Genomic DNA, 56,959 nt, shown 5'->3' with positions numbered 1-56,959 from the left:
ACGTCGACGATCACGACGACGTCGGCGGGCGCGAGGCGCCGGAGCCCTGCGACTCCCCAGTCGTGGCGGACCTGGTACCGGCGCTGGTCGAAGGGACTCTCGGGCATCCGTCCAGCGTAGGCCGCGGCATCCGTGACCCGCGTCCGCCGCCGAGGCGGGTGCGACACTGGAGCATGCGGATCCTGCTGAAGTTCGTGATCGACTGCGACCCCGACGCCGCGTGGCGGGCGGTGCACTCGCCACGTGCGGTGGCGGAGCTCTACGGCCCGGTGATGGATCTCGCGCCGCTGGTGCCGCGCGGCCTGCCGACGTCGTGGACTCCCGGCGACGACGTCCCCGTGCAGCTGTCGGCGTTCGGCTCGGTGCCGATGGGGCGGCAGCTGATCCACGTCAGCGAGCGGTCGGTCGACGAGCCCGGCGGGCGTGTGCGCGTCTTCCGCGACAGCGGCATCCCGCTCACCGGTCCGCTGGCGAGCCTCGACGTGTGGGATCACCAGATGGCCGTCTCGCCGGCGCCGGGGCAGCCCGGCAAGACGCTGTGGCGGGACCGCCTCGTCATCGGCGGTCCGACCGCGCCGCTGCTGTGGCCGGTGCTGTGGGGCATCTGGCAGTGGCGCGCGGCGCGCGTGAAGGCCCTCGCCCCCGGCTGGGCGCACGACCCCGAGCCCGCCGACGCCTGAGCGGGAGGTCAGGCCTGCGGGATCACGGTGAGCACCCGCGCGGTGTACTCGAGGAACTTCCCCATGAACATGCGGAGGAACTCCTCGGTCGACGCGACGGTGACCTCGCCGTCGGCTTCGATGAGCCCCGGCGTGAAGTGGATGTACGCCTCGGGAGTCGTCATCTGGCGCGCGTTGAGGAAGCTCAACGTGCTGCGCAGCGACTGCTGGCCGACGGCGGTGCCGATCTGCCCCGGCGAGGCGCCGATGACGGCGGTCGGCTTGTCGGTCCATGCGCTCTGGCCCCACGGCCGGCTGCCCCAGTCGATCGCATTCTTGAGGGCGCCGGGGATGGAGCGGTTGTACTCGGGCGTCACGAACAGCAGCGCGTCGGCCGAGCGCACCGCTGCCTTGAAGTCGAGCGCGGCCTGCGGATAGTCGGTGTCGAGGTCGCGGTTGTACAGCGGAAGGTCGGCGTACGAGATCTCGAAGAACTCGAACTCCGGCGGCGCGAGCCGCTGCAGGGCCAGCGCCAGGCGCCGGTTGACGGATTCGCGCGACAGGCTGCCGACAATGACGCCGACGCGGTAGGGCGGTTCGTGCTCCACGATGTCGATCTGCATGATGCCAGCCTGCACCCGCCCGTCCGTCGGCGCACCCCACCGGGCGCTCGTCCCGTCACGGCGTATCACCCTCGTGGAGCTGACGCTCTTCCCCAGCGGAGGAAACCGCTGCAAGGTGGAGCCGAGGACCTGGGGGTGCGACATGACCGATGGTGTCGAGTACGCCGAGCATGCCGACGAGCCGCGCACGCACGTGACGCTGCGGCTCATCGCGCAGGACCCTGCGGTCAGCGGCGACGACGGCAGGATCCTGACGGCACGGGTGAAGGTGCCGTGGTCGCGCATGGAGGACGGCCCGCGGGGAGCCCGCCTGCACGTCGTGGACTACGACACGGCGACCGGCCGCTACGTCAAGCACGCGCCGCTGGGCAAAGACGACCTGTTCGCGGATGCCGACGACGAGGTCCTGCGCACAGATCTGGCCTTCCACGCCCAGCACGTCTACGCCACCGCGGCTCGGACGCTCTCCACTTTCGAGACGGCGCTCGGCCGGCGACTGCCGTGGGGCTTCGGCAGCCACCAGCTCTACCTCGTGCCGCACGCGTTCGCCGAGGCGAACGCGTACTACTCGTTCGAGGACCGGGCGCTGCTGTTCGGCTATGTACCGCCCGTCGACCCCCGTGGCGAGGCGGTCTACACGTGCCTGAGTCACGACGTGGTGGTGCATGAGACCACGCACGCCGTGCTGGACGGGCTCCGCCGCCGGTTCCTCGAGCCGAGCCTGCCCGATCAGGCGGCCTTCCACGAAGGGTTCGCCGACATCGTCGCGCTCCTCTCAGTGTTCTCGATGCGTCCCGTCATCGAGCAGGCTCTCGGCAAGCCCGACAGGAGCGGCCGCATCCCGCGCGGCCGCATCCAGCCCGACGCGCTCCGCAAGAGCATGCTCGCCCGCGTCGCAGAGCAGATCGGCAGCGTGCTGACCCAGGGCCGTGGGGCGCTGCGCGAATCGGCGTTGAACCCGCCCCCGGCGGACTGGGCGAAGCGGCCCGAGTTCGTCGAGCCGCACCGGCGGGGCGAGGTCCTGGTCGCGATCGCCTTCGATCTGCTGATCGAGATCTGGTACCGGCGGCTCCAGGCGCTCTTCTCCCGCCCGAACGGCGAGACCGCCGGCGGCCGCGGTATCACGGTCGACCGCGCACGTGCCGCCGAGGAGGGCGCCAAGGCGGCATCCCAGCTGCTCCATATGCTCATCCGCGGTCTGGACTACCTGCCGCCCGTCGAATTCGACTTCGGCGATCTGCTCAACGCCGTGCTGCTGGCCGACAACGAGCTCGTGCCGGACGACGACCTCGGCTACCGCCAGCTGCTGATGGCCGGGTTCGCCAAGGCCGGCATCCAGCGATCGTCCGACCGGGTCACCGACGTGCTCGAGGCTGAGCTCGCCCCGCACTATCTCGGGATCAACTTCGCCGGACTGCGCAGCGACCGCGACGAGGTGTTCCGATTCCTGTGGCAGAACGCGCGTCGGCTCGACGTGTCGACCGACTACTACACGGTGATCGAGTCCGTCCTGCCGACGCAGCGGATCGGCCCCGACGGCCTGATCGTGCCGGAGTCGGTCGCCACGTACGTGCAGATGGCCGATATGACCGCGCGCGAGTTCACCGACGAGTCGGGGCTCCAATTGTCTCCGGCGATCGACCCGCGCACCCCCATTCAGTTGTTCGGCGGCGGCACCCTGATCTTCGACCAGTTCGGCAGGCTCAAGCTGCACATCCACAAGCGCCTCGACGACTGGCGCCGGCAGCAGAAGCGGCTCGACCACCTCGAGCGGACCGGGCGTCGCGACTCGTCGGCGCGCCTCGGATTCTCGGACGGCTTCGCCCGCGGGCAGACGTTCGCAGAGCTGCACCGCACGCAGCAGGACTCCGGGGAGACATGGTGAGCACTCCGATCCGCGTCCGCGTGCGCATGTACCAGGTCGGCTTCGGCGACTGCTTCCTGGTGTCCGTCGAATACGACGCGCCACTGCCGGACGGGCGCGACACGCGGCACATCCTGATCGACTTCGGCACGAGTCATTCGCCGAGGGAGGGCATGGCGCGCGGCCGCATGGGCGATGTCGCGGCGCTCATCGAGGAGCACACCGGTGGCGAGCTCGACGTTCTCGTGGTGACCCACCGGCACCGCGACCATCTGCGCGGATTCGAGGTCGACGCCGGCGCGGCGATCATGAAGCGACTCGCCCCCAAACTCGTGGTGCGCTCATGGACCGAGGATCCCGAGCTCTCGGAGACCGCGAACGGCCCTGCCGCCGCAGCGGACGACACCGCAGGGGTGAGCCGCGCGTCGGCGAGGTACGCCGCTCTGCTCGCGGAGGCGCAGGAGCAGGTCGCGGGGCTCGCCACCCTGGTGGGTCTCGACGACGAGGTCAGGGCGGCCGCCGAGGACCAGCTCAAGAACGCCGAAGCGGTCGCACTCCTGAACGAGCTGTCGCGCGACGGCCGCGGCCGCTACCTCCACGCCGGCATGGACTCGGGCCTCGCCGACGTCGTCCCGGGGATCGAAGCGACGGTGCTCGGCCCTCCCACCGTCGACCAGGATCCACGGGTCGCCCGGCAGCGCGAAGAGGACCCGGAGTACTGGCTCACCGCACTGGGGGCGTCGCTGCGTGTGGTGGGTTCCGCTGCCCAGGCCGACGCACGCTCGCCGATCACCCATGGGCCGGGACCGGTGCGCTGGCTGATCGACCGGCTGGCGAATCAGCGGTCCCGCTCCGCCGCACGGCTCGTCCGCGACCTCGACGACGCGCTGAACAACACCAGCGTCATCCTGCTGCTGAAGGTGGGCGGCGTGTCCCTGCTGTTCTCGGGGGACGCCCAGATCGAGAACTGGCGGCACACCCTCGATCAGCTGGGCGACGATGCGGACCTCCGCGACCGGCTGGCGAAGATCGACCTCTACAAGGTGGGCCACCACGGCAGCCGCAATGCGACGCCGCGATCGCTGCACGCACTGTGGAAGGCGCGTGCGGCGGACCTCCCCCGGCTTGCGGCGGTGATGTCGACGCGGCAGGGCGTCCACGGCAGGAACGACAACGCGGTTCCGCAGCAGCACCTCGTCGCGGCACTGCGCGAGGTCGCCGATCTCTACTCGACCGACGACCTCGACAGCGGCGAGGAGTATCTCGAACTCGTGGCGGACGCCGCTCGCGGCCCGTTCCGCATCGTCCCTCCACCGGCATGACGGATGCCGCGGCGCGAAGCCTGCGCCGCGGCACCCGGCCCGCCTCAGTCGGCGAGCGCCTCGACCGGGGCGACTCGCGTCGCCAGTCGTGTCGGCACGACCGCGGCCACCAGCGTGAGGATCGCCGTCGCCACGACGATGATCGCGACCGGGAGCCACGGCACGGCCGGCGCGACCAGCGTCGGCGCGGCGAACGACGGCGGCATCGGCACCGCCCCGAGGAGCGACTGCGCCCCGGCCCATCCGTACGCGGTGCCCAGCACGAGTCCCGTGACGGTCGCGGTGATCGTGATGTGGGCGGCCTCGAGCAGCACCATCCGACGTACCTGGCCCGTCGACACGCCCAGCGCACGCAGCAGTCCGAGTTCGCGCCGGCGCTGCACGACGCCGATCGTGAGGAGGTTGACGAGCCCGACCGCCGCGATGACGGCCGAGACGGCGACGAGGCCCATCATGATGCCCGCGAAAGTGTCCATGAGCGTCGTCATGTCGGTGGGCAGCGGGCCGTCGGCGGATGCCGCGAACACCGCCTTGACCGTCTCGAGCGCGACCGCGAACATCGTCACCAGCGTCACGCCCATCACGACGCCGATGGCCATACGGCTCGAACGCTCCGGATAGCGGAGGGCGTTCTCGGCGGCCAGGCGCGCCGTGGCCGATCCGCCGAAGAGCCTGCCGACGAGCCGCAGCACCGGCGGCATCACGAGCGTCGCGCCGAGCGTGAGGCCGGTGAAGGAGAAGATGCCGCCGAAGAAGGCGACGATCACTCCGAGCGGGGTCACCAGTCCGAGCAGGATGCCGGACGCCAGCAGGGCGCCGCCGATCGCGAACAGCGTGATCGCGGCGCCGTTGCGCGCGCCCCGCCGGGCGAACGCGTCGTGGGAGGCCTCGACCGACCCGCCGAGCGCCTGCAGCGGCGTGACCGTCAGCACGCGGCGCGAGCCGGCCCAGGCCGCGACCCACGTGGTCAGTGCGACGACCGCCGCCGGGATCACGAGCACCGCCTGCACGACGGCGTAGCCGACGTCCTCGATCCCCAGCGCCCAGGTGGCCAGCGCGACGCCGGCCCACGAGGCGAGCGTGCCGCCGACGAGTCCGAGCGCGGCGCCGATGACGCCGACGACAAGACCCTGCCGTGCGACCTCGGAGCGCTGCGAGCGCGCCGAGGCGCCGATGAGGCGCAGCAGTGCGATGCGCCGCGTGCGTCCGGCGATGACCGTGGCGAACGTGTTCGCGGTCACGATGGCCGCCACGTACACCGCGACACCGATGAGGAGGACGCTCATCATCGCGAGCACGACGGCGAGCGTGCCGCTGTCCCCGATGAACGGGTCGGCGCGCAGCACGGCCGCGATGAACCCGGTCGCGCTCAGCAGGATCGCGCCGAACGCGCTCGAGATGGCGGCGACGAGGATGCTCGCGCCCATGCCGCGCTCGCGCAGCCAGGCGAGCGGGGAGGCCGCGCCCGACGACGCGGCGGTGACGGATGCCGCGGGCTGCGGCATCCGTCCCGTCTGGGCGAGCGCGGTCACGACGTCACCTCCGCGACCGCGTGGCCGACGGCCGACGCGGCGGCGACCGGCGCCCCGGCGCTCAGCTCGGACGCGAGCATGTACGCCGAGATCTCCTCGGCGCTCTGACGCGGTTTGTCGGCGACGATGCGGCCGTCGCCGAGGAACAGCACCCGGTCGGCGTGCGCGGCGGCGACCGGGTCGTGGGTGACCATCGCGATCGACTGGCCGTGCTCGCGCGTGGCGGCGGCGAGGAGGGCGAGCACCTCGCGTCCCGAGCGCGAGTCGAGGTTGCCGGTCGGCTCGTCGGCGAACACGAGATCGGGAGCCGTCGCGAGCGCGCGGGCGATCGCGACGCGCTGCTGCTGGCCCCCCGACAGCTGGTGCGGCCGGTGGCCGAGGCGGCTGGTGAGGCCGAGGCGCTCGACGAGACCGTCGATGCGCGCCCGCTCGAGCGTCGTCGGACGGCGCCCGTCGAGGTCGAACGGCAGCAGGATGTTGCCGAGGGCATCGAGGGTGGGCACGAGGTTGAACGCCTGGAAGACGAATCCCACCCGGCGGCGGCGCAGGACCGTCAGCTCGAGGTCGGAAAGACCGGTGATGTCGGTGTCGCCGATCCAGGCCCGCCCCGAGCTCGGCGCGTCGAGACCCGCCATGATGTGCATCAGCGTCGACTTGCCCGACCCCGACGGCCCCATGATCGCGGTGAACTCGCCGCGGCGGATGCCGACGCTCACCCCATCGAGCGCATGCACCGTGCTCTCGCCGGTGCCGTAGGTCTTGCTGAGCTGCTGCACCCGGGCGGCGAGGCCCAGGTCGGTCGATGAGAGTTCCATGACTCCGACAGTAGGAACGGGCACCCGTCGCGCGCGTCGGCCCGGCGAGGCATCCCGCGTACATCTCCGGGATGATCTTCCCCGCGCCGCCTCGCAGGACTATCGTCGCGTCCAGCCCGACCGCCGCGTCTCGAGGAGCCGCCATGCCCGCTACGCCCCTGCCGCCCAGCGGCGCGCTGCCCGAAGACCCGAAGACGTGCGACGCGAGTGGGATGGTGGAGATCCATCGCCTCTTCCGCCGCGGGTTCGGCGAGGCACCCGACCTCATCGGACGGGTGCGCGCGGGCGACACCGCGCACGCAGCGGTCGTCGCGACGCAGCTGGAGACGCTGTCTCTCGGGCTGCACGCACACCACGAGGGTGAGGACGAACGGCTGTGGCCGGCACTCGATGAACGGGCGCCATCCTGCGCCGCGCACGTCGAGCGCATGAAGGCTCAGCACGCCGAGCTGCTCGTGCACCTGACCGCCATGGATCGGGCACTGCCGGCGTGGCGCGCTTCGGCGACCGCAGCGGATGCCGCGCCCGTGCTGGCTGCCCTCGACGGCGTCAACGCGGCGATCGCGGTGCATCTCCCCGACGAGGAGACCAATATCGTGCCCGTCATGGAACACACCATCACCGAGGCCGAGGTGGAGTGGTTCTCGGAGCACGGCCGCACCTCGATCCCCAAGGGCCAGACGTGGCAGCAGCTGGGCGAGATCCTCGCCGCGCAGCCCGACGGCGGCGACGAGTGGCTGCACAAGCACATGCCCGCGCCCGGCCGTCTCGCCTGGCGCTGGATCGGCCGACGCAAGTACGCCGCCCACCGCGTCGCGCTCGAGGGCCGCTGACGCACACCGTGGTTCGCCGCCGACCTCGTTCACTTGCGCTGAACGTACGCGGACGGCACGTTTCGGCGTACGTATAGCGCAAGTGAAGTCGGGGGGGGAGGGATCGGGCGACGACGGAGTCTGCGGTCAGGAGGCGTCGGGCGAGGCGGCCTCGTCGGAGGTGATCAGGATCGCGTTGCCGTCGGGGTCGTCCACGATGGCGGCGTAGGGACCCACGGTCTGCGTCGGCGGCATCCGGCCGCGGTAGCCGGCGTCCATGAGGTCGGCCCAGGTGCTGTCGACGACGGCGTCGTCGCCGACGTAGAACTCCAGCAGCTGCGAATAGCCGCCGCCGGCGGGCGGCGCCCAGGTCGGGTCGAAGCGGGAGGCGAACCCGGTCGTGATCAGCAGCGTGACACCGCTGCCCATGCGGTGCGCGACCACCGGCCGTCCGGGATCAGGGGCGGCGATGTCGAGCCCGAGCCTGCGGTAGAAGCGCACCGAGGCGTCGAGATCCGCCACTTCGAGGACGACCATGCTCAGCTGCAGTTCCATGCGCCCGATTCTGCACGACGGGCCCGACGCCCGCGCTGGCGGCGGCATCCGTTCACTTGCGCTAGATGTACGCGAAAGGCGTGCGTCCCCGTACGTCCAGCGCAAGTGAACTCGTCTGGGAGTGACGCCGCCCGGCCCGAACTACGCGAGGCCGTGCTCGAACGCGAACACGACGAGCTGCACGCGGTCGCGCAGCGCGAGCTTCGTGAGGATGCGGCTGATGTGCGTCTTCACGGTGGCCTCCGAGAGGAACTCCCGCGCGGCGATCTCGGCGTTCGAGAGGCCGCGCGCGGCGAGGGCGAAGATCTCCCGCTCACGGTCGGTGAGGTCGCCGTAGGCGGGCGGCACGGGCCGGGGCGCGGCATCCGTGAAGCGCTCGAAGAGCTCGCGGGTCGCGGATGCCGCGATCACAGCAGATCCGGCATGCACGGTGCGGATCGCGGCGAGGAGGAACTCGGGGTCGGCGTCCTTGAGGAGGAACCCGCTCGCGCCCTGTCGGATGGCCCGGGCCGCCGCCTCGTCGAGATCGAAGGTGGTGAGCATCACGATGCGCGGGGGCTCGGCGTCGGTGAGCAGCTCGGCGGTGGCGGCGAGGCCGTCCATGACGGGCATGCGGATGTCCATGAGCACCACGTCCGGCCGCGACCGGCGCACCGCGTCGATCCCCTCACGGCCGTCGGCCGCCTCGGCGACGACCTCGAGATCGGGCTGCGAGTCGATGAGCATACGGATGCCGGCGCGGAACAGCGCCTGGTCGTCGACGAGCACGACGCGGATCATGCGAGATCTCCGATCGGGATGTGCGCGCGCACGGTGAAGGCGCCGAACTCGTCGGCCGCGTCGAGGCGGCCGCCCGCGAGCTGCGCGCGCTCGCGCATGCCGATGAGTCCGTGGCCGAACCTCCCCGGCTGGGTGCCGGGCACGATGGGGTTGCGCACATCGAGTTCGACGCGATCGGGTAGCCAGGCGAGCCGCACGTCGACGGGGCCGCCGGGGGCACCATGGCGGAGCGCATTCGTCAGTGCCTCCTGCAGGATGCGGTAGACCGCGAGCTGCACGGCCGCCGCCGGTTCGCCCTCGGCCGAGCTGCGCTGCGGTGCGGGGTCGACGTCGACGCGCAGCTCCACGCCGGCGGCGCGCACCTGCGCGTAGAGCTCTTCGAGGTCGGCGATCGTCGGCTGCGGTCCGTCCCCCTGGCGATGGCGCAGCTGGCCGAGGAGCAGCCGCACGTCGGCCAGCGCCGAACGCGCGGTGCTCGAGATCGTCGCCAGCGCATCGGTCGCGACCGCGGGATCGGCCGCGGCGGCGTAGCGCGCTCCGTCGGCCTGGGCGATCACGACCGCGAGCGAGTGCGCGACGACGTCGTGCATGTCGCGGGCGATGCGCACCCGCTCCTGCTCGGCGACGGTCTCCGCCTCGGCGCGCTGCTGCGCCTCGCGATTCTCCCGGGCCCGCACCGCCGTGCGCACGAGCGCGCCGATCGTCCACGAGAGCCCCAGGGCGAAGGCGGCGGCGACGAGCGTGACGAGGGCGATGGGCAGCGTCTGCCACGACAGCCCGCCCCCGGCGAACACCGGTCCGGCGAACAGGTAGACGGTGATCACGAGAGCGCCGACGATCGCGGAGACGAACCCCGCCCAGTACACCGGCCGCACCCCGTACGCCGCCGTGGCGTACAGCACCGCGAAGATCGCGACGTCCGAGAAGCTGGGCGGGCGCCCCAGGCCGATCTGCGCCGCGGCGCCCAGCCACGCGAGCCCGAGCGCGAGGGCGGGCGACAGCCGGCGCACCGCCAGAGCGGCGCTGAAGATGCCGGCGATGAGCAGGCCGAACACGGTGTGCCCGTCCGATCCGATCAGGTACTCCACGCCGAACGCGCCCGTCGCTGTGACCGCCTCGACCGGCCAGGCGACCAGCAGGAAGACCAGCGCGACCGAGACGTCGGTGACGAGCTGGTACGTCTTCAGGCGGCGGAACACCGTTTCACGTTACGGGACGCGCTGTGCGGCGGCATCCGTCCGGAGATGTACCTCGGATGCCGCGGCATCCGTCCTGCGATCCATCGAAAGGTCTGCCGAACCAACCATTGCGCCGCACCGGGTCAGGCTTTACTGTCGCGTCACAGGCCGAAACCGACGGGAAACGTCGGGTCGACAGGATCGGGGTGCAGGGCCGCCGCGGGAGCGGACCCCGCCGGTCCCGCCCGAGGGACGAGGAACACGGCATCCGCCGGTTCACGAACGGAGAGACGATGACGACGGTACGCGCGGCGATTTCGCAGACCACCTGGACGGGCGACAAGGAGTCGATGCTCGACAAGCACGAAGGGTTCGCGCGGGATGCCGCGAGCCAGGGCGCGCAGGTCGTGTGCTTCCAGGAGCTGTTCTACGGCCCCTACTTCGGGATCACGCAGGACAAGAAGTACTACCGCTTCGCCGAGCCGGTCGACGGCCCCATCGTGCAGCGCTTCGCCGCGATCGCCAAGGAGCTCGGGCTCGTGATGGTGCTCCCCATCTACGAGGAGGCCGAGACCGGGGTCTACTACAACACCACGGTGCTGGTCGACGCAGACGGCACCACCCTCGGCATCTACCGCAAGCACCACCTGCCGCACCTCGACCGGTTCTGGGAGAAGTTCTACTTCCGCCCCGGCAACCTCGGGTACCCCGTCTTCGAGACCGCGGTGGGACGCGTCGGCATGTACATCTGCTACGACCGCCACTTCCCCGAGGGATGGCGCGAGCTCGGCCTCGCCGACGCGCACATGGTCTTCAACCCGAACGCCACCAAGCCCGGGCTGTCGAACCGGCTGTGGGAGGTCGAAGGACCCGCCGCGGCCGTCGCCAACGGGTACTTCGTGCTGCAGCCCAACCGCGTCGGCCGCGAGGACAACGAGTACGGCGACCTCGCCGTGGACTTCTACGGCACGAGCCAGGTGATCGATCCGCGGGGCAACTTCGTCGGCGAGCGCGGGTCGGGCGAGCACGAGGAGCTGCTCGTGCGCGACCTCGACCTCGACATGGTGCGCGAGATGCGCGACGACTGGCAGTTCTACCGCGATCGCCGGCCCGACTCGTACACCCGGATCGCGAAGCCGTGACCGATATGCGGTCGTTCCCCTCCCGGTCGTTGAGCGAGGGAGCGCAGCGACCGAGACGAAACGCGCCGAACCGACGTCACGCAGCGGCCGGAGGCGTTTCGGCTCTGCGTTTCGACTCGCAAGCTCGCTCAACGACCGCGTTCCTCGCACGCTCAACGACCGGTGGGAGAGTGGCTCGCGGCGTTTCGACTCGCAAGCTCGCTCAACGACCGGGATCAAGGGAGATGCAATGACCACCACACTCATCAAGGGCGGGACCGTCGTCTCGGCGACCGGTCGCGGCGAAGCGGACGTGCTCATCGACGGCGAGACCATCGCCGCCGTCCTGGCGCCGGGGTCGCAGCTTCTCGGGACGGATGTCGCGGCATCCGTCGACACCGTCATCGACGCCACCGGCAAGTACGTGATCCCCGGCGGCATCGACGCGCACACGCACATGGAGCTGCCGTTCGGCGGCACGAACGCCTCCGACACGTTCGAGACGGGGACCCGGGCGGCGGCCTGGGGCGGCACCACGTCGATCATCGACTTCGCGGTGCAGCGCTACGGCGAGCGCGTGCAGGACGGCCTGGCCGCCTGGCACGAGAAGGCCGCCGGCAACTGCGCGATCGACTACGGCTTCCACCAGATCGTCGGCGGCGTCGACGACGACTCGCTCGCCGCGATGCGGGGCCTCCTCGACGAGGGCGTCTCGAGCTTCAAGCTGTTCATGGCCTACCCCGGCGTCTTCTACTCCGACGACGCGCAGGTGCTGAAGGCGATGCAGGTGTCGGCGGAGACCGGCCTGCTCACGATGATGCACGCCGAGAACGGCCCGGCGATCGACGTGCTGGCGGCGCAGCTGGCGGATGCCGGCAAGAAGGCGCCGTACTACCACGGCATCGCGCGCGCCTGGCAGATGGAGGAAGAGGCCACCCACCGCGCGATCATGCTCGCGAATCTCACCGGCGCGCCCCTCTACACGGTGCACGTGAGCGCCAAGCAGGCGGTCGATCAGATCGCCTGGGCGCGCGACCAAGGCTGGAACGTGTTCGGCGAGACCTGCCCGCAATACCTCTACCTGTCGCTCGAGGAGCAGCTCGGCGCGTTCAGCGAAGAGTGGGGGCAGTTCGAGGGGGCGAAGTGGGTGTGCTCGACGCCGCTGCGGAGCAGCAAGGAGGGCCACCAGCACCACATGTGGCAGGCGCTGCGCACCAACGACATCCAGATGGTCTCGACCGACCACTGCCCGTTCTGCATGAAGGGGCAGAAGGACCTCGGCCTCGACGACTTCCGCGCGATCCCGAACGGCATCGGCTCGGTCGAGCACCGCATGGACCTCATGTACCAGGGTGTCGTCACCGGCAAGATCACGCTCGAGCGGTGGGTGGAGCTCACCTCCACCACGCCCGCGCGCATGTTCGGCCTCTACGGTCGCAAGGGCGTGATCCAGCCGGGCGCCGACGGCGACGTCGTGGTCTACGACCCGAACGGCCACACCAGCATCTCTGCGGCATCCCACCACATGAACATGGACCACTCGGCGTGGGAGGGATTCGAGATCGACGGGCACGTCGACACCGTGATCTCGCGCGGCAAGGTCCTGGTCGACGGCGGCCAGTACCACGGCGCCAAGGGCGACGGCCGCTTCCTCAAGCGCGGCCTCTCGCAGTACCTCATCTGACCATGGCACGTTTCGTCTCTGCGTTTCGTCTCGCTTCGCTCGCTCAAGGACCGGTACGTCACCCGGTCGTCGAGCGAGCGAGGGACGAGCGAGACGAAACGTCACGAACGTAGGAGCACACATGGACTTCGGAGTCGTCCTGCAGACCAATCCGCCCGCCGCGCGCACCGTGCAGCTCGCCCGGCTCGCCGAGGCGCACGGGTTCAGCCACGTGTGGACGTTCGACTCGCACCTGCTGTGGCAGGAGCCCTACGTCATCCACTCCGCGATCCTCGCCGAGACCAAGCGGGTCACCGTCGGGCCGTTCGTCACGAACCCCGCGACGCGCGACTGGACGGTCACCGCATCCGTCTTCGCCACGCTCAACGAGATGTACGGCAACCGCACGATCTGCGGCATCGGCCGCGGTGACTCGGCGGTGCGCGTCACGAACGGCAAGCCGGTGACGATGGCCGAGCTGCGCGAGTCGATCCACGTGATCCGAGAGCTCGCCAATTCCCGCCCGGTCGAGTACAAGGGTGCGACCCTGCAGTTCCCGTGGAGCCGCGGATCGCAGCTCGACGTCTGGGTGGCCGCCTACGGCCCACTGGCGCTGAAGCTCACCGGCGAGGTCGGCGACGGCTTCATCCTGCAGCTCGCGGACGTCGACATCGCCGCCTGGATGATCAAGACGGTGAAGGATGCCGCGGCCGCCGCCGGCCGCGACCCGGAGTCGCTGTCGTTCTGCGTGGCGGCGCCCATGTACATCGGCGAGGACCGGGCGCACATGCGCGACCAGTGCCGGTGGTTCGGCGGGATGGTGGGCAACCACGTCGCCGACATCGTGGCCAAGTACGGCGAGCACGGGGCCGTTCCCGACGCGCTGACGGACTACATCGCCGGTCGCCAGGGATACGACTACAACACGCACGGCAAGGCGGACAACGACCATGTCGACTTCGTGCCCGACGAGATCGTCGAGCGCTTCTGCATCCTCGGGAGTGCCGACGAGCACATCGCCAAGCTCGAGCAGCTGCGCGAGCTCGGCGTCACGCAGTTCGCCGGCTACCTGCAGCACGACAACAAGGAGGAGACCCTCCGCGTCTACGGCGAGACCGTGATCCCTGCGCTTCAGACCCACGTCGCCGCGAAGAAGTGAGGGCTGCGGCATGAGACCGATCGGCTGGTCGGCCCGGAGGCAGGGCGAGCTGCGCGGCTGGATCGCCGCGGGCTGGGGAGCCCTCGGCGTGCTCGCCGTGCTCGTGCTGTGGGAGCTGTACAAGTTCCTCGGCCCCAGCGACGGGTTCGTGGTCGGGGCGGTGGCCGGCGAGTCGGGCTCGGGGGTCATGATCCTGCCGCGCACCCACGACCGCGCCATGCCGCACGTCTGGGACATGGTCGCCCGGCTGTTCGCCCCGACCAGCGGCGGCGACACCCCGCCGCTGTGGGTCTCTGTCGCCGGCGCCGCGCTCGTGACGCTCGGCATCGCGGCCGTCGGCTGGCTGATCGGCGTCGCCGTCGGCGCCGTGCTCGGACTCGTCATGCAGCGCTGGCGCCTGCTGGAGTGGGGCCTGCTCCCCTGGATCGTGGTCAGCCAGATCGTGCCGCTCATCGCGTTCGCCCCGGTCGTCAACGCCATCGGCAATCAGATCGACCGCGGCGGCGGCTCCTGGCCGCAGTGGCTGTCTGTCGCCGTCATCGCGTCGTACCTCGCGTTCTTCCCGGTCGCCGTCGGCGTGCTCCGCGGCCTCGGCTCACCCGACCGCATCCACCTCGATCTGATGAACAGCTACGCCGCCGGCTATTGGCCGACGCTCCTGCGCCTTCGGCTGCCCGCCGCGGTGCCGCACCTGCTGCCCGCGCTCCGGCTCGCCGCCGCGAACGCCGTGCTCGGCGCCGTCGTCGCCGAGGTGTCGATCGGCATGCGCGGCGGGATCGGCCGCATGCTGATCCAGCTCGCCGGCCAGGCCTCGAGCGACCCCGCCGCGCCGTGGGGACCGACGTTCGGCTCGATCGCCCTCGGCCTGATCGCCGCCGGCTCGGTGGCCCTCATCGGCCTCGGACTCGCCAACTACCGCAGAGGAGAGGCCACCGCATGACCCTTCGAGAAGCTCAGGGGCCGTGGGCCGTGCACGCAGCCGCAGTCGGGAAGGTCTTCCCGACGAAGACCGGGGAGGTCGTCGCGCTCACCGAGGTCGAACTGGAGGTCGCCGCCGGCGAGTTCGTGTCGCTCATCGGCCCCTCGGGCTGCGGCAAGTCGACGCTGCTGCGCCTGATCGCCGACCTCGACCAGGCCACCACCGGCACCCTCGAGATCTTCGGCAAGCCGGCCAAGCGCGCCCGCATCGACCAGGACTACGGCATCGCCTTCCAGCAGGCAGGACTCCTGCCGTGGCGCACGGTGGCCGCCAACATCGGACTGCCGCTCGAGCTGCACGGCACCGGCAAGGCCGCGCGGGCGACCCGCGTCGCCGAGCTCGCCGAGCTGGTCGGTCTCTCGGACTTCGTCGACCGGTACCCCGACCAGCTGTCGGGCGGCATGCAGCAGCGCGTCGCCATCGCGCGCGCACTCGCCGCGCGGCCGAGGCTCCTGCTCATGGACGAGCCGTTCGGCGCGCTGGACGAGATGACGCGCGAGCGGCTCCAATCCGAGCTCACACGCATCGCCGCCGAGACATCGGCCGCCGTGGTGTTCGTGACGCACTCGATCCCCGAAGCCGTCTTCCTGTCCGACCGCGTCGTCGTGATGAGCCCGCGTCCCGGCCGCATCACCGACGTCATCGAGACGGGTCTCGGCGATCAGCGCGACGAGGCGCTGCGCGAGTCGCCGGCGTTCTTCGATCGCGTCACCGCCGTCCGCGAGGCCTTGCACGGCTCGCCCGTCGCGAGGGCGAGTGAATCATGACGGATACGGCGACCACGATGCTGCCCGCCCCGCCGACGCCGGCGGGCAAGGCGCAGCGCCCCGAGCCCGGCGAGCGCGAGCTTCCAGGGTGGCTGCGGTGGGTGGCGCCCGTCGTGGTCGGCATCCTGATCCTCGCGATCTGGATCTTCTGGGTCGACGTGCTCGGCACCGCGCCCCGGATGCTGCCGAGCCCGATCGCGATCGCGGAGGAGTTCGTCCGCCGGTTCCCGATCATCCTCGACGACATGAGGATCACGGCCACGAACGCGCTGATCGGGCTCGTGGTCGGATCCCTCCTCGCGCTCTTGTTCGCGGGACTCGCCGCCGCGGCCCGGCCCATCGACGGCATGCTCGCCCCGCTGGTGTCGGCCTTGGCGGTCATCCCGATCGTCGCGGTCACGCCGATCCTCAACACGATGTTCGGCGCGTCAAGCCAGTTCGGGCGCCAGGCGGTGGCGACGATCGCGGCCTTCATCCCCGTGTTCGTCAACGTCCTGCGCGGCCTTCGTCAGACCCGGCCCGTGCATCGCGATCTGCTGCGCTCGTCGGCGGCATCCGGCTTCCAGACGTTCCGCGTGCTCACCCTGCCGACCGCGCTCCCCTACCTGATGACGGGCCTGCGCATCGCCAGCTCGCTCGCCGTGATCGCCGCGTTGGTCGCCGAGTACTTCGGCGGCCCGGCCGACGGCATCGGCACCGCCATCGCGACTTACGCGAAATCGGGGCGCGCCGCCCTCGCATGGGCCTATGTCCTCGGCGGCATCATCATCGGCCTCGTGTTCTTCCTCGTGACCTCGCTGCTGGAGCGGCTGGCGACGAGGCGGTCGCCGGGCTGACCGGCGGGTATCGACAGGCTCTACCACCAAGAAAAGACGCACCACACGAAAGGAACGCAATGAGACACAGCAACTCACGCAGGTCCGGCATCCGACGTGGGCTGGCCGCGGCATCCGTCGCGACCATCGCGGCACTCGCCCTCGCCGCCTGCTCCGGCTCGGGCGACACCGATGACAGCAGCGACGACGCGGACTTCGAACCGCTCAGCTCGATCAAGCTGCAGCTGCAGTGGCTGCCGCAGGCGCAGTTCGCCGGCTACTACGTCGCCCAGGAGCAGGGCTACTTCGAGGAGGAGGGCTTCGACGACGTCGAGATCGTGCCGTCGGGCGGTGACATCGTGCCGCAGGACGCCCTCGTCGCGGGCGATGTCGACTTCGCGATCGCCTGGGTGCCGAAGGTGCTCGGCACGCTCGAGGCGACGGGCGTCGAGCTCACCGACATCGCGCAGGTGTTCCAGAAGTCGGGCACCCTGCAGGTCGCGTGGAAGGGCGATGGCATCACGTCCGTCTCGGACTTCGAAGGCAAGCGCATCGGCTCGTGGGGCTTCGGCAACGAGTGGGAGATCTTCGCCGCGATGGCCGCCGAGGACCTCGATTCCACCTCCGTGTCGATCACGACCCAGGACTTCTCGATGAACGCCCTGCTCGACCGTGACGTCGACGCCGCCCAGGCGATGACGTACAACGAGTGGGCGCAGATCCTCGAGGTCGTGAACCCGGAGACGGGCGAGCTCTACCAGCCCGAGGACTTCGACGTCATCTCGTACGAAGACACCGAGGGCGCCATGCTGCAGGACGCGATCTGGGCGGACACCCAGCGCCTCGAGGAGGACCCGGCGTACGCCGACGCGGCCGTCCGGTTCCTGAAAGCCGTGACCAAGGGCTGGATCTACGCGCGCGACAACCCCGAGGAGGCTGCGACGATCGTCTACGACATCGCCTCCAACGCCGAGGCCGCGTTCCCCGTGGGCCCCGTGCACCAGCTGTGGCAGATGAACGAGGTCAACAAGCTCATCTGGACGGGTGCCGACTTCGGGCTCGTCGATGAGGCCGCGTGGGACAAGACCGTGGCCGGAGCGCTGTCGGCCAAGAACCAGGACGACCTCGAGCTCATCACCACGGAGCCCGCCGACTCGGCCTACTCGAACGAGTACATCGAGAAGGCGCTCGCCGAGCTGAAGGACGAGGGCGTCGAGGTCGCCGGCGAGTACACGCCGATCGACGTCACCCTCACCGAGGGCGGTCAGTAGGTCGGGATGCGTTTCGTCTCGCTCGTTCCTCGCTCGCTCAACGACCGGGCTCCGCGCTCGGTCGTTGAGCGGGCGAGGAACGCGGTCGTTGTGCGAGCTTGCGAGTCGAAACGCAGAGACGAAACGCCCTGAGCGAGACGAAACGCCCTTGACCCGGCGACGGAGAACGGGAAGCGTGGCCGCATGACCGAAGATCTCGACGCGCTCGCGAAGCAGCTCGACCGCGAGCACGTGTTCCACTCCTGGTCCGCGCAGGCCGGGCTCGACCTCCCCGTCATCGCGGGCGGCGCCGGAACAGTGGTGTGGGATCACGCCGGCCGTCGCACGCTCGACTTCTCGAGCCAGCTGGTGAACGTCAACATCGGGCACCAGCATCCTGCCGTCGTCGCGGCCATCCGGGCGCAGGCCGACGAGCTCGCGACGATCGGCCCCGCCACGGCCAACCTCGCCCGCGGCCGGGCGGCGCAGCGCATCCTCGGCAAGGCGCCGGACGGCTTCGCCAAGGTCTTCTTCACCAACGGCGGCGCCGACGCGATCGAGAACGCGATCCGCATGGCCCGCCTTCACACCGGCCGCGACACGGTCCTCTCGACCTACCGGTCGTACCACGGCAACACCGGGGCGGCGATCGTCGCGACCGGCGACTGGCGACGGATGCCGAATCAGTTCGCCCGCGGCCACGTGCACTTCTTCGGTCCGTATCTGTACCGCTCCGAGTTCTGGGCGACCACGCCCGAGGAAGAGTCGGAGCGGGCGCTGCACCACCTCGAGCGCGTCATCCAGTCGGAGGGCCCCTCGACGATCGCGGCGCTGCTGCTCGAGTCGATTCCGGGCACCGCCGGCATCCTGCTGCCGCCCCCCGGCTACCTCGCCGGTGTGCGGGCGCTGGCCGACCGATACGGCATCGTGCTGATCCTCGACGAGGTCATGGCCGGGTTCGGCCGGACCGGGCGCTGGTTCGCGTTCCAGGGGTACGACGTCGTGCCCGACCTCATCACCTTCGCGAAGGGCGTGAACTCCGGCTACGTCCCGGTGGGCGGCGTGATCATCTCGGACGAGATCTCGGCGACCTTCGACGACCGCGTCTTCCCCGGCGGGCTCACGTACTCCGGGCACCCGCTGGCGGCGGCATCCATCATCGCCTCCATCGACGCGATGGAGGCGGAGGGCATCGTCGACAACGCCCGCCGCGTGGGCGAGGACGCGATCGGCCCGGGGCTGCGCGACCTCGCGGCGCGGCATCCGCTCATCGGCGAGGTGCGGGGCGAAGGCGTCTTCTGGGCACTCGAGCTCGTCTCGGACCGCGAGTCGCGCGAGCCGGTGGGCGCAGACGTGATCGGCCGGCTCAAGAAGGAGCTCACCTCGCGCGGCCTGCTGCCGTTCGCCGCCGACAACCGGATCCACGTCGTGCCGCCCTGCGTCGTCACCGACGGGGAGGTGCAGGAGGCGATCGCGATCTACGATGAAGCCCTGACGAGCGTCGAGGAAGACGGTCCCTGAGCCTGTCGAAGGGCTGACGCGTGCATCCCGCACTGCTGGGCGATCACGAGTCGCTCAGGCGGATTCCAAAGGAGGAACACGACAATGACGGACACGATGGAGCACACCGAGACGGTGGATGCCGACACGACTGTCCTGGATCACTGGGTGAACGGCGCCCCCTGGGCGGGGGCATCCGATCGCACCGGACAGGTGTTCAACCCCGCACTCGGCATCGTGCAGAAGCAGGTGCGGTTCGCATCGCGCGCCGATGTGGGCGAAGCGGTCGACGCCGCCTCGGCGGCGTGGGCGCTCTGGCGCGACGCGTCGATCGCGAAGCGCCAGGCGGTGCTGTTCAACTTCCGCGAGCTGCTGAACCAGCGCAAGCAGGAGCTCGCGGAGATCCTGACCGCCGAGCACGGCAAGGTGCTCTCGGACGCTCTGGGCGAGATCGCCCGCGGCATGGAGGTCGTCGAGTTCGCGTGCGGCGTGGGGCACCTCACCAAGGGCGCCTACTCCGAGAACGTCTCGACCGGCATCGACGTGTACACGCTCCGCCAGCCGCTGGGCGTCGTCGGCATCATCAGCCCCTTCAACTTCCCGGCGATGGTGCCGCTGTGGTTCTTCTCCGTCGCGCTCGCCGCCGGCAACGCGGTGGTGCTCAAGCCCAGCGAGAAGGACCCGACCGCCGCCAACTGGATGGCGGCGCTCCTGACCGAGGCGGGCCTGCCGGAGGGCGTCTTCAACGTCGTGCACGGCGACAAGGAGGCCGTCGACGCGCTCCTCGAGCACCCCGACGTGCGCGGGATCTCGTTCGTCGGCTCGACGCCGATCGCCAAGTACGTCTATGAGACGGCGACCGCGCACGGCAAGCGCGTGCAGGCGTTCGGCGGCGCCAAGAACCACATGCTGGTGCTTCCGGATGCCGACCTCGACCTCGCCGCGGACGCCGCTGTGAACGCCGGCTTCGGCTCGGCGGGCGAGCGCTGCATGGCGATCTCGGTGGTGCTGGCCGTCGACACGGTGGCCGATGAGTTCGTGGCCAAGGTGTCGGAGCGGATGAAGACGCTCCGCACCGGCGATGGCATGCGCGGGTGCGACATGGGCCCTCTCATCACCGGGCAGCACCGTGACAAGGTCACCTCGTACATCGACGTGGCGGCCTCCGACGGCGCGTCGGTGGTCGTCGACGGTCGCGACGTCGACATCGACGGCGACCCGAACGGCTTCTGGCTCGGCCCGACCCTCATCGACAACGTGCCGACGACCTCGTCGGTGTACGCGGACGAGGTGTTCGGCCCGGTGCTCTCGGTCGTGCGGGTCGACGGCTACGAGGAGGGCCTCGACATCATCAACGCCAGCCCGTACGGCAACGGCACCGCCATCTTCACCAACGACGGCGGCGCGGCGCGGCGCTTCCAGCATGAGGCGACCGTGGGCATGATCGGCATCAACGTGCCGATCCCGGTGCCCGTCGCGTACCACTCCTTCGGAGGCTGGAAGGCGTCGCACTTCGGAGACACGAAGGCGTACGGCCCTCACGCGTTCGAGTTCTTCACCGCCGAGAAGGCCGTCACCTCACGCTGGCTCGACCCGTCGCACGGCGGGATCAACCTGGGCTTCCCGCAGCACGACTGACCGGGCGCCCGTCCGCAGGCGGTCGCCGGCGCGTGCCGCGGCACCGCCGATGTCCGCCTGCGGACCGGCACCCTTCAAAAACCCCGATGAACTTCCGGGTCACACAGCCCCAACGAACTTCCGGTTCACACGACCCCAATAAACTTCCGGTTCACACGGCCCCAGGGAACTTCCGGTTCACACGGCCCCAGGGAACTTCCGGGTCACACGACCCCAATGAACTTCCGGGTCACACGACCCCAATGAAGTCCCGGTTCACGGAGTGGGCCCCGGGGTTCGTGCCGCAGAGGGGTGGACCGGCGTTCTTGTGTGAACCAGAAGTTCATTGAGCGATCCGGCAAGTGGCGCGCCCGCCGCGTACGGGGGTGCGCCGACCCCCTGCGCCCGCTGGGTCAGCCCTCGCGCGGCGGCACGAAGACCGTCACCGCGCGGGGGACGGCGACGCAGCGCAGCGTGAAGCCGGTGGGCGCCCGCTCTTCGAGCTCGCCGTCGTGGACGAAGACCGAGGGATGCCGCTCTTCGAGGCGCACCGTCATCGCGAACTCCGCGATGAGCAGACGCTCGACGTCGGAGCGAGGCGGCATGAGCCGCACCGCCCGCAGCACGGCGGCGGTGCGCCGCCCGAACGCGAGGGACGCCATCGCGCGCAGCCGTGAGCCGCGCGCGTGGTGGATGCGGACGTCGAGTGTCGGTTCGACGAGCGTCTCTCGCTGCATCGTCGCGACGCGCTGGGGATCATTGCGCCCGATGCCGACGAACACGGACCACACGCGCGCCCGCCGGCCGTCGCGCACGATCGTCAGCGACTCCGCCGTCCTGAGCGTCCGCCAGGCGGCGACGATCCCGCCCAGCCATTTGCCGAGGGACTGCCGCCGGCGATCGCGCTCGTCGATCAGCTCGGGGTAGGTGCCCACCGACACCGCGTTGAGCGCCAGGATCGGCTCGCCGTCGTCCGCCCGGGCCTCGATCGCGCTCACCTCGATCGTGGTGCCGCTCTGGAGCGCGTCGATGGCCGTGTCCACGTCGTCGAGGCCCGCCGAGCGGGCGAAGTGGTTGAAGGTGCCACCCGGCATCACCAGGAGCGGACGCCCGTGCTCCCGGGCGAGCGCCGCCATCCGCGACACCGAGCCGTCCCCGCCGTAGACGCCCAGGACGGCGGGGGGTTCCTCCGACCGCATCGCACCGGCGACCACCTCGGCGAGGTCCTCCCCGTCGGCGAGCTCGTGGATCGTGGCCTCGGGCAGTCGCGCAGCGAAGGTCCCGGCGGGGTCCGCCCGCACCACGGCGGTGCCGGAGGCGGCGTTGCGCACGATGAAGACTCCCCGGCCGTCGGCGAACGCGGGCGGCTCGGATGAGGACGGCATGCTCCTGAGGCTACCCGCGGACTCAGGCAGGGAAGACCGGCCTGTTCTCGTAGAAGGTCTGGAGCACGACCGTGGTGCGTGTGTTGACCGAAGCCGACGATCGGATGTCGCGGATGAGCGTCTCCAGGTGCCGGGGGGAAGCGACCCGCACCAGCAGCATGTAGCTCGCGTCGCCGGCGATCGAGTGGCACGCCTCGATCTCGGACAGGTGCTCGAGAAGCTCGGGCGCGTTGTCGGGCTGGCCGGGATCGAGCGGCGTGATCTCGACGAATGCGGCGAGCGGCTTGCCGACGGATTCGGCGTCGACGAGTGCGCGATAGCCCGTGATGACGCCACGAGCCTCCAGCCGGCGCAGCCGGGTCTGCACGGCCGAGACCGAGAGGCCGACGGCCGCGGACAGCTCGGCCAGCGTCGCGCGCGCATTGCGCGACACTTCGCGAACGATCCCCGCATCGATGTCGTCGTCGAGGCGTCCGAGGCCGTCTTCGCTCATGCCCCGACACTACCAGCGGCCGCCTGCATCGACAGGAAGTCTTCCTGTCGATCATTCATATCGCCGGAACATATCCCGTAGACTCGACCTCGAGATCATCCTCGACTCGAAGATCGGAGGTTCACATGTCCATCCACGCCCGCACCACGCAGGTCATCGTCGGCGAACCCGAGGTCGTCGAGGACCCCCGGCTCGCCGAGACCAGCGACGCCTGGCGGCAGCTCAAAGAGGCGGCGACCTCGATCCAGGCCCTGCAGGCGCAGGACGGCTCGATTCCGGATGCCGCCGCACGCGTCGACGCTCGTACCCACGTCGCCGGGATCGTCGCAGGCATCCGCGCTCTCGCGCCCGCGTTCCCGCACGACGCCGAGTACCTCGCCGCGTCGGTGCGCGACTTCGAGCGCTGGGCGGACGAGGGCTTCGGCATCCCGGACTTCCTCGATTCGCTGCAGGCGTTCCAGCCGCAGCAGGACCGGGCCGACGGCATCCGTCATCTCGTCGTCTTCCCGATGTACACGCAGAACGGCTCGAGCGACCGTCGCGTCGAGGCGGTGCTCGTCGAGGTGATCTGGCCCGAGTTCATCGCGCGGCTCGAGGCCGGCGACTACGGCAACAAGCTGTTCGTGTCGCTGCGGTTCCTCGACTTCACGCCCGGCTACGACACCAACAGCGCTGTGCTCTTTCCTGAGACCGTCGCGATGCGCGAGATCCCCCGCTTCACGTGGGGCGCGATCTTCCAGGACCGCGAGGCGGCGCGCTACCGCCGCGTCGTGCGGGCCGCCGCCGAGATCACGAAGCTCGACCTGCCCGCGGATGCCGCGCGCATGCTCGACGACCAGGCGCTCACCGAGAAGACGTTCGTGATGTGGGACATCATCCACGACCGCACGCATATGCGCGGCGACCTGCCGTTCGATCCGTTCATGATCAAGCAGCGGATGCCGTACTTCCTGTACTCGCTGGAGGAGCTGCGGTGCGACCTCACGGCGTTCCGCGAGTGCGTGGCGATCCAGCGTCGGCTGTCGGCGCGCGCGGACGCCGGCGAGAGCCTGGACGCCGCAGAGGCGGAAATGCTCGAGCACGCGAAGCTCGTGCAGTACGCCGTGATCTTCGACCGGATCTTCCGCTTCGCGATCACCGGCTCGCGCGTGCGCAACTATGACGGGCTCGGCGGCCAGCTGCTGTTCGCGTGGCTGCACCAGCGCGACGTGCTGCACTGGACCGACACGGCGCTGGCATTCGACTGGGAGAACGTGCCCGCCGCCGTCGTCGCGCTCGGCGAGGCGATCGACGACCTCTACTGGCGCTCGATCGACCGACCCAAGACCGCGCACTGGCTCGCCGCGTACGACCTGGTGCGGACGACGCTGACACCCAACCCGGCATCGCATTGGGCGCGCGGACTCCCCGATGAGATCCTCGCCGGAGCACCCAAGGGCTACACCGACGCCGTCATGGACGACGAGTTCCCGCTCTCGATGTTCTTCGAAGCGCTCGACAAGAAGATGAAGCCGGTCATCGAGTCGACCGCCGGCATCACCGGCCGCGTCTCCTGACATCACCGACGTCCTCGGCGGGAGCGCAGGGTCTCGCCGAGGACCCGCGGCCGTCGACGGCCGTCGAGACCGTGCGCCCGAGGCGTGGAAGGGTAGGAGCATGAGCGTCACAGGCAGGCTTGTGGTCATCTCGGGCGCGACGAGCGCCTCCGGTCTCGCGGCGACCCGCGAGCTCGTCGCCGCAGGCGCCCGCGTCGTCGCGGTCGGCCATGACGCGCAGAAGCTGCGGGAGCTCGCGGACTCCCTCGACACGGGCGCCGGCGCCGCCGAGGCCGGCCAGGCGGGAAGCCTCCGCACCGAGATCTGCGACCTGACGGACGAAGCGGACGTCACCGCCCTCGTCGAGCGCGTGCACGCCACCGACGGCCGCGTCGACGGAGTGCTCCACCTCGTCGGCGGATGGCGGGGCGGCGGCGGCCTCGCGGGGCAGACCGAGGAGGACTACCGCTTCCTCGAGCGCTCGCTCACCGCACTCCGCCACGTCAGCCGCGCGTTCGACGCCGATCTGCGAGCGTCGTCCTCCGCGCGCACCGCCATCGTGTCCTCGACGGCGGTCGAGCGCCCGCTCGCCGGCGGCGCCAGCTACGCCGCCATCAAGGCCGCGAGCGAGGCGTGGGCGCGAGCCGTCGCTCAGGGGTTCGCGAAGGCCGCGAAGGACTCCGGGCAGCCGCTGGCCGCGGCATCCGTCATCTTCCGCACCAAGAGCCTCGACGGCCTCGAGGAGGCACTCGCGCAGTGGTTCGCCGATCTGTGGGCGACACCCGCCGCCGAGACGAACGACACGATCGTCGAACTCACCGACCCTTCGCTCTGACGATCCCCGGCGGAGCCGGGTCGCCGCGCGAACTAGATTGGACACCCGTGACCACGATCCACGACCCGAACCTGCGGGGCTTCGCCTCGGACAACTACTCCGGCATCCACCCCGAGGTGCTGGCCGCGATCGCCGCCGCCAACGACGGCCACCAGGTCTCGTACGGCGACGACGTCTACACCGCGCGTCTGCAGGAGGTCATGGCCCGCCACTTCGGCGAGGGCGTCGAGGCGTACCCGGTGTTCAACGGCACCGGTGCGAACGTCGTCGGGCTGCAGTCGATGCTCCCCCGCTGGGGAGCCGTCGTCACGGCGGGCACCGCGCACATCAACGTCGACGAGGGCGGCGCCCCCGAACGCGTGGCCGGCATCAAGCTGCTGACCGTGCCCACCGACGACGGCAAGCTCACGCCCGAGCTCATCGACCGCGAAGCCTGGGGCTGGGGCGACGAGCACCGCGCGCAGCCGCTCACCGTGTCGATCACGCAGTCCACCGAGCTCGGCACGCTGTACACCATCGACGAGATCACCGCGATCGCCGACCACGCGCACAGCCTGGGCATGCGCGTGCACATGGATGGCTCGCGCATCTCCAACGCCGCCGCGTCGCTGGGGGTCTCGTTCCGGGCGTTCACCCGCGACGCGGGCGTCGACGTGCTGAGCTTCGGCGGCACCAAGAACGGCGTCATGCTCGGAGAGGCGATCGTGGTGCTGAACCCGGAGGCATCCGAGGGGCTGAAGTTCCTGCGCAAGCTCGACATGCAGCTCGCGTCGAAGATGCGCTTCGTGTCGGCGCAGCTGCTCGCCCTGCTCGAGGGCGACCTGTGGCTGCGCAACGCATCCCACTCCAACGCGATGGCGCAGCGCCTGCGCGCGGGCATCGAGGCCGGTCTCGCCGACGGCTCGATCCGCGGCATCGCGTTCACGCAGCCGACGCAGGCGAACGGCGTCTTCGCCACCCTGCCCGACGGCGTCGCGGACCGCCTCCGCACGTCCTTCAAGTTCTACGACTGGGATGCCGCGAAGAACGAGGTGCGCTGGATGTGCAGCTTCGACACCTCCGAGAACGACATCGACGCCTTCCTCGCCGCGATCGCCCGCGAGACCTCCGCCCCTGGTCGTTGAGCGAGCGAGGAACGAGCGAGACGAAACGCCCCCACACCCGGCGCAGCGGCCAGGTTCGGGGCGTTTCGTCTCGGGCGCCAGAGCGCCCTTCGCTCACGACCGGGGGTCAGTGGTCGCTCTGCTCGTCGTCGTCGCTCTGCTCGTCGGGGGCGTTCTCGCTCACCCCGCCGTCGGCGTCCTCTGTCGCGACTTCCACGTCGGCCTCCGCCTCCGCACCCTCGGCGTGGCTCGGCTCGGCCACGGACGGATCGGTCCCGGCGGGATCAGGGTCGACGCGCTCAGCGCCGTCGCGCTCGGCCTCGGCGGGCTCGAACTCGACCGGCTCGACGTCCGCAGCCTCGCCGGGCTCGGCATCCGCCGGCTCCAGGTCGACGTCCGCGATCGCGGCGGCGTCCTCCCCCGCGACGGCCGCCGTGATCGACGTCTCGGGGCGGATGAGCTCCTTCACCTCGGCCATGAAGCTCATCAGCTGGTGCTGCTGCCAGCGCAGCTGACGCGTGCGGTCCTCGGCGTCGCGCAGCACGGCCTGCGAGTGCGTCGTCACCAGGTCGATGATGCGCTCCGCCTTCACGTGCGCCCGCTCGAGGTGCTCTCGCGCCCGCACCTGTGCGTCAGCCTCGATCTGCTGCGACTGCGCGCGCATCAGCCGCTCGAAGTCCTCGGCCTTCACCGACACGCGCTGCGCGTGATCGAGCGACGCGGTGACCTGGTCGTTGGCGTCCTGCGTGATGCGCTCGGCATGGGCGACCGCCTGGTTGTGCAGCACGAGGAACTCCTGGTGCGCGTCATCCTGCCGGCGGGTGAGGGATGCCTCGAACTCGAGTGCCCGCAGGCGCAGCTCGCGCACCGCCTCCTCGGCGTCGGACCGATCGCGTGCCGTCTCGCGCGCGACGGCGGAGCGCAGCACGGCCGCCCCCTTCTCCGCCTCGGAGCGGATGGCCGCAGCCTCGCGCTCGGCCTGCGACACCTTCTCGGCGGCGTGCGCCGCCTCGCGCTCGATGCGCGCTTCATGGGCGGTCAGTTCGGTGTCGATCTTGAGCCGCACCTGCTGGGCCTCGTGCTGAGCCTGCGAGAGGATGGCCTCCGCCTCGGCCAGCGCCGACGAACGGCGGTTCGCGATCTCTTCGCGGGCCGCCTCGAGCAGACGATCGCCCTGGACGCTCGCGTTGCGGATGAGGAGGCTGGCCTGGTCCTCGGCGACGCGCAGCACCTCTTCGAACTGCTGGCGGTTCGGCGACTCCGTCGTCGCGCCGACCAGCTCGTCGCTCAGGGTCTGCACCCGCTGCTCGGCGTCGGCGAGCTTCGCGTTCGCGAGTTCGATCTCGCCTCGCAGCCGCTGGACGATGTCGCCTTCCTCGTCGCGGGCGGCGGAAGCCTCGGCCGCGACCCGCTCGAGCTCGGCCCGACGGCCCTCCTCGGCCTCGGTGAGCGCCGCCTCGAGCCGCTCGATCTCGTCCTGCTTCGCCTCGAGCGCGGCATCCAGCTCCGCACGGCGGCCGGCGATGGCGGCGTCGATCTCGGCCTGGCGCTTCTCGGCGGCCGCCTGGAGCTCCGCCTCCAGGCGCTCCGCCTTGGCGCGGCTCTGCGCGACCGCAGCACCGGCACGACGCTGGTGCTGCTTCAGCTGCGCGACCTCGTCGTGGGCCGCGCGCACGCGCGCGTCGAGCCCGGCGATCGCGGCGTCGACCTCTTCCTTGTCGTACCCGCGGAACGTCGTCGTGAAGCCCGACCCGAACGAGGTCGTCGCCGGGTCGCCGCCGATGAGGTTGTCGAAGGGGGTCGGGTCGTCCTGGCCCGGATTACCGGCGCTCACGGCGTGGTCGGACATCGGTGTGTCTCCGCTTCTGGCTTGCTGTGTCGGCGAGTGCGCTCGGCGGAGGCGTGCGTCCTGCCCCACGGCGCAGGCGAACGTATCGCCTCGCGCGCGAGCAGCGGTGGCCGCACCGTCCTCGACGACACCGGGGGGTTGTGTCGCAGGTGACTGCGTATCAGGGTAGGTGAACCCTACATCCCCCGGCTGTGGCGGCGAAACGTCAGATGCCGGCGAGCCACTCCCGGTACGCCTCGAACGACGACGGGCGGCCGAGGAACGCCTCGACGAGGTCGTTCGCGTCGCGCGATCCGCCCCGTTCGAGCACCTCGGAGCGGTAGCGTCGCGCGGCCTCGGCATCCATGAGTCCGCCGGCGAAGCCGCTCAGCAGGTCGCGCGCGATCACGAGGCTCCACTGGTACGTGTAGTAGCACGCGCCGTAGCCGGTGAGGTGGCCGAACCCCGCGTAGGAGTGGAGCCCCGGCAGCGGCTGGACCGGGCTGGCGGCCGCGTAGAGCCGCTCGGTCTCGGCCTGCAGATCGGCCGGCCGATCCACGTGCAGGTGGTACGACACGTTCGCGTGCCCGAGCTGCCGGCGCACCTCGAGCGCGCGTCCGAACGCGTCGGCGGTGCGCATCCGAGCCACGAGGTCGGCGGGAATGGGCTCGCCCTGCGCGTCGCCGCTGAACGAGGCGAGCACCCCGGCATCCCATGCCCACTCCTCGAGCAGCTGGCTCGGTGCCTCGACGAAGTCCCATTCGGTCGCCACTCCGCTGAACCGCGCGAATCGCTGGCGGCCGCCGAGGATGTCGTGCACCAGGTGACCGAACTCGTGGAAGAAGGTCACCACCTCGTCGTGCTCGAGAAGGCCGCGCGAGAAGTTGCACAGCAGCGCGGCCTCGGGGAGCACCCGGCCCGCCACGCCGGGTGCCAGCGGGAAGCACGCTGCGTGGCTGAACTTGCCCTCCCGCGGGTGCAGGTCGAGGTGGATGCGTCCGAGCCGCTCGTCGCCGCGCATCACGTCGAACGACTGCACGTCCTCGTGCCAGGCATGAGCGTCGACCGGCACGTACTGGACGTCGAGCAGGCGGCCGGTGACATCGAGCACGCCCGACACGACCCGCTCGAACGGGAAGTACGAGCGGACCAGCTGGGCGTCGACGTCGTACTGCTCGCGCTTGATCGCGCCCAGCAGGTACCAGAAGTCGGCGATGGTCACGACCTCCGCATCGGGGACGTCGCGCCGCAGCCGCTCCAGCAGCTGCGGGTACTCCGCCTGCGCCGCCGAGCGCGACGCATCGTCGAGCCGGGAGAGGAACGCGGGGATCGCCGCGCCCGACCCGATCATGCGGGTCTCGGTCTCGTAGTCCGCCCAGTCGGGATACCCGAGCAGCCGGGCACGCTCGGCGCGGACGTCGAGCAGTTCGGCCAGGATCGCGTCGTTCTCGGGCCACGCGAGGTCGTTGTAGGCGCTCACCAGGGCGATCCGCGTCGCGCGGTCGCGGGCGTAGTCGCGGACCGGCATGAGGTCGGGGTAGTCGGTCGACAGCGTCACCCGCCCGTGCTCGTCGGCCGGGTGGGAGTCGAGGAAGTCCTGCGGCATGCCCGCCAGTCCGTCCGCGGGAACGGTGATCTCGCGACGCCCGTCGCGGATGTTCCGCGAGAACGCCAGCGACAGCTCGGTGTCGCGGTCCGCCAGCTGCCGGGCGCGCTCGCGGTCGGCATCGTCGAGCTCGACGCCGCCGCGCCGGAAGTCGCGCAGCAGGTGGGCGAGCAGCCGCGCCTGATCGTCGTCGAGCGCGGTCGCCGACGCATCCGCGAAGGCGTTCCAGAGATCACGGTCGAGAAGCCGCGCCGCCGAGAGCGACTCGACCATCTGCACCTGAGCCTCGGCGCGCTCGCGCACGGCCTGATCGGGGTGAGCCTCGCTCAGGACGTAGGCCTCGCTGAGGGCCTCGCTGAGGGCGATGTCGGCGTCGTTCCACAGCTCCAGACGCTCGACGGTCGTGAGCGACGACTCGGACTTCAGCCGCCCATCGATCTCGCGGACCCGGGCGATCCGGGCGCCGGGGCGCTCATCGGCGAAGGCCGCCCATCCGGCGGCGTCGGACGGAAACGGCAGAGGCTCGAAAGTCACCCTGCGAGCCTAAAGGCGACGCCGCCGGTTCGCGAAGAGATCCGGCGCCGGGCGCCGATCGGTCAGCGCAGCGCGCCCACGCTCGCGAGAGCCATGCGCACCAGAGTCCCCCGGCCGCCTTCCATCTCGGCCGAGAGTGCGTCGGATGCCGCTTCCTCCGGAGTCAGCCAGGTGACCTCGAGGGCATCCTGACGGGGCTCGCAGGTGCCGGTCACCGGCACGACGAACGCGAGCGACACCGCATGCTGGCGGTCGTCGTGGTAGGCGGTCATGCCGGGCAGGGGAAAGTACTCGGCCACGGTGAACGGCGTCGGCTGCGGCGGGAGCATCGGGAACGCCATCGGGCCGAGGTCGTTCTCGAGGTGGCGGAAGAGGGCGTCGCGGACCGTCTCGCCGTAGCGGACGCGGCCCGAGACGATGGTGCGCGAGATCTCACCCACCGGTGTCGCCCGCAGCAGGATGCCGACCTGGGTGACCTGCCCCATCCCGTCGGTGCGCACCGGCACACCCTCGACGTAGAGCATCGGCAGCCGGCGGCGCGCCTCCTCCAGCTCGATGTCGCTCAGCCAGGCCGGATTCGAGATGTTCCCCGCCGGCGGGCCGAACGGCTCGTCGCCCGCAGGTTCGGGGTCAGGGGTGCGCACGGACATGCCTCCTGTATACCCGCTCCGTCCCGATCCTGCCGCGCGTCCTCCGCACCGAGGCGGATGCGTCATTATTCTGAGGGCATCGTTTCGGGAGGACGCCATGGCCGAGGACCCGCCGCAGACGCGCATCAGCCGCATCCAGGACATCGTGGGCGTCTTCGTGCTGTCGATCACAGCGGTGCTCACGGCGTGGTGCGGCTTCGAGTCGTCGAAGTGGGGCGGCGAGATGTCGATCGCGTTCAGCGAGGCGTCGGGCGCCCGCATCCAGGCCGCGAGTGCCGAGAACGAGGCGCGGGCCGCTCAGCAGTTCGACCTGTCGGTCTACGCGCAGTGGGTGCTGGCCGAGGGCGAGGGCGACACCGAGCTGGCGCAGTACATCCAGGAACGCTTCCAGCCGTGGTTCACGGTCGCCTTCGACGCGTGGCAGGCCGACGGGATGGTCGAGAACGCTCCCTTCGCCCGCGACGAATACGTGCCGCCGGGCGAGGTGGAGGCGGTGGAGCTCAACGAGCGCGCGGACGCCAAGTTCGCCGAAGCCCTCGAGAGCAACCAGCGCGGCGACAACTACTCACTTCTGACGGTGCTGTTCGCCCTCGTGCTGTTCCTGACCGCGATGTCGCAACGCGATGTGCGGACCTGGATCGGTCGGGTGCTCCTCGGGCTCGCATTGGTCGTGATGACCGTGGGGATCGGCATCCTCCTCACCTTCCCGATCAAGATCTGACCGGCCCGACCGGAGGCTGCCGTCTGCGGCGCTCGGATCCGCCCTTCGCCGTGTCGGCCGCCGATGGGAGGATGAGGGCATGCCGGAAGCGCTCGTCCTCGACGCCGACGCCGTGCTGTGGTCGACCGACCGGTCGGCCGTCGCCGGCCGGCACCTGCTGCTGCTCCTCCACGGCTACGGCGCCGACGAGCACGACCTCTATCCGCTGCGTCAGTACCTGCCCGAGGCATTCGCGGTCGCAAGCCTCGCCGCGCCGCTCGCACCCCCGTGGCCGGCCCCGGGACGCTCCTGGTATCCGATCGAAGGGCTGGAGGGGCGCGACGCCTCGCACGTGACCCGCGCCGCCGAGGCGGTCATCACGTGGATCGACGCGCACACAGCGGGTGCGGCATCCATCGGCCTCCTCGGCTTCTCGCAGGGCGGTGCGGTGTCACTGCAGGCGATGCGCCTCGAGCCGCAGCGCTTCGCGTACGCCGTCAACCTGTCCGGCTACGTCACACCCGGCGAGCTGCCGGGGGACGCCGCGCTCGCCGAGCTGCGGCTGCCGGTGTTCTGGGGCCGGGGGACGAACGACGACGTCATCCCGGAGTTCGTCGTCGCGCACACCACGCAGTGGCTGCCCGAGCACGCCGAACTCAGCGGCCGCGTCTACCCGGGCCTCACGCACAGCGTCTCGGAGCAGGAGCTCGCCGATGTGGCGGCATTCCTGGACAAGCGGCTGACGGCTCTCGACGCGGTCGACTGATCGCGTTCCCTGGCCATGGTCAGCATCGTCCGCTATGGTGTCTCACGGCCTTTGTCCCCTCGGTGAGGAACTCCCTTGAAGCTGATCGACGCGTCCGCGCTGTAATCGCGCTGCTCCGTCGACCCTCGACGTCTCGCAGCGCCTGACGATTCCGCGCTGCTCGTCGATCCATCGCTTCTCCTCCCGCGATGCCTCAGCCTTCCCAGGCCGGCACGTTCCGGACGGATCCCGCGGTCCCTCGATGTCAGCGCTCGACTGACATAGGAGGCCTCATGCCCGCACACACTCTCACACCCGTCATCGTCCTCGACCGGGTCTCATTCGCCTGGGCCGACGGCACCGTCGCCCTCGCCGACGTCTCCGGATCGTTCGGCACCGGCCGCACCGGCCTCGTCGGCCGCAACGGCTCCGGGAAGTCCACGCTGCTGCGCCTGATCGCCGGGGACCTCACGCCCTCCGCCGGGCACATCGCCCGGACAGCGGATGCCGCATACCTGCCGCAGCGGCTGACGCTCGACGTCGACCGCCCCGTCGCCGACCTGCTCGGCGTCGGCGACACCCTCCGCGCGCTGCGCGCCATCGAGTCCGGCGATCCCGATCCGCGTCACTTCGACGCGGTGGGCTCCGACTGGGACATCGAGGCGCGCGCGCACGCCGCGCTCGCCGAGGCAGGACTCGCACCCGACATGCTCGACCGCAGCGTCGGGCAGCTGTCGGGCGGCGAGGCGGTGCTCACCGCGATCGCCGGCATCCGTCTGCGCAGTCCCGAGATCGCGCTGCTCGACGAGCCGACCAACAACCTCGACCGAGACGCCCGCACGCGCCTGTACGACATGGTGCGCTCGTGGCGGGGCGCCCTCGTCGTGGTGAGTCACGACACGGCTCTCCTCGAGCTGATGGACGACACCGCCGAGTTGTACGCGAACGAGCTGTCGGTGTTCGGCGGTCCGTACTCGCAGTGGCGGGCATGGCTGGATGCCGAGCAGGGCGCCGCCCGTGACGCGGAGCGAGCGGCCCGCCAGGCCGTCAAACGCGAGAAGCGCCAGCGCATCGAGGCCGAGACCACCCTCTCGCGCCGCGCCGCGATGGGGCAGAAGGCGTACGAGGAGAAGCGCGTGCCGAAGATCGTCGCGAACGGACGCCGGATGGCGGCCCAGGTCTCGGCGGGCAAGCTGCGCGGCGAGAAGGCCGAGCGCGAGGCGTCGGCGCGCGAGGCCCTCGATGTCGCGGAGCGCCGCGTGCGCGACGACGACATCGTGAAGATCGACCTGCCCGACCCCGGAGTGCCAGCGGGCCGTCGCATCGCGACGCTCGGCGACGGCGAGCGGTCGTGGGTGATCCAGGGGCCCGAGCGGGTCGCGCTGATCGGCCCGAACGGAGCGGGCAAGACGACGCTGCTGGAGCGGCTGGTCGCCGAAAGCGTTCCGAACTCAGGAAGAGGTGCGGATGCCGGCGGTCACGACCCCGGGTTTCCGGGGTTCGACGCGGCAACCGCCTCACCGTTCCTGAGTTCGGTACGCGCCGAGCTGCACACCGACCGCGTCGGGTACCTCCCGCAGCGCGTCGACGGGCTCGACGACACGGCATCCGTGCTCGACAACGTCGTTCCGTCTGCGCCCGGCGTCACGATCGTCGAGCTGCGCAACCGGCTGGCGCGGTTCCTCATCCGAGGAGCGGCCGTCGAACGCCCGGTGGGAACGCTGTCGGGTGGCGAGCGCTTCCGCGTGGCTCTCGCCCGGCTCATGCTCGCCGATCCGCCGCCGCAGCTGCTCGTCTTCGACGAGCCGACGAACAACCTCGACCTCGACACGGTCGACCAGCTCGTCGACGCGATCGCCGCCTACTGCGGCGCGGTGCTCGCGGTGAGCCACGACGACGCGTTCCTCGAGCGCATCGGCGTCAGCCTCGTGCTCGAGCTCGACCGCGACGGCACGCTGACGGAGCGCTGAGGACGCACCGCGGCCGGGCTTCGTTCCCGGCCGCGGGCTGCTCCCCCGACGGTCCGGGGGCCAGCACCCGTGCGCCGGCGCCCCGACTCGCGGATGATGAACTCATGAACGCACTCGTGAGACCTCAGCAGGGCCGATGGATCGCCGGCGTCTGCGCCGCCGTCGCCAACCGCTTCGGGTGGAACGTGACCCTGATCCGGATCCTCACCGTCCTCGCCGTCGTCTTCTTCGGCCTGTCGCTGTGGATCTACATCCTGCTCTGGATCCTGGTCCCCTCCGAGCGCTGACGCCGGGGCTCCGCTCGCCCGCCCCTGGCGCGCAGGGGTGCGCCACGCCATGATGAACGCATGCATCGCCTGGTTCGTCCCAGACGGGGACGCATTCTCGCCGGGGTCTGCCAGGGCATCGCGGACCGTTTCGGCTGCAGCGTGGTGCCGGTGCGCGTGCTCACGGTCGCCTCGACCGTCTTCTTCGGCGTATCGATCCTGATGTACCTGCTGCTGTGGATCCTCATGCCGGACGAGAGCTGACGTCGGTCAGGGAGTGACGACAGCCTCCGCGAAGACCGCAGCTCACGGCCTCCTCGGCTCCTTGGTGCGTCCGGGGGCGCTGTCGCTGTTGCCGGGACCGCTGGAGGAGTCATCTTCCTCCTCCGTCGGCGGCGGCACCGTCGGCGCCGGAGCCGGAGCGGGCTCGACGGCCGCGTCCGTCTGCTCGTCTTCGCCGGCATCCGGCTCCGGCTCTGCGGGCGGGACCGTCGGACTGGGAGTGTGCAGAGGGGTCGGCGCCGGCGGTGTGGGGCGGGGAGTCACGCGCACCTCCGACGCCGGCGCGGGATCGGCGGGCAGCGGCGAGCGGTCGCCCTGCACCGCCGCGAACACCGCGGTGACGACGACCACGAGCGACAGCGCGAGGGCGCCGACCAGCGCTCCGAGTGCGAAGGTCTGCACCCGGCGCGAGCGCACCCAGGAGGCATCGGCGGCCGTGGGCGTGGCCGTGGGGGCGAGCGGCGCCGGGGTGTCCGACCCGCTCGAGGGCGTCGACTCCATCAAGGTCCTCGGCGGTGAGCGCGTGCGGGGGGACACGCGAGCACCGATCCTACGCGACCCGGTTGCGACCCGCCCTGGCCGGATGTCGGCGATCGCGACGAAGATGGAGTGATGGGAGACGTCCTCGAGCGGTTCGGTCCTGCCACGCAGGACTGGTTCCGTGGCGCCTTCCACGCCCCGACCGATGCCCAGAAGGGGGCCTGGCAGGCGATCTCGGCAGGCAAGCACGCGCTGGTGGTCGCGCCGACCGGCTCCGGCAAGACGCTGTCGGCGTTCCTGTGGGCGATCGACCGCGTCTTCCACGACAAGGCGGCGGCCCCGGTGTCCGCGTCCGCCTCCGGTCGGAAGAAGATGACGGATGCCGCGGCGCCCGCGACCCGGATCCTCTACATCTCGCCGCTCAAGGCGCTGGGCGTCGACGTCGAGCGCAATCTCCGCTCCCCGCTCGTCGGCATCGGCCAGTCCGCGCGCCGGCTCGGTCTCACGGTGCCCGACGTCACCGTGGGCGTGCGCTCCGGCGACACCCCGGCGGGCGACCGGCGCAAGCTCGTGCAGCGCCCGCCCGACATCCTGATCACGACCCCCGAGTCGCTCTACCTCATGCTCACGAGCCGTGCGGGCGAGACGCTGCGCGACGTGCACACGGTCATCGTCGACGAGGTGCATGCCGTCGCCGCCACCAAGCGCGGCGCGCATCTGGCGGTGAGCCTGGAGCGGCTCGACGCGCTCCGTCGCTCGTTCGCACCCGATGCCCCACCTGCCCAGCGCATCGGCCTGTCGGCCACCGTGCGGCCGATCGACGAGGTCGCCCGGTTCCTCGGGGGCGCCGAGCCGGTCGAGATCGTCGCACCCCGGGCGACGAAGTCGTTCGACATGAAGGTCGTCGTGCCGATCGGCGACATGCTGAATCCTCCGCCGCCGCCGAGCCCGTACCGATCCGACGACGACGCCTGGGCGGATCCGGCCGCCGCGTCCTCGGCCGACGGGCCGGCGGAGGCGATCGACGAGGACTGGTTCGCCGACGGGTCTGGGGCGGGTTCGGGGGGCGATCCGCGCCGGGCGTCCGGTGCCGGCGAGACCGAGATGACCGGGTCGGTCTGGCCGCACGTCGAAGAGGCCATCGTCGATCGCATCCTGCTGCACCGCTCCACGATCGTGTTCTGCAACTCCCGACGGCTCGCCGAACGGCTCACGGGCCGGCTCAACGAGATCTACTCCGAGCGTCTCGGTCTCGACCTGCCCGAACAGGCGGTTCCCGCGGCCATGATGGCGCAGGCGGGCGCGACGGCAGGAGCCGACCCTGTGCTCGCGAAGGCGCACCACGGGTCCGTGTCGAAGGAGCAGCGGGCGCAGGTCGAAGAGGAGCTCAAGTCGGGCGTCCTGCGGTGCGTCGTCGCCACCTCGAGCCTCGAGCTCGGCATCGACATGGGCGCCGTCGACCTCGTCATCCAGGTCGAGGCGCCGCCGAGTGCGGCATCCGGACTGCAGCGGATCGGCCGTGCCGGGCACCAGGTGGGCGAGGTCAGCCGTGCCGCGCTGTTCCCGAAGCACCGCGGCGACGTGCTGCACACCGCGATCGTGACCGAGCGGATGCTGGCCGGGCAGATCGAGGCGATCGCCATCCCGCAGAACCCGCTCGATATCCTGGCGCAGCAGACGGTGGCCGCAGCGGCGGTCGCGCCCGTCGACGTCGAGGGCTGGTACGAGACGCTCAAGCGGAGCGCCCCCTTCCGCTCGCTCCCCCGGTCGGCGTACGAGGCCACGCTCGACCTCATCGCCGGGCGGTTCCCGTCCGACGAGTTCGCCGAGCTCCGTCCCCGCGTCATCTGGGACCGCGATCTGGGCGTGCTCACCGGCCGCCCGGGCGCCCAGCACATCGCCGTGACCAGCGGCGGCACGATCCCCGACCGCGGCCTGTTCGGCGTCTTCATCGCCGGTGAGTCCCAGAACGCGCGCGTCGGCGAGCTCGACGAGGAGATGGTCTACGAATCGCGCGTGAACGACGTGTTCACCCTCGGCACGACCAGCTGGCGCATCGTCGAGATCACGCACGATCGCGTCAACGTGGTCCCCGCGTTCGGACAGCCCGGCAAGGTGCCGTTCTGGCACGGCGACGGCATCGGCCGCCCGGCCGAGCTCGGCGAGGCCCTCGGCAAGTTCTCCCGCGAGGTGTCGACGGCGAAGCCCGAGAAGGCCGAGTCGCGCCTGCACGACGCGGGCCTGGACGAGTACGCGCAGGACAACCTGCTGGCGTACCTCGCCGAGCAGCGCGAGGCCACCGGCACGCTGCCGACAGATCGTCAGCTGACCGTCGAGCGCGGGCGCGACGAGGTCGGCGACTGGCGCGTCATCCTGCATTCCCCGTACGGCATGCAGGTCCACGCGCCGTGGGCGCTCGCGGTCAACGCGCGCATCCGCGAGCGGCTGGGCGTCGACGGATCCGCTGTCGCCAGCGACGACGGCATCATCGCGAGGATCCCCGATGCCACCGCCGAGCCACCGGGTGCCGACCTCTTCGTCTTCGACCCCGATGAGCTCGACCAGATCGTGACCGAAGAGGTGGGCGGCTCCGCGCTGTTCGCCTCGCGGTTCCGCGAGTGCGCGGCGCGGGCGCTGCTCATGCCGCGGCGCAACCCCGGCAAGCGCACACCGCTGTGGCAGCAGCGCCAGCGGTCGGCGCAGCTGCTCGAGGTGGCCCGTCGGTACCCGACGTTCCCCATCATCCTCGAGACGCTCCGCGAGGTGCTGCAGGACGTCTACGACGTGCCCGCGCTCCTGCGGCTCATGCGCGGCATCGGCGAGCGCCGCATCCGCCTCATCGAGACCGAGCCCGCGCAGCCCTCGCCGTTCGCACGCGACCTGCTGTTCGGATACGTCGGCGCCTTCATGTACGAGGGCGATTCGCCGCTGGCGGAACGTCGGGCGGCCGCGCTCTCGGTCGACCCGGCGCTGCTGTCGGAGCTGCTCGGCAAGGTCGAGATGCGCGAGCTCCTCGACCCGGACGTCATCGCGCAGTTCGAGCGCGAGGCGCAGCGCCTCGATCCCGAGCGCCGCGCGCGCGGTCTCGAGGGCGTCGCAGACCTCCTGCGCCTTCTGGGTCCGCTCGACGCGACCGAGGCGGCCCTGCGGCTCGAGGCGGAGGGCGACGGCGTCAGAGGCGTTTCGTCTCGCTCCGCTCGCTCAACGACCGAACCTGGTTCCCGGTCGTTGAGCGAGGGAGCGCCAGCGACCGAGACGAAACGCCCCGAGCCCACGAGCGACCTCGAGCACGCGAGCCCAGGCGAGGCATCCGCTCTCCTCGACGCGCTGGTCGCGTCGCGGCGCGCGATCCCGGTGACGATCGCCGGCGCGACCCGCATCGCCGCGATCGAAGACGCCGGGCGGCTGCGCGATGCACTCGGGGTGGCTCTGCCGGTCGGCATCCCCACCGCGTTCCTCGATCCCGTCGCCGACCCGCTCGGCGACCTGCTCGCCCGGTACGCGCGCACCCACGGGCCTTTCACGGCGGATGCCGCGGCCGACCGCCTCGGCATCGGCGTCGCCGTCGCGCGCCATACCCTGCAGCGGCTCGAGTCGCAGGGCCGGGTCACGAGCGGCTTCTTCCTGCCCGACCCGCCGCCCGGCTCGGAGGACGGCTCCGCAACGCGCGGCGACGAGGCGGAGTGGTGCGACACCGAGGTGCTGCGCCGGCTGAGGATGCGCTCGCTCGCGGCGATCCGCGGCAGCGTCGAGCCGGTGCCGCAGCACGCCTATGCGCGCTTCCTTCCGGTGTGGCAGCACGTCACCCGGCCGCTGGAGGGCATCGACGGCGTCGCGGCGGTCGTGGAGCAGCTGGCCGGCGTGCCGATACCCGCGAGCGCCTGGGAATCCCTCGTGCTTCCCGCTCGGGTGGCCGACTACACACCGGGGATGCTCGACGAGCTGACCGCCACCGGCGAGGTCATCTGGTCCGGCCACGGCACGCTGCCGGGGCGCGACGGCTGGATCGCGCTGCATCCGGCTGACGCCGTGCCGCTGACGCTCTCCGTGCCCGACGACGCCGAGGAGATCGCGCCGGGGTCGCTCGATGCCCAGCTGCTGGCCGCGCTCGGCGGCGGCGGGGCCTACTTCGCCGCACAGCTGCGGCAGACGACCGGCGCCGAGAACGAGCAGTCGGTCGTCGACGCGCTGTGGCGGCTCACCTGGGCAGGACGGATCACGAACGACACCTTCGCCCCCGTCCGCGCGCTCGTGTCGGGCGGCTCGCAGGCGCACCGGGTCAGCCGGCGCGCCCCGCGGGCCCGCCTCTACCGGGGCGCCGCGGTGCGGTCGGTCGCGGCATCCGTCCCCGCCCGTCCGCCTGCGATCGGCGGGCGATGGTCGCTGCTGCCGGCGGCCGAGCCGGATGCCGCCCTGCGCGCGACGGCGACGGCGAGCCTGCTGCTCGACCGCTACGGCGTCGTCACCCGCGGCGCGGTGCAGTCCGAGGGCGTGCCGGGCGGATTCGCGCAGACCTATCGCGTGCTCGCGGGCTTCGAAGAGGCGGGTCACTGCCGGCGCGGGTACGTCATCGAGAAGCTCGGCGCGGCACAGTTCGCCGCCTCCGCCACCGTCGACCGGCTGCGCGAGTTCGCCGGTCTCTCCGACCCGCCGCCGCTGCGGGGCGTGACGCTCGCCGCGACCGATCCCGCGAATCCGTACGGTGCGGCGCTGGCATGGCCGGCGCTCGAGGGCGTCGGGCATCGCCCCGGACGCAAGGCAGGTGCGCTGGTCGTGCTCGTCGACGGCGCGCTCGCCCTGTACCTGGAGCGTGGCGGCAAGTCGGCACTCGCGTTCACGGGCGACGAACCGGTGCTCGCCGCCGCCACGCGGGACCTCGCGGCGACCTCTCGGGCGCGACGGCTCGACACCCTGACCATCGAGCAGGTCAACGGCGCCTTCGTGTACGGCACCGCAGTCGGCCGGGCGCTGCGGGATGCCGGCTTCGTGGAGTCGCCGCGCGGGCTCACCCTGCGGCGACCCACGGCTGGTGCTGCGCGACAGGCTCCGGGACCGGAGGACCGGGCGGGCGCGCGTGCCTGAAGGCGACACCGTCTTCCGCACGGCCCGCCGCCTCGATACCGCGCTGGCGGGGGCGACGGTGACGCGGTTCGAGCTGCGCGTCCCGCAGGCGGCCACGATCGACCTGCGGGGCGAGGTCGTGCACGGCGTGGTCTCGCGCGGCAAGCACCTGCTCCATCGCATCGGGTCGTGGACGCTGCACACCCACCTCAAGATGGAGGGCGAGTGGCACGTGTACCGGCACGGCGAGCGGTGGCGCGCGCCGGCGTTCCGTGCCCGAGCGGTGATCGGCGCGACCGCGCCGGACGGCACCGAGTGGGAGACGGTCGGCTTCGACCTCACCGACATCAAGGTGGTGCCCACCGCCGACGAGGACGAGCTCGTCGGCTACCTCGGCCCTGACCCGCTGTCCGAATCGTGGGACCCGGTGGAGGCGGCTCAGCGCCTCGGGGCCGACACCCGCGCCGTGCATGTCGCTCTCCAGGACCAGCGCAACATCGCCGGATTCGGCAACGAGTACGTCAACGAGATCCTGTTCGTGCGCGGCATCCTTCCGACGACGCCGGCGGACGAGACGGATGCCGCCGCGATCGTGGACCTCGGCGCGCGCATGATCCGCGCCAACCGCAACCGGTCGGGCCGCACGTTCACCGGCGACGAGCGCTCCGGACGATCGACCTGGGTCTATCGCCGTGAGGGCCGGCCGTGCCGGCGGTGCGGGACCCTCATCCGCGGCGGAAGCCTCGGTGCGGATCCCACCCGCGAGCGCATCGTCTTCTGGTGTCCGTCCTGCCAGCGCTGATCCTCTTCCAGCACGCTTTCATCACGATGCCGGGCGGACGAACTGTCGCCCGGGAGCTGAGCATCCGTTCGTCGCCGCGCGTGCGCCGTTGAAACACCGCGGATTCCTGGCCGTTACACAAGTCCGGACGAAGTGTCGTGCCGGAGGCCGCAGGCACCCCGGATCGTCTGGTTAGGCGGCGGCCGCATTGCGGGTGACCACGTCCCCCTATTGAATACTCGACACACCCGATCGGCCGTGCAGCGTTGCGCGGCCCGCGACCAGAAGGACCCTCACGAGGTGACGATGTCCACAGGCACGGCGACCGCAGCGGCAGACCCCGCAGAGCAGGTTCCCAGCGAGAGCGAGGCCCCGCGCGGGGCAGTCGTCCTGTCGGGGATCACGAAGTACTACGGCGAGCAGCTCGCCGTCGACGACCTGTCCCTGACGATCCAGCCGGGTGAGTTCATCTCGCTCCTGGGCCCCTCCGGCTGCGGCAAGACGACGACGCTGCGGATGATCGCGGGGTTCGAGCGGCCGGATGCCGGCGACATCCGCATCTCGGGGCGCTCGGTGCTCGCGGCGCCGCCGTACAAGCGCGACGTCAACACGGTCTTCCAGGCGTACGCCCTGTTCCCGCACCTGTCGGTCGCGGAGAACGTCGCGTACGGCCTTCAGCAGCGCCGGACTCCGAAGTCCGAGGTCCGCGAGCGGGTCACCCAGGCGCTCGACATGGTGCAGATGCGGCGTTTCGGCGACCGCAAGCCCACGCAGCTGTCGGGCGGCCAGCAGCAGCGCATCGCGCTGGCACGGGCGCTGGTCAACCGCCCCGCCGTGCTGCTCCTCGACGAGCCGCTCGGCGCGCTCGACCGGCAGCTGCGCGAGGAGATGCAGCTCGAGCTGAAGCTCCTGCAGTCGCGACTGGGCATCACGTTCGTCTTCGTCACTCACGACCAGGGCGAGGCCCTCTCGATGAGCGACCGGATCGCGATCATGCGCGCGGGTCGCATCGAGCAGCTCGCCGACGCCGACACGGTGTACGCGCGTCCCGCATCGGCGTACGTGGCGGCGTTCGTCGGCCAGCAGAACTTCTTCCGCGGCCCGGCGGCCGAGGCGGGTGCGGCGATCACCTCGCCGCACGCGCTGGTGCGCGCCGCATCGCCCGTGCTCACCAGCACGAACCTCGGCGAGGCGGCGGTGCGGCCCGAGTTCATCCGGATCGACAAGGACCCCTCGGCGGGCTCGGGAACCGCGACCGGCGCGAGCCTGTCCGAGGCGAACACGACCCACGGCGAGCTGATCGGCGTCTCTCATCTCGGCGACACGATGCAGTACCTGGTGCGGCTCGGTCCCGACCAGAGCCTGATCGTGCGGCGGCCCACGCCGGACGCCCCGGCGCTCGTCGTCGGCGACCACGTGGTGTGCGCGTGGGGAGCGCACCACGTGCTGCTCTTCCCCGCCGCCGACGACGCGGCCGCCGAGCAGGGCGGCTACATCGCGCCCCCGACCGCCTGACAAGACCGACCGCCTGACCCGAACAGCACGCCCGACCCGACGCACGCCCTCAGCCGCGGCATCCGCCTCACCGGCTCCCGACCCGACCAGGAGTACCCGTTGACCCAGCCTCGTACCCCGCTCCGCATCCTCGCCCCCGAGGCCGCCGCGCCCGCGATCGTGCGCGAGCTCTCGCGGCGCCGCTTCCTGAGCTTCGCGGCACTGGCCGGAGGCACCGCCGTGCTCGCCGCCTGCACGCCGGGCGGCAGCGGGTCGCCCGCGCCGCAGGCCACCGGCGGAGACCTGGAGGGGAGCCTCTCGGTGTACACGTGGGGCGAGTACGACTCGCCGGATGTCGTGGAGGGATTCACCGACGAACTCGGGCCCAAGGTCACTCTCGACTCGTACTCCTCGAACGAGGAGCTCATCGCGAAGCTGGTTGCGGCGAAAGGCACCTCGGGCTACGACATCGTCGTGCCGACCGGCGTCTTCATCCCGCAGATGATCGAGAACGGCCTGCTGACGAAGTTCAACAAGGAGCTTCTGCCGAACATGTCGAACATGGACCCGGCCTTCCTCGGCCGCGCGTGGGACCCGGGCAACGACTACTCGGTCTGCAAGGCGTGGGGAACGACCGGGTACGTCTACGACAAGACGGTCATCACCCGCGAGCTCACGACGTGGAGCGACTTCTTCGACGCCGCGCAGAACGAGGCGAGCGGCAAGACGGCGATGTCGGACGACCCCGCGGGCATCATCGGCTCGTACTTCTGGGCCAACGACCTGGACTGGAACACCGAGGACCCCGACGAGCTCGAAGCGTGCCGCGCCTTCCTCGTGGAGCAGATCGCGCCGCACATCTCGGCGTTCGACTCCTACCCGGGCACGAACGCGATCCCGCAGGGCACGCAGGTGCTGATGCAGGCGTGGAACGGCGACGCACGCCTGGGCCTGATGGAATCGAGCGAGCCGGAGCGCTGGCAGTGGGTGCTCCCGGGCCCCGTGACCGAGCTGTGGATGGACAACTGGGCGATCGCCGCCGGTGCGCCGCACCCCGAGGCGGCTCACGCGTTCATCAACTACTCGATGGCGCCCGAGAACCTCGCCCTGAACCTCGACTACATCGGCTACAACGTCGGTGGCACGGACATGCAGGCCGCGGCCGAGGAGAGCGGCCTCGCATACACCGACATGATCTTCTTCAACCCCGAGCAGCTCGAGACCATGCACGAGCAGGAGCTCAACAACTCGCAGACGACCCGCGTCGAGATCTACAACGAGGTGAAGGCTGCCGCCGGTGCGTAGTCGTTCGGCAGGAGCCGCGCTCGCCGTTCCGGCGTGGGCGTGGCTCCTCCTGTTCTTCGTCGCGCCCGTCGCGATGGTCGTGTGGTTCAGCTTCGGCTACAAGCCCGGCGTCTTCGGCAGCCACGCGAACGACATCCTGTCGTTCGACCGCTACGTCGAGGCCTTCTCGCCGACGTTCTTCGCGACGTTCCAGAACACCCTCTGGGTCGGCGTGATCGGCACCGTGCTCTGCTTCCTGATCGGGGCGCCGGTCGCCTACTGGATGGCGTTCAAGGTCAAGCCCGAACGCCGCGGCATCCTCATCGCCCTGGTGCTGGTGCCGTTCTGGACCAACTTCCTGGTGCGCACGATCGGCTGGCAGGTGATCCTCGCGCCCGAGGGCTGGCTGTCGTCGCTGCTGCAGGGCATCGGCGTGCTCGACGGTCCGCTCGACCTGATGTACACCCGCACCGCGGTGATCATCGGCGTCGTGTACAACTACCTTCCGCTGATGATCCTGCCCCTGTTCGTCGCGTTCGACCGCGTCGGCCCGGCGCTGCGAGAGGCGTCGAAGGATCTCGGCGCGGGCAAGCTCACCACCTTCCTGCGCGTGACCCTTCCGCTGTCGCAGCCGGGCATCATCGCCGGCGTGCTGCTGGTCTTCATCCCCCTGATGGGCGATTACATCACCGCGACCGTGCTCGGCGGCGCCAAGGGCAACATGGTCGGCCAGCTCGTCGCGAGCCAGTTCCAGACCGCCCAGAACTGGGCGCTCGGCTCGGCGATGGCGGTGCTGCTCATGCTCGTGATCATGCTGACGATCGGTGTGGCCGCGGTGATCATCTGGCTGATCGCGCTGCCGTTCCGCTCGCGCAGCCGGCTGGTGCTGGGACCGGTGGCCGACACGGTGAAGACGGATGCCGCGCCCGCAGGCGCGCTGGAGGCGACGACGTGACCACGCAGACCGAGACCGAGACGATCCTGCAGGCCCAGACCCGCGAAGCGCGGCCGACCGCAGCTCCCCGCCGGCGCGCGCGCAAATCGTGGTCGGACGTCGCTTTCGGCGTCTGGGGCGTGCTGGTGATGCTCTTCCTGTTCCTGCCGATCATCGTGATCGTCATCTACTCGTTCAACAGCGGCCGCCTCCTGGTGTCGTGGGACGGCTTCGGGTTCGACGCCTTCAGCACGATCCTGGTGAAGCCGGCCATCCAGAACGCCGTCCGCGTGTCGCTGATCACGGCGCTCATCGCGGCGATCATCGCGACCGCGCTCGGCACGCTCGCCGGCATCGCGATGGCGCGGCATCCCGGCAAGTGGGTGTGGTGGTTCCTTGGGCTGCTGCTCCTGGTGTCGGTCACGCCCGAGATCGTCGACGCGGTGGCGCTGCTGCCCTGGATGGTCTTCCTCGGCCAGGATCTGGGCATCTCGATGTTCAACGACGGCATCGTGCGCCTCTCGGTCGGCTCTTCGCTGTTCGCGACCGCCGTCGTGTCGTACATCGTGCGCGCCCGGCTCGTGGGTCAGGACATGAACCTCGAAGAGGCCTCGGCCGACCTGTACGCGAAGCCGTTCACGACGTTCCGTCGCATCACCCTCGCGCTGGCCATGCCGGCGGTGCTCGCCGGCTTCCTGCTGGCGTTCACGCTCAGCCTCGACAACACGATCGTCGCGGCCTTCGTGCAGGTCTCGGGCACGACCCCGTGGCCGGTGTACGTGCTGAGCGCGCTGCGTTCGGGCCTGCGACCGGAGATCGCGGCCGTGTCCACCATCATGCTGGTGCTGACGCTCATCGCGCTCGCGCTCGTCGCGCTCGTGCTCAAGCGCGCCGGCGACTCCGCGACGCAGATCGCCCGCACGATGACCGGCGGCTGACCGGACCTCTCAGCGATCGGAGACCCATGCCCTACGCCGACCTCGTCTTCACCGGCGGCCCCGTGTTCACGGCGAACACCGTGCGGTCGCGTGCGACGTCCGTCGCGGTCACCGGCGGGCGCATCGTGGCCGTCGGCGGCGATGATGTCAGTGACCTCGTCGGACCGTCCACGGAGGTCGTGGACCTCACAGGGCGGATGCTGATCCCCGGCTTCCAGGACGCCCACGTTCATCCGGTCTGGGGCGGGCTCGACATGCTCCGCTGCGACCTGTCCGAGCTCGGCACGGCATCGGACTACCTCGAGGCGATCGGCCGCCATGTCCGCGCGCATCCTGACGACGAGTGGATCCTCGGCGGCGGGTGGCAGATGTCGGCGTTCCCGGGCGGCACGCCGACGGCATCCGCCTTGGATGCCGTCACCGGCGACCGCCCGGCGTTCTTCCCGAACCGTGACGGCCACGGCGCGTGGGTGAACTCGGCCGCGCTGCAGCGCGCGGGCATCGACCGTGACACCCCTGACCCTGCAGACGGCCGCATCGAGCGCGACGACGACGGCGCCCCCTCGGGCACGCTGCACGAGGGCGCGATGGCGCTGGTCAACCGCCTGCTGCCCGAGGAGCCGCTCGAGCGCCTCACCGAGGCACTCCTGCTGGGCCAGGACTACCTGCACTCGTTCGGCATCACCGGCTGGCAGGACGCGATCGTCGGCTCGTACGGGGATGCCGGCGATCCCGGTCCCGCATACCTCGCGGCCGCGGCCGCAGGCACCCTCACGGCGCGGGTGGTCGGGGCGATCTGGTGGGACCGCACGAAGGGCCTCGAGCAGATCCCCTCCATCCTCGAGCGCCGCGAGCGGTACCGCGGCGGACGCTTCGCCGCGACCTCGGTCAAGGTGATGCAGGACGGCGTCGCCGAGAACTTCACCGCGTCGATGCTCGAGCCGTACTGCGACGGCCACGGCCACATCACCGACAACGCCGGCATCTCGTTCGTCGCGCCGGAGGTTCTCAACGAGGCTGTGCCGCTCCTGGACGCCGAGGGCATCCAAGTGCACTTCCACGCGATCGGCGACCGCGCGGTGCGCGAGTGCCTCGACGCGGTCGAGCATGCCATCGCCCGCAACGGCCCCAGTGACAACCGGCACCACATCGCCCACATCCAGGTCGTGCACCCCGAAGACGTGTCGCGCTTCCGCCAGCTCGGCGTCGCCGCCAACATGCAGTCGCTGTGGGCGACGTACGAACCGCAGATGGTCGAGCTGACTCTGCCGTTCCTCGGTGAGCCGCGCAGCGCCTGGCAGTACCCGTTCGGCGATCTGCTGCGAGCCGGCGCGGTGCTCGCCGCAGGCAGCGACTGGTCGGTGTCGACACCCGATCCGATGGCAGCCATCCACACCGCCGTGAACCGCACCGCAGCCCCCGGCCACGAGGAGGGCGATTACGACGCCTTCCTGCCGGAGCAGGCGATCGACCTCGCGACATCGCTCACCGCCTACACGGCCGGATCGGCGTGGGTGAACCACCTCGACGAGGTCGCCGGCACGATCGAGGTCGGCAAGCTCGCCGACCTGGCCGTGCTCGACCGCGACCCGTTCGCCGGCCCCGCGGAGCGGATCGGCGCCACCCGCACACTCCAGACGTTCGTCGAAGGCACGCGGGTCTACGCCGCGCCGGATGCCTGACACGTTCTTGCACCGCCTGCAGCGTTTCGTCTCGCTCGTTCCTCGCTCGCTCAACGACCGGGACCTAGCTTCGGTCGTTGATCGAGGGAGCGCCAGCGACCGGGACCAAGCTTCGGTCGTTGAGCGAGGGAGCGCCAGCGACCGGGACCAAGCTTCGGTCGTTGAGCGAGGGAGCGCCAGCGACCGGGACGAAACTTCGGTCGTTGAGCGAGGGAGCGCCAACGACCGAGACGAAACGACTCGCGCCTCTCGATTGCGCCGGGTGCCCGCGTTTCGTCTCGCTCGTTCCTCGCTCGCTCAACGACCGGTGTCTACGCCGCGCCGGATGCCTGACACGGCCGCCTCTATGCTGTTGCGGTGACCCGACTCCTGCTCCTCATCGACATCCAGCGCGACTACTTCCCGGGAGGGCGGCATCCGCTCGTCGACCCGGATACCGCCGCCGATGCCGCCGCGCGACTCCTCGCCGCGTTCCGCGCGACGGGTGAGCGGGTCGTCCACGTCCAGCACGTGTGGGACGGTCCGGATGCCGCCTTCTTCGGCGCCGGGACGCCGGGCGTCGAGTTCGACCCGCGCGTCGCGCCCGACGGTTCGGAGCACGTCGTCGTCAAGCACGAGCCGAACGCGTTCCTCGGCACGGGGCTCGAGGCTCTGCTGCGCGCCGCGGCACCCGACGAGATCGTCGTCGCCGGGATGATGTCAAGCATGTGCGTCGACGCGACCGTGCGCGCGGCATCCGATCTCGGCTTCCGCCTCGCCGTCGCCCAGGACGCGTGCGCGGCACCAGACCTCGCCTACGACGGCCGGACCGTGCCGGGCGCCCAGGTGCACCTGGCGTTCATGGCGGCGCTCGACGGCACCTACGCCCGCGTCGCCGACGTGGATGCGCTCACCGGGGAGCTCGCCGCGCGCTGATGCCGGCGCGACAACCTGTCCGGCCGACGGACAACTTCCGACACGCGATGCCCGCACCGTCGCCGTCGACGGGCGAGGATGGGAGCACCAGACACCCGCATCGGAGTTGATAACCGTGGGCACGACCGTCTTCGAACGACAGCGGCCGGCAGCATCCGTCGTCCAGCAGTCCCTCGCCGGCACCAGACACTCCGTCTTCTGGCGCGACGACCTCCCCGAGAATCTGAGGCCCGACCGGTCCTCTCTCGTCGGCACGCATCGCGCCGACCTGGTCGTCGTCGGCGGCGGCTACACCGGCCTGTGGACCGCCCTGCTCGCCACCGAGCGCGACCCGGGCGCCAAGGTCGTCGTCGTCGAAGCGCAGCGCGTGGGCTGGGCGGCTTCGGGGCGCAACGGCGGCTTCTGCGAAGCGAGCCTCACGCACGGCCACGAGAACGGCATGGCGCGCTGGCCCGACGAGATGCCGGTGCTCGAGCGGCTCGGTCGCGAGAACCTCGATGCGATCGAGGCGTCCGAGGAGCGCTACGGCATGGACTTCCAATTCGAGCGCACCGGTCAGCTGGCGCCCGCGATCGAACCCCATCAGGTGGAGTGGCTGAAGGAGTGGGCCGCCGAGGGCGAGGAGGGCGTCGTCTATCTCGACCGTGCCGAGGCGCAGGCATCCGTCCACTCCCCCACGTATCTCGCCGCCGTCTGGGAGAAGCACGCGTGCGGCATGGTGCACCCGGCCCGCATGGCCGCCGAACTCGCCCGCGTGTGCGAGGAGCGCGGCGTCGAGATCTTCGAGCGGTCCCACGTGACCGGGCTCGACACGACCGGCCCGGGCGTGGTCGTGATCACCGACGACGGGCGCGTGGAGGCGGCGCGTGCCGTGCTCGGCACCAACGTGTTCCCGTCGCTCATCAAGCGCAACCGGCTCATGACGGTGCCGGTGTACGACTACGTGCTCATGACCGAGCCGCTCACCGACGCGCAGCTCGCGTCGGTCGGCTGGCAGGACCGCCAGGGCATCGGCGACATGGCGAACCAGTTCCACTACTACCGGATCAGCAAGGACAACCGCATTCTGTTCGGCGGCTACGACGCCGTCTACCGCTACGGGCGCCGCGTCGATCCCGCCTACGAGCACCGGCCCGAGACGTGGGAGAAGCTCGCGAGTCACTTCTTCACGACCTTCCCGCAGCTCGAGGGCCTGCGCTTCACGCACCAGTGGGCGGGCGCGATCGACACATCGACGCAGTTCACGGCCTTCTTCGGCACGGCGCGCGAACGTCGCATCGCCTACGCCGCCGGCTTCACCGGACTCGGCGTCGGCTCGACCCGCTTCGCCGGCGACGTCATGCTCGATCTGCTCGACGGCGTCTCGAACGAACGCACCGAGCTCGAGATGGTGCGCAAGCGCCCCCTGCCGTTCCCGCCCGAGCCCGCGGCGTCGATCGGCATCAACGCGACGAGGTGGTCGCTGGATCGCGCCGACCACAACAAGGGGAAGCGCAACCTGCTGCTGAAGACGCTCGATGCGCTCGGACTGGGCTTCGACTCATGAACCCGGGGATCGTGACGGATGCCGCGTCCGTCGTGCTCGCGCTCGAGCCGCTGCCGGCCGAACAGGTCCTGGAGGGCTCGCCGCAAACCGGCTACGTCGAGCTGACCGACACCATCGGCGTGTGGGAGCACACGCCGGGCGTCTCGACCGACGTCGAGGCCGACGAGGTGTTCGTCGTGCTGTCCGGCTCGGCGACGGTGTCGTTCGACGATCCGGCACTCGAGCCGATCGAGCTGCGCGCGGGAGCGGTGGTGCGCCTCACCGCCGGCATGCGCACGGTCTGGACCGTCCGCGAGACGCTCCGCAAGGTCTACATCGCGGGCTGATCCCGGCCCGCGTCAGCGGCCGGCGGAGCGCCGCACCAGGAGCGCCAGATGCAGCGCGGTCTGGGTCTCGCCGTCGTCGAGGTCGGCGCCCAGCAGCTCCTCGATGAGCGCGATGCGCTGGTAGAACACCGACCGCGAGAGATGGGATGCCCCCGCCGCCGCGGTGCGGTTGCCCGGGTGCGCGAGCATCGCCTCGAGGACGTCGAGCAGGTCACCCGAGCGCGACAGGTCGTGCGCGATGAGCGGCGCGAGCATGCGCTCGCCGTGATCGAGCACCCTGTGGTCATCGCGCAGGGCCGCGACGAGCTGGACCAGCGGGCGGTTCTCGGCGCGCCGCAGATGCGGGCCACGTCCGGCCCGGCGACGCCGGCCGCCGGCCAGATCCACGGCTTCGTGCACCGAGGCGAGGGCAGCGTCGATGCCCTCGGCGCCGCGACCGACCGAGACGGTGACCCGTTCGACATCGGCGGCGTCGACGAGGGCCCGCACGAACGCCACCACGGCGGCGTCGTCGAACACGGCGTCCGGCGGCAGCGACACCAGCATCGTCGCCGCGGGCGCCGCGACTCCGGCAGGCGCCGACCCTGCGAGTGCGCGGCCCCGCAGCGCGCGGGCCGCGGCATCCGCTCGCTCCACCGCGACGGGTGCGCCCGACACGACCAGGCCGTACAGCTTCGCGCCGCGCAAGGGCAGCCCGGCCGCTTCGAGGCGCGCGGCCGCGCCGCCGACGCCCGCGAAGCGGCCGGCGAGCAGTCCGTCGACCAGGCGCCGGCGCCCGATGCGAACCCATTCGTCGGCGTCGCCGTCGGCGAGACGGCCGACCGCGAGGGCGATGGCTCCCTGCTCGAGCACCGCCATCCGCCCAGCCGCATGCTCCGGACCCGGAAGGGCGATGAGGTTGCCCCAGCGGATGCCGCGCGCCTCGACGGGAATGATGAGCCAGTCGTCCGCGCCCGCGACAGCGCCGCGCTGACGACGCTGCTCGGAGCGCCGGTGGGCGGATCGGGAGCGCAGCTCCCACTCGGTGAAGAGCTCCTCCTCCATCGCCAGGGGCACCTCGGCCGCCACGACCTCGTAGCCGAGGTTCTCGAGCACGATGGGCGCACCCAGCGTCTGCGCCAGCTGATGCACGATGAAGTCTGCGGGCGAGCCGCGCAACACGAGCGCCGTGAAGCGCTCGCGCACCTCGTCGCGGGCGCGCAGCGCGTCGGTCTGCCCCGTGATGATGCGGCTGTGCACGGCTTCGGTGACCGTGACGAACTTCACCTCGCGGTGCAGCACAATCAGCGCGAGGTCGCGCGCCGCCGCCGCCTCGACGACCACGGCGGGCACGTAGCGGTAGTGGGTGCCGAGCTCGAGCACGAGGCCCGAGAGCCCGGCGTCGGCGAGCTCGTCGATGAACCTCCGCAGGTCCGCGGGCTCTGCGGGCCACGAGGAGCCGGTCGACAGCAGCAGCTCGCCGCCATCGAGCAGGCGGGCGACACCCGCACTGTCCGAGACGTGCAGCCAGCGCACCCGCGCGTCGAGGGCGTCGCCTGCGACGAGCACCTCGGGAACACCGTGGGCGACCGCGTCCAGCGCGATCACCTCGCGCACGGTCGGGAGGGTCTCATCTGCGGATCGATCTGCCGGACGATCCGTGTGGATCGTCCGATCTTCGCGACGGTCGGGCACCGTGAACGCCTCTTCTTCTCTGACAGGCTGGGACGCGTCAAGCCTAAGGGATCGCCACACGATCTGTCCGACGCCGAAAGGGATCACCCATGAGCATTGCCGAGAGCGCTGTCGCACCTGCGACCACGGAGGCCGATGTGCGGGTGATCCCGCACTGGATCGATGGCGGCGAGCGGGCGTCGACGTCCGGCCGCACGGCCCCCGTCTACAACCCGGCGACCGGCGCCGTGTCGGCACAGGTCGCGCTGGCGGACGAGGCCGAGATCGACGCGGCGATCGCGTCGGCCCTGCGCGGATACGAGGTGTGGTCGCAGTTCTCCATCGCCCGACGGCAGTCGGTGCTGTTCAGCTTCCGCGAGCTGCTGAACGCCCGCAAGCGGGAGCTGGCCGAGATCATCACGGCCGAGCACGGCAAGGTCGTCTCCGACGCCATGGGCGAGATCCTGCGTGGCCAGGAGGTCGTGGAGCTGGCGACCGGTTTCCCGCACTTCCTCAAGGGCGCGTTCAGTGAGAACGCCTCGAGCGGCATCGACGTCTACTCGCTGAAGCAGCCGCTCGGGGTCGTCGGCATCATCAGCCCGTTCAACTTCCCGGCGATGGTGCCGATGTGGTTCTTCCCGATCGCCATCGCGGCCGGCAACGCCGTCGTGCTCAAGCCGTCCGAGAAGGATCCGTCGGCGGCGCTGTGGCTCGCGGCGCTGTGGCAGGAGGCGGGACTGCCGGACGGCGTGTTCACGGTGCTGCAGGGCGACAAGCTCGCTGTCGACGGGCTGCTGGAAAGCCCGGACGTGCAGTCCATCTCGTTCGTGGGGTCTACGCCGATCGCGCAGTACATCTACGAGACCGCCTCGAAGCATGGCAAGCGGGTGCAGGCGCTGGGTGGTGCGAAGAACCACATGCTGGTGCTGCCCGACGCGGACCTGGACCTGGTCGCCGACCAGGCCGTCAACGCCGGCTACGGTGCCGCCGGGGAACGCTGCATGGCCATCAGCGTCGTGCTCGCCGTGGAACCGGTCGCCGATGACCTCATCAGCAAGATCACCGAACGCATCGCGAAGCTGAAGATCGGCAACGGTGCCGGGGTGGACGGCGTGGAGCCCGACATGGGGCCGCTGATCACCGACATCCACCGCGACAAGGTCTCCTCCTACGTCGACATCGCCGAGGCGGACGGCGCGAAGATCGTCGTCGATGGCCGCGGCTTCACCGTCGAGGGGCATGAGGATGGGTTCTTCTTCGGCCCCACCCTGATCGACGACATCCCCACCACCAGCCGCGCGTACCAGGAGGAGATCTTCGGACCGGTCCTCTCCGTCGTGCGCGTGCAGTCGTACGACGAGGGTCTCGAGCTGATCAACTCGGGCCGGTTCGGCAACGGCACCGCCATCTTCACCAACGACGGCGGCGCCGCCCGCCGGTTCCAGAACGAGGTGCAGGTCGGCATGATCGGCATCAACGTTCCCATCCCCGTCCCCGTCGCCTACCACTCCTTCGGCGGCTGGAAGCAGTCGCTGTTCGGCGACGCCAAGGCCTACGGCGTCCACGGCTTCGACTTCTACACCCGCGAGAAAGCCATCACCAGCCGCTGGCTCGACCCCGCCCACCACGGCGGCATCAACCTCGGCTTCCCCCAGAACAACTGACGCGCATTCGGTCGTTGAGCGAGCGAAGCGAGACGAAACGCGCCTGACATTGCTCGCGATCAGCACGCGTTTCGTCTCGCTCGTTCCTCGCTCGCTCAACGACCGCAACCGGAGAGGACTCCTCATGACCGACACGCTCGCCGACGCCGCCGTCTACACCGATCCGGCGGGTGTCCGCCGCACGCTGCCCGACCGCGAGGCCGACGCACGCGTGCGCGCCGACGACCGCGGACACGTGTTCCACTCCTGGAGCGCGCAGGCGCTCATCGACCCGCTGCCGATCGCAGCGGGCGAGGGCTCGACGTTCTGGGACTACAGCGGCAACGCCTATCTGGACTTCAGCTCGCAGCTGGTGAACCTCAACCTGGGCCACCAGCATCCCGATCTGGTCGCGGCCATCCAGCGGCAGGCGGGCCGCCTCGCGACGATCCAGCCGTCGATGGCGAACGACGTCCGCGGCGAGCTCGCCCGCCGCATCGCGGAGGTGGCCGGCGACGGCTTCGACAAGGTGTTCTTCACCAACGGCGGCGCCGACGCGAACGAGAACGCCGTGCGCATGGCTCGTCTCGTCACCGGTCGCCGCAAGGTGCTGTCGATGTACCGCAGCTATCACGGCAACACCACGACCGCCATCTCACTGACCGGCGACCCGCGCCGCTGGCCGAACGAACCCGGCGACGGCTCGACGGCGAAGTTCTTCGGGCCCTACCCCTATCGCTCGGCGTTCCACTCGTCGAGCGCCGAGGAAGAGACGCAGCGCGCGCTCGAGCACCTCGAGCAGACCATCGTGCTCGAGGGTGCGTCGACGATCGCCGCCATCCTCATCGAGACCATCGTCGGCACCAACGGAGTGCTCGTTCCGCCGCCCGGGTACCTCGCGGGCGTCCGCGAGCTGTGCGACCGCTTCGGCATCGTCTACATCGCCGACGAGGTGATGGTGGGCTTCGGCCGCGTGGGCGAGTGGTTCGCGTTCCAGGCGTTCGACGTGCAGCCCGACCTCATCACCTTCGCGAAGGGCGTGAACTCGGGCTATGTGCCGCTGGGCGGGGTCGTGATCTCGGACCGCATCGCGGCGCACTTCGACACCGTGTCGTTCCCGGGCGGCCTCACGTACTCCGGGCATCCGCTCGCGTGCGCAGCGGGCGTGGCGACGTTCGAGGTGTTCGAGCGCGACGGCATCCTCGAGCGCGTCCGCGATCTCGGTTCGCGCGTCGTCGAGCCGCGCCTGCGCCACATCGCGTCGCGGCATGCGTCCGTCGGCGATGTGCGGGGTATGGGCCTCTTCTGGGCGATCGAGCTGGTCAAGGACCGCGACACGCGCGAGCAGCTCGTGCCGTTCAATGCGAGCGGAGCGGATGCCGCGCCCGTCGTCGCCGTCGCCGCCGCGTGCAAGCGCGAGGGCGTGTGGCCCTTCACGCACTTCAACCGCGTGCACATCGCGCCGCCGCTCGTGATCAGCGAGGACGAACTGGTGCGCGGTCTGGACGTGATCGACCGCGCTCTATCGGCCGCTGACGAGTTCGTGGAACGCTGATCCGAACCGGCTTCCGGCCCCGCATTCCTCGGGATGCGGGGCCTCTTTCCGCCGTGACCGGATCGTTCCGATGCGCGGGAATGAATCACCGCTCTCCTCGGTTATTTCTGTACTCAGCACTATGTGCTGCTCAGGAGGGGATTGTGGGCAAGAACTACATCGACATCGAGAACGACCGGGGCGAGACGCTGCGCTACCGCAAGCACGTCAACGGTCGTGGCCTCATCGCGCATGGAGCGAAGGTGCACCCGAGCGCCGTCGTCGAAGCGGGGGCGTATGTCGAACCGGGGGTTCAGATCGCCGCGGGCGCGCACGTCGGCCGTGGCGTGTGGGTCGAGACGGATGCCGTGATCGGCCCTGACGTCGAGATCGCCCCGCACGCCCACATCGGTCCGCGGGCCGCCATCGGCCCGCGCGCGAAGATCGGCGTGCGCACGCAGGTCGGCCACGACGCTCGTGTCGCCGGGGGCTCGCTCATCGGCGACGACCAGACGATCGCGGACGGCGAGCGCGTCGCCACCGACAAGCGGGGACTCCGACTGGCCGCCTGACCTCCGACCGCGGAGCGTCGCGACCACGGCATAGGCTCGCGACGTGTTCAGACGCGTCCTCATCGGCATCCTCGTGCTCGCCCTCGCGGGCGCGGCCGTGTGGTGGTTCGCCGGGCGCGACCATGATGCCGCCCCTACCGCCGACGCGACCCCCGGCGGGGCTGCGACGATGCCCGCGATTCCCGCTGACGCGTTCGAGATGACGGTCGAGAGCGTGCACGACGGCGACACTCTGCGCGCCCGTGTCGCGGTGCCGAACGCCGTCGTCGGTGATCTCGAGTCGACGCGCGTCCGCCTGCTCGGCATCGACACCCCCGAGATCTCTCCTGCCCTCGACTGCTGGGGCGCGGAGGCGACCGCGAACCTCTCGGCACTCGTACCAGCGGGGTCGACGATCTGGGTGGCGCCCGACGCAGAGGTGCACGACCAGTACGGCAGGACTCTGCTGTACATCTGGACGCCCGACGGCCGCTTCGTCAACGGCGAACTCGTGGCGCAGGGCGACGCGCGCGTCGAGGTTTACTCGCCCAATCGCAGCCACGAGACGCTGCTGCGATCGCTCGAGAAGACTGCTGTCGCGTCGGGGTCCGGTCAATGGGGCGCGTGCGACTGAACCCCGCCTCCGCGCATCGGCCGCGGCGAATCGGCGACGTGACACATCCCCATTTCGTCGATGAACTTCCGGTTCACACACCACGAGGCTGTGTGAACCGGAAGTTCATCGATGTGTCGGGGATGCCTTCGCCCGAGCTGAGCAGGCTCGTCAGGCGAAGAGGAACAGCACGAAGCCGATGAGCGGCAGCGTCCCCTGGATGAGCGCCGGCCGCAGATACTTCATTCCTGTGGTCAGCAGCACGAGAGCGGCAGCCACCATCGACCCGAGGCTGAACAGCACGAGCGCGAGCCCGGCCGCGCGCACGGGGGCGGCATCCGATCCCGCGAAGATCAGCACCAGACCGATCACGACGCCGATGGCGAGGAACAGGTTGTAGAACCCCTGGTTGTACGCCATCGGCTTGGTCGTGTCGGCCGCGGCCTGGTCGGCGACGCCGAAGCGCTTCCAGACCTTCGGCTGCGTCCACTGCACGCTCTCCATCACGAAGATGTACACATGCAGCAGCGCCGCCAGCGCTGCGAAGACCGTCGCGAGGATCGTCACCATGAGCGAACGAT

Annotated in this window: 50 protein-coding genes (1 of these 50 cut by a window edge); 35 read left to right on the top strand and 15 right to left on the bottom strand. The window is 70.7% G+C overall.

Annotated features, from left to right (window positions below):
- Window positions 1–107 carry the start of a 2-phosphosulfolactate phosphatase gene (locus MRBLMI12_RS13120; RefSeq protein ID WP_363356900.1) on the bottom strand. It extends 535 nt beyond the left edge of the window, so 107 of the gene's 642 nt are visible here — the first part of the coding sequence; the start codon lies at window positions 105–107; the stop codon falls past the left edge of the window.
- Between the two features lie 66 nt (window positions 108–173).
- Between MRBLMI12_RS13120 and MRBLMI12_RS13115 the strand changes: the two genes are divergently transcribed.
- Window positions 174–680: a hypothetical protein gene (locus tag MRBLMI12_RS13115; protein ID WP_331910829.1), complete on the top strand. Its 507-nt coding sequence runs from the start codon at window positions 174–176 to the stop codon at window positions 678–680.
- 8 nt (window positions 681–688) lie between these two features.
- Here the strand turns inward: MRBLMI12_RS13115 and MRBLMI12_RS13110 are convergent, their stop codons facing one another.
- Window positions 689–1,282, bottom strand: a complete 594-nt coding sequence (locus tag MRBLMI12_RS13110) for an NADPH-dependent FMN reductase (protein ID WP_363356898.1) — start codon at window positions 1,280–1,282, stop codon at window positions 689–691.
- A gap of 142 nt (window positions 1,283–1,424) precedes the next feature.
- Here MRBLMI12_RS13110 and MRBLMI12_RS13105 point away from each other — a divergent pair, with 142 nt between their 5' ends.
- Window positions 1,425–3,167, top strand: coding sequence for a hypothetical protein (locus MRBLMI12_RS13105; RefSeq protein ID WP_363356897.1), 1,743 nt, complete (start codon window positions 1,425–1,427; stop codon window positions 3,165–3,167).
- Entirely contained in the window at window positions 3,164–4,468 is a 1,305-nt protein-coding gene (locus tag MRBLMI12_RS13100) for a hypothetical protein (RefSeq protein ID WP_363356896.1), read from the top strand. Before MRBLMI12_RS13105 ends, MRBLMI12_RS13100 begins: the two co-directional genes overlap by 4 nt.
- A 44-nt stretch (window positions 4,469–4,512) precedes the next feature.
- On the opposite strand, the gene MRBLMI12_RS13095 is transcribed toward MRBLMI12_RS13100, so the two are convergent.
- Together MRBLMI12_RS13095 and MRBLMI12_RS13090 are read right to left on the bottom strand one after the other, a co-directional pair.
- On the bottom strand, window positions 4,513–6,000 hold the full coding sequence (locus MRBLMI12_RS13095; protein WP_349426310.1) for an ABC transporter permease: 1,488 nt from the start codon (window positions 5,998–6,000) through the stop codon (window positions 4,513–4,515).
- On the bottom strand, window positions 5,997–6,815 hold the full coding sequence (locus MRBLMI12_RS13090) for an ABC transporter ATP-binding protein (RefSeq protein ID WP_363356895.1): 819 nt from the start codon (window positions 6,813–6,815) through the stop codon (window positions 5,997–5,999). Before MRBLMI12_RS13090 ends, MRBLMI12_RS13095 begins: the two co-directional genes overlap by 4 nt.
- A gap of 143 nt (window positions 6,816–6,958) precedes the next feature.
- On the opposite strand from MRBLMI12_RS13090, the gene MRBLMI12_RS13085 reads away from it, so the two are divergent.
- Window positions 6,959–7,648 (top strand): hemerythrin domain-containing protein, encoded by a 690-nt coding sequence (locus MRBLMI12_RS13085; protein ID WP_363356894.1) that lies wholly within the window; start codon window positions 6,959–6,961, stop codon window positions 7,646–7,648.
- A gap of 126 nt (window positions 7,649–7,774) precedes the next feature.
- Here the strand turns inward: MRBLMI12_RS13085 and MRBLMI12_RS13080 are convergent, their stop codons facing one another.
- The 3 genes from MRBLMI12_RS13080 to MRBLMI12_RS13070 all read right to left on the bottom strand — a co-directional run bounded on the left by MRBLMI12_RS13080 (window position 7,775) and on the right by MRBLMI12_RS13070 (window position 10,161).
- A complete protein-coding gene (locus MRBLMI12_RS13080; protein ID WP_363356893.1) occupies window positions 7,775–8,182 on the bottom strand; it encodes a VOC family protein in 408 nt (135 codons plus the stop codon).
- A gap of 141 nt (window positions 8,183–8,323) precedes the next feature.
- Window positions 8,324–8,962: a response regulator transcription factor gene (locus tag MRBLMI12_RS13075; RefSeq protein WP_363356892.1), complete on the bottom strand. Its 639-nt coding sequence runs from the start codon at window positions 8,960–8,962 to the stop codon at window positions 8,324–8,326.
- Window positions 8,959–10,161, bottom strand: a complete 1,203-nt coding sequence (locus MRBLMI12_RS13070; RefSeq protein WP_363356891.1) for a sensor histidine kinase — start codon at window positions 10,159–10,161, stop codon at window positions 8,959–8,961. The genes MRBLMI12_RS13075 and MRBLMI12_RS13070 overlap by 4 nt, the downstream gene beginning before the upstream one ends.
- 272 nt (window positions 10,162–10,433) lie before the next feature.
- Between MRBLMI12_RS13070 and MRBLMI12_RS13065 the strand changes: the two genes are divergently transcribed.
- The 9 genes from MRBLMI12_RS13065 to MRBLMI12_RS13025 all read left to right on the top strand — a co-directional run bounded on the left by MRBLMI12_RS13065 (window position 10,434) and on the right by MRBLMI12_RS13025 (window position 21,032).
- Entirely contained in the window at window positions 10,434–11,282 is an 849-nt protein-coding gene (locus MRBLMI12_RS13065) for a nitrilase-related carbon-nitrogen hydrolase (RefSeq protein WP_363356890.1), read from the top strand.
- Window positions 11,283–11,511: 229 nt separating this feature from the next.
- A complete protein-coding gene (gene hydA, locus MRBLMI12_RS13060) occupies window positions 11,512–12,945 on the top strand; it encodes a dihydropyrimidinase (protein ID WP_363356889.1) in 1,434 nt (477 codons plus the stop codon).
- A 121-nt stretch (window positions 12,946–13,066) separates the two neighbouring features.
- On the top strand, window positions 13,067–14,083 hold the full coding sequence (locus tag MRBLMI12_RS13055; protein WP_363356888.1) for a TIGR03842 family LLM class F420-dependent oxidoreductase: 1,017 nt from the start codon (window positions 13,067–13,069) through the stop codon (window positions 14,081–14,083).
- Window positions 14,084–14,093: 10 nt separating this feature from the next.
- Window positions 14,094–15,023 carry an ABC transporter permease gene (locus tag MRBLMI12_RS13050; protein ID WP_363356887.1) on the top strand — a complete coding sequence of 310 codons (930 nt, stop codon included), beginning with the start codon at window positions 14,094–14,096 and terminating at the stop codon, window positions 15,021–15,023.
- Window positions 15,020–15,829 (top strand): ABC transporter ATP-binding protein, encoded by an 810-nt coding sequence (locus MRBLMI12_RS13045; protein WP_363356886.1) that lies wholly within the window; start codon window positions 15,020–15,022, stop codon window positions 15,827–15,829. Before MRBLMI12_RS13050 ends, MRBLMI12_RS13045 begins: the two co-directional genes overlap by 4 nt.
- Entirely contained in the window at window positions 15,826–16,665 is an 840-nt protein-coding gene (locus MRBLMI12_RS13040) for an ABC transporter permease (RefSeq protein WP_349426301.1), read from the top strand. Before MRBLMI12_RS13045 ends, MRBLMI12_RS13040 begins: the two co-directional genes overlap by 4 nt.
- Before the next feature lie 59 nt (window positions 16,666–16,724).
- Window positions 16,725–17,915, top strand: coding sequence for an ABC transporter substrate-binding protein (locus MRBLMI12_RS13035; protein WP_363356885.1), 1,191 nt, complete (start codon window positions 16,725–16,727; stop codon window positions 17,913–17,915).
- Window positions 17,916–18,098: 183 nt separating this feature from the next.
- Window positions 18,099–19,415 (top strand): aspartate aminotransferase family protein, encoded by a 1,317-nt coding sequence (locus MRBLMI12_RS13030; RefSeq protein WP_363356884.1) that lies wholly within the window; start codon window positions 18,099–18,101, stop codon window positions 19,413–19,415.
- Between the two features lie 84 nt (window positions 19,416–19,499).
- Window positions 19,500–21,032, top strand: coding sequence for a CoA-acylating methylmalonate-semialdehyde dehydrogenase (locus tag MRBLMI12_RS13025; RefSeq protein ID WP_363356883.1), 1,533 nt, complete (start codon window positions 19,500–19,502; stop codon window positions 21,030–21,032).
- 392 nt (window positions 21,033–21,424) lie between these two features.
- Here the strand turns inward: MRBLMI12_RS13025 and MRBLMI12_RS13020 are convergent, their stop codons facing one another.
- Both MRBLMI12_RS13020 and MRBLMI12_RS13015 read right to left on the bottom strand, forming a co-directional pair.
- Complete coding sequence (locus MRBLMI12_RS13020; RefSeq protein ID WP_363356882.1) at window positions 21,425–22,396, bottom strand: diacylglycerol/lipid kinase family protein; 972 nt, start codon at window positions 22,394–22,396, stop codon at window positions 21,425–21,427.
- Between the two features lie 22 nt (window positions 22,397–22,418).
- A complete protein-coding gene (locus MRBLMI12_RS13015) occupies window positions 22,419–22,889 on the bottom strand; it encodes an Lrp/AsnC family transcriptional regulator (protein ID WP_363356881.1) in 471 nt (156 codons plus the stop codon).
- Window positions 22,890–23,014: 125 nt separating this feature from the next.
- On the opposite strand from MRBLMI12_RS13015, the gene MRBLMI12_RS13010 reads away from it, so the two are divergent.
- The 3 genes from MRBLMI12_RS13010 (at window position 23,015) to MRBLMI12_RS13000 (ending at window position 26,383) form a co-directional block, all read left to right on the top strand.
- The gene (locus MRBLMI12_RS13010) at window positions 23,015–24,445 is read left to right on the top strand and encodes a DUF6421 family protein (protein ID WP_363356880.1); all 1,431 of its coding nucleotides are present in this window, start codon (window positions 23,015–23,017) and stop codon (window positions 24,443–24,445) included.
- Between the two features lie 100 nt (window positions 24,446–24,545).
- Complete coding sequence (locus MRBLMI12_RS13005) at window positions 24,546–25,259, top strand: SDR family NAD(P)-dependent oxidoreductase (RefSeq protein WP_363356879.1); 714 nt, start codon at window positions 24,546–24,548, stop codon at window positions 25,257–25,259.
- Window positions 25,260–25,306: 47 nt separating this feature from the next.
- The gene (locus tag MRBLMI12_RS13000; RefSeq protein WP_363356878.1) at window positions 25,307–26,383 is read left to right on the top strand and encodes a threonine aldolase family protein; all 1,077 of its coding nucleotides are present in this window, start codon (window positions 25,307–25,309) and stop codon (window positions 26,381–26,383) included.
- Between the two features lie 106 nt (window positions 26,384–26,489).
- On the opposite strand, the gene MRBLMI12_RS12995 is transcribed toward MRBLMI12_RS13000, so the two are convergent.
- The 3 genes from MRBLMI12_RS12995 to MRBLMI12_RS12985 form a co-directional block, all read right to left on the bottom strand.
- Window positions 26,490–28,211, bottom strand: a complete 1,722-nt coding sequence (locus tag MRBLMI12_RS12995; RefSeq protein ID WP_363356877.1) for a hypothetical protein — start codon at window positions 28,209–28,211, stop codon at window positions 26,490–26,492.
- A gap of 205 nt (window positions 28,212–28,416) precedes the next feature.
- Window positions 28,417–30,330 (bottom strand): M3 family metallopeptidase, encoded by a 1,914-nt coding sequence (locus MRBLMI12_RS12990; protein ID WP_363356876.1) that lies wholly within the window; start codon window positions 30,328–30,330, stop codon window positions 28,417–28,419.
- A gap of 62 nt (window positions 30,331–30,392) precedes the next feature.
- Complete coding sequence (locus tag MRBLMI12_RS12985; protein ID WP_349426290.1) at window positions 30,393–30,980, bottom strand: NUDIX hydrolase family protein; 588 nt, start codon at window positions 30,978–30,980, stop codon at window positions 30,393–30,395.
- Window positions 30,981–31,077: 97 nt separating this feature from the next.
- On the opposite strand from MRBLMI12_RS12985, the gene MRBLMI12_RS12980 reads away from it, so the two are divergent.
- The 5 genes from MRBLMI12_RS12980 to MRBLMI12_RS12960 all read left to right on the top strand — a co-directional run bounded on the left by MRBLMI12_RS12980 (window position 31,078) and on the right by MRBLMI12_RS12960 (window position 34,925).
- On the top strand, window positions 31,078–31,701 hold the full coding sequence (locus tag MRBLMI12_RS12980) for a hypothetical protein (protein ID WP_349426289.1): 624 nt from the start codon (window positions 31,078–31,080) through the stop codon (window positions 31,699–31,701).
- 79 nt (window positions 31,702–31,780) lie between these two features.
- Window positions 31,781–32,446, top strand: coding sequence for an alpha/beta hydrolase (locus MRBLMI12_RS12975; protein WP_363356875.1), 666 nt, complete (start codon window positions 31,781–31,783; stop codon window positions 32,444–32,446).
- A gap of 272 nt (window positions 32,447–32,718) precedes the next feature.
- The gene (locus tag MRBLMI12_RS12970) at window positions 32,719–34,395 is read left to right on the top strand and encodes an ABC-F family ATP-binding cassette domain-containing protein (protein ID WP_363356874.1); all 1,677 of its coding nucleotides are present in this window, start codon (window positions 32,719–32,721) and stop codon (window positions 34,393–34,395) included.
- 104 nt (window positions 34,396–34,499) lie between these two features.
- A complete protein-coding gene (locus MRBLMI12_RS12965) occupies window positions 34,500–34,682 on the top strand; it encodes a PspC domain-containing protein (protein WP_349426284.1) in 183 nt (60 codons plus the stop codon).
- 60 nt (window positions 34,683–34,742) lie between these two features.
- On the top strand, window positions 34,743–34,925 hold the full coding sequence (locus MRBLMI12_RS12960; protein ID WP_349426283.1) for a PspC domain-containing protein: 183 nt from the start codon (window positions 34,743–34,745) through the stop codon (window positions 34,923–34,925).
- Window positions 34,926–34,967: 42 nt separating this feature from the next.
- Here the strand turns inward: MRBLMI12_RS12960 and MRBLMI12_RS12955 are convergent, their stop codons facing one another.
- Entirely contained in the window at window positions 34,968–35,444 is a 477-nt protein-coding gene (locus MRBLMI12_RS12955; protein WP_363356872.1) for a hypothetical protein, read from the bottom strand.
- 111 nt (window positions 35,445–35,555) lie between these two features.
- On the opposite strand from MRBLMI12_RS12955, the gene MRBLMI12_RS12950 reads away from it, so the two are divergent.
- From MRBLMI12_RS12950 to MRBLMI12_RS12905, 10 genes are all read left to right on the top strand, one after another.
- Window positions 35,556–40,505, top strand: coding sequence for an Lhr family ATP-dependent helicase (locus tag MRBLMI12_RS12950; protein WP_363356871.1), 4,950 nt, complete (start codon window positions 35,556–35,558; stop codon window positions 40,503–40,505).
- Entirely contained in the window at window positions 40,498–41,286 is a 789-nt protein-coding gene (locus MRBLMI12_RS12945; protein WP_363356870.1) for a DNA-formamidopyrimidine glycosylase family protein, read from the top strand. The genes MRBLMI12_RS12950 and MRBLMI12_RS12945 overlap by 8 nt, the downstream gene beginning before the upstream one ends.
- A 285-nt stretch (window positions 41,287–41,571) precedes the next feature.
- The gene (locus MRBLMI12_RS12940; protein ID WP_363357056.1) at window positions 41,572–42,780 is read left to right on the top strand and encodes an ABC transporter ATP-binding protein; all 1,209 of its coding nucleotides are present in this window, start codon (window positions 41,572–41,574) and stop codon (window positions 42,778–42,780) included.
- 99 nt (window positions 42,781–42,879) lie between these two features.
- Complete coding sequence (locus MRBLMI12_RS12935) at window positions 42,880–44,064, top strand: extracellular solute-binding protein (protein ID WP_363356869.1); 1,185 nt, start codon at window positions 42,880–42,882, stop codon at window positions 44,062–44,064.
- Window positions 44,057–44,998: an ABC transporter permease gene (locus MRBLMI12_RS12930; RefSeq protein WP_349426274.1), complete on the top strand. Its 942-nt coding sequence runs from the start codon at window positions 44,057–44,059 to the stop codon at window positions 44,996–44,998. Before MRBLMI12_RS12935 ends, MRBLMI12_RS12930 begins: the two co-directional genes overlap by 8 nt.
- A complete protein-coding gene (locus tag MRBLMI12_RS12925) occupies window positions 44,995–45,915 on the top strand; it encodes an ABC transporter permease (RefSeq protein ID WP_363356868.1) in 921 nt (306 codons plus the stop codon). Before MRBLMI12_RS12930 ends, MRBLMI12_RS12925 begins: the two co-directional genes overlap by 4 nt.
- A 26-nt stretch (window positions 45,916–45,941) precedes the next feature.
- A complete protein-coding gene (locus tag MRBLMI12_RS12920) occupies window positions 45,942–47,597 on the top strand; it encodes an amidohydrolase (protein WP_363356867.1) in 1,656 nt (551 codons plus the stop codon).
- 357 nt (window positions 47,598–47,954) lie between these two features.
- Complete coding sequence (locus MRBLMI12_RS12915; RefSeq protein WP_363356866.1) at window positions 47,955–48,512, top strand: cysteine hydrolase family protein; 558 nt, start codon at window positions 47,955–47,957, stop codon at window positions 48,510–48,512.
- Window positions 48,513–48,627: 115 nt separating this feature from the next.
- Entirely contained in the window at window positions 48,628–50,058 is a 1,431-nt protein-coding gene (locus tag MRBLMI12_RS12910; RefSeq protein WP_363356865.1) for an NAD(P)/FAD-dependent oxidoreductase, read from the top strand.
- On the top strand, window positions 50,055–50,384 hold the full coding sequence (locus MRBLMI12_RS12905; protein ID WP_363356864.1) for a cupin domain-containing protein: 330 nt from the start codon (window positions 50,055–50,057) through the stop codon (window positions 50,382–50,384). The genes MRBLMI12_RS12910 and MRBLMI12_RS12905 overlap by 4 nt, the downstream gene beginning before the upstream one ends.
- Before the next feature lie 12 nt (window positions 50,385–50,396).
- Here MRBLMI12_RS12905 and MRBLMI12_RS12900 read toward each other — a convergent pair whose 3' ends face one another.
- Entirely contained in the window at window positions 50,397–51,980 is a 1,584-nt protein-coding gene (locus MRBLMI12_RS12900; protein WP_363356863.1) for a PucR family transcriptional regulator, read from the bottom strand.
- Window positions 51,981–52,147: 167 nt separating this feature from the next.
- Between MRBLMI12_RS12900 and MRBLMI12_RS12895 the strand changes: the two genes are divergently transcribed.
- The 4 genes from MRBLMI12_RS12895 to MRBLMI12_RS12880 all read left to right on the top strand — a co-directional run bounded on the left by MRBLMI12_RS12895 (window position 52,148) and on the right by MRBLMI12_RS12880 (window position 56,399).
- A complete protein-coding gene (locus tag MRBLMI12_RS12895; protein ID WP_363356862.1) occupies window positions 52,148–53,701 on the top strand; it encodes a CoA-acylating methylmalonate-semialdehyde dehydrogenase in 1,554 nt (517 codons plus the stop codon).
- A gap of 124 nt (window positions 53,702–53,825) precedes the next feature.
- Entirely contained in the window at window positions 53,826–55,235 is a 1,410-nt protein-coding gene (locus tag MRBLMI12_RS12890; RefSeq protein ID WP_363356861.1) for an aspartate aminotransferase family protein, read from the top strand.
- Window positions 55,236–55,378: 143 nt separating this feature from the next.
- Entirely contained in the window at window positions 55,379–55,786 is a 408-nt protein-coding gene (locus MRBLMI12_RS12885) for a transferase (RefSeq protein ID WP_308867754.1), read from the top strand.
- A 43-nt stretch (window positions 55,787–55,829) separates the two neighbouring features.
- Window positions 55,830–56,399 (top strand): thermonuclease family protein, encoded by a 570-nt coding sequence (locus tag MRBLMI12_RS12880; RefSeq protein ID WP_363356860.1) that lies wholly within the window; start codon window positions 55,830–55,832, stop codon window positions 56,397–56,399.
- 150 nt (window positions 56,400–56,549) lie between these two features.
- Here MRBLMI12_RS12880 and MRBLMI12_RS12875 read toward each other — a convergent pair whose 3' ends face one another.
- Window positions 56,550–56,948, bottom strand: a complete 399-nt coding sequence (locus tag MRBLMI12_RS12875; protein WP_331912689.1) for a DUF1304 domain-containing protein — start codon at window positions 56,946–56,948, stop codon at window positions 56,550–56,552.
- Window positions 56,949–56,959: the final 11 nt, after the last annotated feature.

This window comes from Microbacterium sp. LMI12-1-1.1 (assembly GCF_040676455.1).
Lineage (GTDB): Bacteria > Actinomycetota > Actinomycetes > Actinomycetales > Microbacteriaceae > Microbacterium.
This window is presented reverse-complemented; position numbering and strand designations above follow the sequence as displayed.

What these genes read in the sequence shown, in the direction of transcription:
- MRBLMI12_RS13115 (WP_331910829.1), top strand. Translation starts at nt 174, where the DNA reads ATGCGGATCCTGCTGAAGTTCGTGATCGACTGCGACCCCGACGCCGCG.
- MRBLMI12_RS13110 (WP_363356898.1), bottom strand. Translation starts at nt 1,282, where the DNA reads ATGCAGATCGACATCGTGGAGCACGAACCGCCCTACCGCGTCGGCGTC.
- MRBLMI12_RS13105 (WP_363356897.1), top strand. Translation starts at nt 1,425, where the DNA reads ATGACCGATGGTGTCGAGTACGCCGAGCATGCCGACGAGCCGCGCACG.
- MRBLMI12_RS13090 (WP_363356895.1), bottom strand. Translation starts at nt 6,815, where the DNA reads ATGGAACTCTCATCGACCGACCTGGGCCTCGCCGCCCGGGTGCAGCAG.
- MRBLMI12_RS13085 (WP_363356894.1), top strand. Translation starts at nt 6,959, where the DNA reads ATGCCCGCTACGCCCCTGCCGCCCAGCGGCGCGCTGCCCGAAGACCCG.
- MRBLMI12_RS13080 (WP_363356893.1), bottom strand. Translation starts at nt 8,182, where the DNA reads ATGGAACTGCAGCTGAGCATGGTCGTCCTCGAAGTGGCGGATCTCGAC.
- MRBLMI12_RS13075 (WP_363356892.1), bottom strand. Translation starts at nt 8,962, where the DNA reads ATGATCCGCGTCGTGCTCGTCGACGACCAGGCGCTGTTCCGCGCCGGC.
- MRBLMI12_RS13065 (WP_363356890.1), top strand. Translation starts at nt 10,434, where the DNA reads ATGACGACGGTACGCGCGGCGATTTCGCAGACCACCTGGACGGGCGAC.
- hydA (WP_363356889.1), top strand. Translation starts at nt 11,512, where the DNA reads ATGACCACCACACTCATCAAGGGCGGGACCGTCGTCTCGGCGACCGGT.
- MRBLMI12_RS13055 (WP_363356888.1), top strand. Translation starts at nt 13,067, where the DNA reads ATGGACTTCGGAGTCGTCCTGCAGACCAATCCGCCCGCCGCGCGCACC.
- MRBLMI12_RS13050 (WP_363356887.1), top strand. Translation starts at nt 14,094, where the DNA reads ATGAGACCGATCGGCTGGTCGGCCCGGAGGCAGGGCGAGCTGCGCGGC.
- MRBLMI12_RS13045 (WP_363356886.1), top strand. Translation starts at nt 15,020, where the DNA reads ATGACCCTTCGAGAAGCTCAGGGGCCGTGGGCCGTGCACGCAGCCGCA.
- MRBLMI12_RS13040 (WP_349426301.1), top strand. Translation starts at nt 15,826, where the DNA reads ATGACGGATACGGCGACCACGATGCTGCCCGCCCCGCCGACGCCGGCG.
- MRBLMI12_RS13035 (WP_363356885.1), top strand. Translation starts at nt 16,725, where the DNA reads ATGAGACACAGCAACTCACGCAGGTCCGGCATCCGACGTGGGCTGGCC.
- MRBLMI12_RS13030 (WP_363356884.1), top strand. Translation starts at nt 18,099, where the DNA reads ATGACCGAAGATCTCGACGCGCTCGCGAAGCAGCTCGACCGCGAGCAC.
- MRBLMI12_RS13025 (WP_363356883.1), top strand. Translation starts at nt 19,500, where the DNA reads ATGACGGACACGATGGAGCACACCGAGACGGTGGATGCCGACACGACT.
- MRBLMI12_RS13020 (WP_363356882.1), bottom strand. Translation starts at nt 22,396, where the DNA reads ATGCCGTCCTCATCCGAGCCGCCCGCGTTCGCCGACGGCCGGGGAGTC.
- MRBLMI12_RS13015 (WP_363356881.1), bottom strand. Translation starts at nt 22,889, where the DNA reads ATGAGCGAAGACGGCCTCGGACGCCTCGACGACGACATCGATGCGGGG.
- MRBLMI12_RS13010 (WP_363356880.1), top strand. Translation starts at nt 23,015, where the DNA reads ATGTCCATCCACGCCCGCACCACGCAGGTCATCGTCGGCGAACCCGAG.
- MRBLMI12_RS13005 (WP_363356879.1), top strand. Translation starts at nt 24,546, where the DNA reads ATGAGCGTCACAGGCAGGCTTGTGGTCATCTCGGGCGCGACGAGCGCC.
- MRBLMI12_RS12995 (WP_363356877.1), bottom strand. Translation starts at nt 28,211, where the DNA reads ATGTCCGACCACGCCGTGAGCGCCGGTAATCCGGGCCAGGACGACCCG.
- MRBLMI12_RS12985 (WP_349426290.1), bottom strand. Translation starts at nt 30,980, where the DNA reads ATGTCCGTGCGCACCCCTGACCCCGAACCTGCGGGCGACGAGCCGTTC.
- MRBLMI12_RS12980 (WP_349426289.1), top strand. Translation starts at nt 31,078, where the DNA reads ATGGCCGAGGACCCGCCGCAGACGCGCATCAGCCGCATCCAGGACATC.
- MRBLMI12_RS12975 (WP_363356875.1), top strand. Translation starts at nt 31,781, where the DNA reads ATGCCGGAAGCGCTCGTCCTCGACGCCGACGCCGTGCTGTGGTCGACC.
- MRBLMI12_RS12970 (WP_363356874.1), top strand. Translation starts at nt 32,719, where the DNA reads ATGCCCGCACACACTCTCACACCCGTCATCGTCCTCGACCGGGTCTCA.
- MRBLMI12_RS12965 (WP_349426284.1), top strand. Translation starts at nt 34,500, where the DNA reads ATGAACGCACTCGTGAGACCTCAGCAGGGCCGATGGATCGCCGGCGTC.
- MRBLMI12_RS12960 (WP_349426283.1), top strand. Translation starts at nt 34,743, where the DNA reads ATGCATCGCCTGGTTCGTCCCAGACGGGGACGCATTCTCGCCGGGGTC.
- MRBLMI12_RS12955 (WP_363356872.1), bottom strand. Translation starts at nt 35,444, where the DNA reads ATGGAGTCGACGCCCTCGAGCGGGTCGGACACCCCGGCGCCGCTCGCC.
- MRBLMI12_RS12950 (WP_363356871.1), top strand. Translation starts at nt 35,556, where the DNA reads ATGGGAGACGTCCTCGAGCGGTTCGGTCCTGCCACGCAGGACTGGTTC.
- MRBLMI12_RS12940 (WP_363357056.1), top strand. Translation starts at nt 41,572, where the DNA reads ATGTCCACAGGCACGGCGACCGCAGCGGCAGACCCCGCAGAGCAGGTT.
- MRBLMI12_RS12920 (WP_363356867.1), top strand. Translation starts at nt 45,942, where the DNA reads ATGCCCTACGCCGACCTCGTCTTCACCGGCGGCCCCGTGTTCACGGCG.
- MRBLMI12_RS12905 (WP_363356864.1), top strand. Translation starts at nt 50,055, where the DNA reads ATGAACCCGGGGATCGTGACGGATGCCGCGTCCGTCGTGCTCGCGCTC.
- MRBLMI12_RS12895 (WP_363356862.1), top strand. Translation starts at nt 52,148, where the DNA reads ATGAGCATTGCCGAGAGCGCTGTCGCACCTGCGACCACGGAGGCCGAT.
- MRBLMI12_RS12890 (WP_363356861.1), top strand. Translation starts at nt 53,826, where the DNA reads ATGACCGACACGCTCGCCGACGCCGCCGTCTACACCGATCCGGCGGGT.
- MRBLMI12_RS12875 (WP_331912689.1), bottom strand. Translation starts at nt 56,948, where the DNA reads ATGGTGACGATCCTCGCGACGGTCTTCGCAGCGCTGGCGGCGCTGCTG.